This is a genomic window from Pseudomonas fluorescens (genome assembly GCF_902497785.1).
GTDB classification, from domain to species: Bacteria; Pseudomonadota; Gammaproteobacteria; order Pseudomonadales; family Pseudomonadaceae; genus Aquipseudomonas; species Aquipseudomonas fluorescens_BO.
Window position 1 is genome coordinate 1 of the sequence record NZ_CABVHK010000019.1, and the last position, 55365, is coordinate 55365.

The following is a 55365-nucleotide window of genomic DNA, read 5'->3' on the forward strand; positions in this document are numbered from 1 at the left end:
CAACCTCTGGCCTGATGCGAATCCCCTGTGGGAGCGAGCCTGCTCGCGATGGCGACGTGTCAGGCGACGAGTTTTTTGAGGGTGTACATATCCATTCCTGCGGCCACGGCCGCTAATGGTTTCGCCCTTACGGCGAGTCACTTTGAAAAGCGCAAAGTAACCCAACGCTCTTGCCCCACCACTCGGCACCTCGCTCTGGCTCGGTGTGCCCTCACTCCGGCATTGCTCCGCGGGTCGCCGCGAAGGGCCATCCTTGGCCCAGCGCGGCTAAACCGGCATCCTTGCCGGTTTTCCCGCTGCGCAATACCTGCGTTCGGCCAGCGTGGTTTTATGGGGCGCCTAGATCAAAATCAAAAACGAGGCGGCCTGAGAGCCGACCTGACGGTGAGCTCGATCAGGCCATCGGCGCTGAACACCAATGCCATGCCCCACAACAATTCCCTGTGGGAGCGAGCTTGCTCGCGATGGCAATTTATCATCCAGCATCCACGTCGACTGACACGCCGCTATCGCGAGCAAGCTCGCTCCCACAGGGAAATTGCTCGGCCCAGAGGTTGTACACGATCAAACCAGCGAAGCGCGCCCGCTTGATGCCTCGGTCGGCCCGAAGGCCGCCGCGGTGTTGATGTTGATCTTGATCCTGGGCGCCCCGTAAAACCACGCTGGCCGAACGCAGGCATTGCGTAGCGGGGAAACCGGCAAGGATGCCGGTTTAGCCGCGCTGGGCCAGGGATGGCCTTTCGCGGCGACCCGCGGAGCAATGCCGGAGTGAGGGCACACCGAGCCTAGGCGAGGTGCCGAGTGGTGGGGCAAGAGCCTTTGCTTACTTTGGGCCGGGCCGCGCAGGCTTTTCAAAGTGAGTCGCCGTAAGGGCGAAACCAATAGCCGCCGTTACCGCAGGAATGGATATGTACTCAGCCAACAAGATAAAAGTTGGCTGTCAGGCCGCCTTCGCGGGCAAGCCCGCTCCCACAGGGTTCTGTGTATGTGCGGGGAATGAGTCCACTTGCAGGGGCTGCGACCGGTTGGAAAGAGCCTTCGTCTGTAGGACAAATCCACAACTACATCGCCTTGCGCCTTTGCCTACAACTACGCCAGAATCCGCCGGCTTGTGTGCCTTGGCTCTGGTCTCTAATGTCTGCGCATCGCTGCCAATTCAGCGATCGGGTTTAGCAGCTCGGACAATTCAAGGCACGCAGTGTCGCCCCCTGACCCTTCCGCGCGAATGTTGCGCGGGCAGGTCTGCGTTTATGGTGGCTGTGCGTGGGGCACTTCGGTGCGCCGGGTTCCTTGATCCCTGGTCTGCTAACCCGCGTACAGTCGCCACCTCTTGTTTAGCAGCAATGTGTGGCGACTCCATCGATCAAGGAGCTTCACCATGCCAAAAGCAACCCCCAACCCCCCAGAATCAACCCCCGAAACCGATCCAGCCTTCGACCTGGGTTTCGATCCCGCCGATCTAAAAACCTCATCCCCCCACACCCCCACCACAATGTATTCAATCACCCCGGGCATCGACACCGAAACCCTGTTGGCAAGCGCCTGCGAATCCCTGGCTTCAGCCAGCGTCATGGCCTGCGATTTCGCAGTATTTGTGAGCGGCCCGCAGCGCAAGATGTTGTTGGGCATCCAGCAACTCATCATGCTGGCCGACCTGGCGGTGAACCGAGCGCTGGATAACATCGAACCGCAACAATAGACGCTGACCCCTGTGGCGAGGGAGCTTGCTCCCGCTGGGCTGCGCAGCAGCCCCTAACCTGGTAAATGCAATCGTTCTGCCACACCGCATGTGCCGGATTTGCGTCTGCTGCGCAGCCGAGCGGGAGCAAGCTCCCTCGCCACAGGTGAATTCAGTTGGACCGCGTTATCGACCATGGTGGGAACGCCGCCCGGAGCAGGCTCGCTCACAGTGGGAAGTTTTTGGGGCGTAGCATTGGGGTTCTACGCCGATAGCCTGGTCGGACTAACCGTCAGGTCGGCCCGAAGGCCGCCGAGGTTTTGATTTTGATCTTAGGCGCCCCGTCAAACCACGCTGGCCGAACGCAGGTATTGCGCAGCGGGGAAACCGGCAAGGATGCCGGTTTAGCCGCGCTGGGCCAAGGATGGCCCTTCGCGGCGACCCGCGGAGCAATGCCGGAGTGAGGGCACACCGAGCCCAGGCGAGGTGCCGAGTGGTGGGGCAAGAGCGTTGGGTTACTTTGCGCTTTTCAAAGTGACTCGCCGTAAGGGCGAAACCAATAGTCGCCGTTACCGCAGAAATGGATATGTACACCTTCAAAAAACTCGTCGCCTGACCCACAGTCTTCGCGAGCAGGCTCGCTCCCACAGGGGAACTGCGCTGGGCAGCTAAAAAAACCGCGACCCATGATCGCGGTTTTTTTTCGTCTCGCCATTACTGCTGCAACACAGTCGCCTGGTTCGCCGTACCCATTTGCTGAACCGTCGCCGTCTGGGTCACGCCACTCTGGTCAACATTGGCAATGTTGCCGGTACCGCCCTGGGTCACGAACGCCACGTTCATCATGTCAGCCTGTTTCACAGTGATTTGGTTATCGCTACCCGACTGGCTGGTGTTCGCCAGGTTGCCCGTGCCTTCCTGATCGAACGAGGTGCTGTTGCCCGTGCCGTTGCTGGAACCCGACGCCAGGTTGGTGGTGCCGCGCTGGTCGGAGATGAGGATGTTGTCGCTGCCGTTCTGGTCGAAGTACAACTCGTTGTAGCTGTCGGCCTGGCTGACTTTCGTGGTGTTGGCGGTGCCCGTCTGGTTGGTGGTCATGATGTGGCCGACGCCGTCCTGGGTGAAGTTGGCCACGTTGGCAGTGCCGGTCTGGTTGATGGTTGCGCGCTGGTTGCTGCCGAACTGACCACCTTTCTGCGGACCTTTCCAGTTGCTGGCGTAGACCTTGTTTTCGCTGCCCACCGAGTTGGCGGTGAGCACTTGGCTGGTGCCGGTCTGGTAAGTGAAGTGCACGTTGTTCGTGCCCTCCTGGTACAGCGCCAACGTCGAGCCGAAGGAGTCGAACTGATCGGCATAGATCGCGTTGAGGTCGCCCACCTGCAGCACCTGAGCGACGTTGTTGTCGCCGAAGCTCTGGTCGACCACGGTTTCGTTGGTCGAGCCGATCTGGTCAACCGTCGCCTGGCTGGCAGTTTGCGAGTCTTGCCAGATTTCGGTGCCGTTGAATTCGCCGAGCTGGTTGATGGTCGCGGTGCCGCCGATGCCGAAGCTCTGGTCGGCGTAGGCGTAGTTGCCTTCGCCCGTCTGGTTGACGTTGATCTGGCCGGCCATGTGCCCGACCTGTTCGGCGGTGCCGTAGTTGGCGGTGCCGAACTGAATGACCGTCGCGTTGTTGCCGATGCCCAGCGCCAGTTGTTCGATGTTGGCCTCGTTGGCCTCACCGAGTTGGGACGTGTGCGCCGTGTTGGCTTCCTGTTCTTCCTGATAGATGAACGAGAAGTTGGTGCTGCCTTGCTGTTGTTGCAGTGCTTCGTTGCTGCCCAGGCCAATCGACTGGCTGGCATGACTGACGTTGCCGCTGCCGATCTGTTGCTGAGTGATGGTGCCGTTATTTTCAAACAGCTGCTCGGCGTAACCGGCGTTGAAATCACCGATCTGAAACTGCTCGATGGTGCCGGTCGCGGTGTCCTGCAACGCGGCGGCGTCGTTGCCTTGGCCGAGTTGCGACTGGAAGGCGGAACTGAACGGCGCCGCGGTCTGTTTCACATCGGCGATGTTCGCGGTACCGGTCTGGTCCTGGGTGGAAAGGCTGTCGTCGGCCATCGCCTGGGCACTGACAATGACCAGGATGGCGGCGGTGAGGGGCGTCAGTTTGAACATGATGAAACCTCCAAGTGGTGCAGTGCTTTAGCGGTATTGTTTGACCGAAACGCTCATGCCGTTTCCCGACTGGTTCACGGCGCTGGAAAGCCCCGCGCCGGCCTGGTCGATGCTGGCGTCGTTGTTGTTGCCGTTCTGGGAAATCTGCGCGCGGTTCTGGCTGCCGGCCTGCCTGATGGCAGCGGCGTTGCCGGAACCTTGTTGAGTGATCAATGCCATCAGGTCGCTGCCCTGTTGCAGGATGAACGCTTCCTGATTGCTCCCCGACTGAACGATGGTGCCGAGCAACGACTGACCGTTCTGTTGCACCAGTGCGACGTTGGCCTGGCCGTTCTGATTGATCAGCGCTTGCACGCCCACCGGCGGTGGTAGCTCGCCGAGGTCGGCGCCGGGCGCGAGGTCGTCGTTTTCCATCAAGTCATCGGCGCGCGCGCCCGCACCGCTGCAAAGCAGAAGCAGGCAGAGCAGGGCGGCGGTCGAGGTTTTCATGGCGTTGTCCTTTGGGTAGAGGCCCGCCCCATCAACCTGCGGTCGATGGGGCGAGGGCTCAGTTGGAGACCACCGACACCGAGCGCACGGTGCCTTGGGACGAGGTGATGGTGGCCGTCGGGTTCGCCGACGGAATCACCGTGGTGCTGTTGCTCACCGTCAGCCGCCAGCGTCCGGTCAGCGGCACCGTGGTGCTGCCCAGCGTTACCAGGCCGGTCGGGGTGGTTACCTGAACGGTGATGGTGTTGCCGGTGGTCACCGATGAAGTACCGGTAAAGTCCCAGTTGAAGCGGTTATTGGAACGGGCCGTCACCGTGGCCGCTGTGACTGCGAAGGTTTCCGCAGCAGGCCGTGGCGAGACTTGCACCGTGACCGTGGCCGGCGCCGAGAGGGCGCCGAAGCTGTCCCGGGCGACGTAGTTGAAGGTCGTGGTGAAGGCCGTAGTGACGACAGCCGGTGGGGTGTAGGTCAGCACTGTGCCGTTGCTGGTGACGCCGCCGCGACCTTGCGCCGGTTGACCGAAGCTGGCGACCGCGAGCGGCACGTTGCCTTCCGGATCGGTGTCGTTGGCCAACACGTTGATCGGCACCGCCACGCCCAGCGTCGCGATGCTGTCCGCAACCGCCACTGGAGGCTGGTTAGGCGCCACGGTAATGGTCACGGTCGCCGCAGCGGTCGAGGCCAGGCCTTTGACGTCTTGAGCCTTGTAAGTGAAGGTCGCGGTCAGTGGTGCATCGACCACGGCGGGCGGTGTGTAGACCACCGCCGTGGTGCCGCTCAGAGCCACGGTGCCTTGGCCGGCAGCCGGTGGGATCAGCGCGGTGATGCTCAGTGGCGTGTTGCCGTCCGGGTCGCTGTCGTTGGTCAACAGGTTGAGGGTGATCGGGATACCAAAGCTGGTGCTGCCACTGTCGGCGACCGCCAACGGAGCCTGGTTTTCACCGGAATCCGGCGCAGTACCGACGACCACCACGGGCTCAGTGTCGTTGCCGCCAGCGGCGGATTTGATGGTGACGCTGGCCGGTGGTTGCGCCAGATCGGCAACGGTCAGGCGTTGCAGGGTGCCGGTTTTCGACAGGCGTCCGAAACCCTGGGCGACCATGTCCGGCACCGCCACTTCGTCTGAAGAGGTGGCCTCGATCAGCAGGGTTTTGTTGCTCCAGTTGTAACGCGCGGTCTGGACTTTCACCACGTCGGTGATTTTGCTCGACACTGCCGTTGGCCGGTGAGTGCCACTCGGGTCGGTCGCGGTCACCACCACCACCGGAGGCACCGTGGCACCGGTCAGGCGATGGCCGAAGAACTGGCCGGCATTGTCGCCGAGCATGTTGATCAGGCAAGGCGTCAACGGTGGTCCGGAAACCAGCGCCACGCTTTCGCGGAAGCACACGCTCGAACCGTTGGTGGATTTGCCAAAGACCTCAACCCGGGTGCTGCTGGTGCCCGGACCTGACGAGGTGCGGCGGTAGGTGGCGCGGCCGATCTCCACCGGTGTTTGTGCGCGGCTGTCGAGGACTTTGCCGGACACGGTAAAAAGTGTGGTCTGGATGGTCCCGGCCGGGCCCTGAACACGCAGGAAGTTGTTGTTGAACGGGCTGCCGGTGACCGCTTCAGTCAGGTTCGGATCGCCCACGAACGTCTCGATGGCGCCGGTGTCCGGGTTCACTTCGGTGTACGGACCATTGACGCTGCGCAGGAAGGGCCCGACCTCGCCGTTGAGCGCGCCCGCGAAGTTGCCGGGTGCGCCGATGCCAATGTCGCGGGTGATGTTGATCGCCCGGCGGCCCGGCGTGGTGACGTTGACCGTTTCCACGCCATACGGGTGAGTAATGGTGTAGGTCCCGGCGATCGGAATGTTTATCCGCAGACGAATCCGCGCGAAGCTGGCCTGGTCGCCGTCGACCGGGTTTTCCGAAGCGAACGCCGCTTCGATCCCGGCCACGTAGGCGTCTACGCCATAGCCCCCGACATCGGCGATGGTGGTCTCGGCGAGGAACCAGAACGTCTCCGGCGGCCAGTTATCCGGGAACACCATCGGCTGGGTATCGTCGTAGACACCAGGCTCTGCATTCAGGATGCACATGTAGGCGGGCGCGCCGGGAGCGCCAGGTGAACGCGAGCTGGTGGCCCGCGACTGGCACAGTTCCAGTGAGAGCAAATTGCTGTCCTGGTACCACATGGGAAATTTCCCCGTGGCAAAGGTGTAGGGGCCGGTATCGACGGCAGCGAGTTGCGCGAACGCACTGCCGGACAGCGAGAGAGTCAGCCCGAGCGCGTTGAGCGCGAAGCGTGGCCACTTGTTCATGATGCCTCCTGATACGGATCTGGGCATGAGAGCGTTCATTGCACGATGACCACTTCTTCGGTATCGGTGCCGCCATTGGATGACGTCACCCGAACCTTGGCCGGTGGAATCGGCGAGATGCCGGTCGACAGGGTTTTCTCTGCGCCGTTGCCACTGAGGGCGCCGATGGCGACACCCGTGCCGGAGGTGACGGTGAGTACCGGTGGCGATGTTTCATCGCTGGTCGAAGCCACGACCGTGATTTGTCCGCTGTTCAGGCTGTATTCGGCGCGTGAGATCACCACCAGGTCGGTGAGCGGCATGGACAAGGAAGTCGGTGTGCTGCTGGGGATGGCCAGGTGGTTGTCGGCGGTCACCACCAGGCTGCTCGGCAACGTCGGGTTAGTGGATGACTGGGCGTACCAGTGGCCGGTGGTGTCGGCTTCGGTCAGGTTCAGCACCGGGGTGTTGCTGTCCAGGGTCACGGTGGCCGGTGGTGGCGGGGCCATGACGAAGACATCCTGCTGGGCCACCGGAGCGCTGCTACCCGCCTTGCGCGAGTAAGTGCTGCGCTCGGCAATCATCGGAGTTGGCCGCACCACGGTCGACAATTTGCCGGAAATGCCCATTACCGTCGTGCGCAAATCCAGTCCGTTAGGCCCTTCAATGCGGATGTAGTTGGTATTGAAAGGGCTGCCGGTGAAAGCCTCTTGCAGGTTCGGATCACCCACGAACTGCTCGGCTGAACCGGTGACCGGGTTGGTCTCGGTGTAAGGGCCGTTGACGCTGCGCAGAAAGGGACCGATGTCGCTTTTGAGGGCGCCGTCGTAGGTTTTCGGCGAGCCGATGCCGATGTCCCGGGTCATGTTGATCGCGCGGTCTCCACCGGCAGGAACGTCGAATATGTCGACGCCGTAGGGGTGGGTGACGGTGTAGACGCCAGCCGTGGGCACGTCGACCCGAATCCGGATGCGGCCAAAACTGACCTGGTCGCCTTCCACCGGATCTTCAGCGGCGAAGGCGGCTTCGATGGCGCTGACATACGTCAGGTCGATGCCCCGAGCGGCGTCGACGATGGCGCCGTCGCCGGTGAACCAGAATGATTCATCGGGAAAGTTGCTCGGGAAAACGATGGGTTGGGTGTCGTCGAATACGCCGGGCGTCGGATTCAAAACGCACATGTAGGAGGGCGCACCGGGCGCACTGGGCACCCGTGAACTGACCGCCTTGGACAGGCACAAGTCGAGGGTTCGACCGTGGGAGTCCTGATACCAGGCAGCAAAAGCGCCGGTGGCGGGCAGGTAGGGTCCGGGATCAACAGCATAGAGCGCCGCGTGGGCGACGCCTTGGGCCAGAGCGCTCACGACCAGGGCGATCGTGGTTTTGGACAGTAAAGGGTGCATGAGTATTCCCTCTATCAGAGACCTGCCCCTCGGGGATGGGTCAGTTGATGAGGCTTCGGCAACTTCCGTACCAATCGTCGAAAACTGCCCGAAGAGGCCCGGATTCAGGGCTTTTCAGACTCAAGCAGGCGCTGAACGGCGCTCGCCCATACGGGCCACAATCCCCAGCATTGGGGGCAGATGGGGTGAGCGGGGCGATTGGGGTATGTGGGGACCCAAGGTCGGGCAAACGGCTATGAGTGGGCTATAACCAATGGGGGGAATCGCCGGGGAAGTCTGTCCATGAATATGCCCACGCAAGCACTTCGTACCGACGACGGCGAGAACGTGCGCCCGAGCGCGCGCCGGCAGCCGTTCAACTTGCTGCGCTGGTTTTCGCTGGTCAGCATGGCGGTGATCGGCACCGTGGCGGTGGCCCTGGGGTCGGTGTCCACGCGGTTCGTGATTACCGAGAGCGTACAGCGCGATGCATTGCTCACGTCGCAGTTCATTCAGGCGATAGCCTCGGCCGAGGTGCGCCATGTGTCGATCCCGAATGTGCGGACCATGGGCGAGCTGCTGGACCCGCGCAAGGACCGGGATTTTCCCGACGTCGACCCGATGGCCCGCGCCAATGCCCGGGGCGAATTCCTCGACCATATCGAACACTTGCCGGACGTGATCCTGGCCAACATCTACGCCCCCGACCGCATGGTGATCTGGTCCACCAACCCGGCCTTGATGGGCACGACGATCCATGCCGACGAGGACCTGGACGAGGCGTTTTCCTCGAAGACGCCGGTGTCGGCCAGTTATCACGACGTGGACCACGCACGGATGGAACAGAAATTCATCACGCCGCCGGAATACATCTTCATCGAAAACTACATTCCGCTGTTCGCTGCCGACGGCAAGCACGTGACAGCGATGGTCGAAATCTACAAGGAACCCAAGGACCTGATCGACCGCATGGAGCGCGGCCTGGTGTTGATCTGGCTTGCCACCGCGCTGGGTGGCGGGCTGATTTACCTGGGCCTCTACTGGATTGTGCGGCGGGCGGCGATTCTGCTGGCGGCGCAGCAGAAACAACTGATCACCAACGAAACCTTTGTCGCCCTCGGTGAGATGTCCTCGGCGGTGGCGCACAGTTTGCGCAACCCGCTGGCGACCATTCGCTCCAGTGCCGAACTGGCGCTGGAATTCGACACCGGCCCCGCGCACAAGAACATCAACGACATCATTGGCCAGGTCGATCGCATGTCGAAGTGGGTCAGGGAATTGCTGCAATCCTTGCGACCACTGCATGACGAACCGGAACCGGTGAACCTTGTCGCGGCGTTGCACGACAGCCTGATGGCCTTCGAGCAGCAGATCGCCAAGACCGGGGTTAACGTCGTGTTCGAGCCGCAGGAAACGCCCATGGTCCTGAGTCAGTACATGCAGCTGTCGCAGATCCTCAACAGCTTGCTGGCCAATGCACTGGAGGCCATGGACAAGGGCGGCACGCTGACCATTACCCTGGAACCCACCGATGCCCGGGGCGTCAGTGTGGTGATCAGCGACACTGGCAAAGGCATGAACGAGGAACAACGCAGCATGGCGTTCCGGCCGTTTTTCACTACCAAGCAAGGCGGGTTGGGTGTCGGGCTGGTGCTGGTCAAACGAATCATGGAGCGTTGCGGCGGCACGGTGAGCCTCGACAGCCGGGAAGGCAAGGGCACGTGCGTGCGCCTGTCGTTCAAGCGGGTTCCCTGAACCCGGGGATGAACTGTCCCCGGTAGCGGGTGTTATTCCCCAGTTCTTAGCTGGGCACGACCTGCAAGCGTCGATAACTAGCTGTTTTCTATGAAAATAACTCCAGTTTTCGACAAGGGTGAAAATCTGGCGAGCTCTTTGCAAAGTCCCCATCAACACTGACCGGGCCTTCGACTTCCTTCAAATAATCAGCGCACACATGGGCCGCGTTGAGCACCTGCGCATCCGTTTCAGGTGACCAGGTTGCGATAGCGGCGAAATAGAATCACCGAGCCGTCGGGCTCGGACAATGCCACCTACACTGTTCGCAAACGCCAGTGAAAAGGCTCCATGCCCGTACGCAGGATCCCGCCCATGCAGATACTCGAACAACACAAAGTAGCTGCGCCGCCGAGCACCTCGGCGGGCGATTGCATGGGCTGGCGTGGGCAGTTCAATTTGCTGCGCTGGTTTTCCTTTGGCAGCTTCGTGATCATCGCCGCCGTGGCGCTGGGGCTCGGTTATATTTCCACGCGGTTTGTGGTCGAGGAGAACATCGAACGTGATTCCATGTTAACCGCGCAATTCGTCCAGGCCATCGGTGCCGCTGAGATTCGCCACGCCTCTATTTCTGCGAACCGGACCATGGGCGAGATGCTCGATCCGCGTCAGGACAATGCTTATCCCGATGTCGATCCGGGGGCCCGTGCCTCCTCGCGCATCGAGTTTCTCGATCATGTGGAGCATTTGCCCGACCTGTTGCTGGCCACGGTATACGCTCTGGATCGCACGGTGGTCTGGTCGACCAATCCTGAGTTGATCGGCGTGCGTATTGAAGGTGATGAGGAGCTGGACGAATCCTTCGAGATGAAAGAAGCGGTGTCCACCAGCTACCACGAGATCAATGAAGAACGTCCCGAGCAGAGACTTCTGCGCGAGCCCCAATACCTGTTCATCGAGAACTACATTCCGATGTTCAACGCCGACAAAAGCAAAGTGATTGCCATGGTCGAGGTCTACAAGGAACCGGCGGACCTGGTGGAGCGCATCCAGCGCGGCTTCAGGGCGATCTGGCTGGCGACCGCGCTCGGCGGCGCTGCCATCTACCTCGGGCTGTTCTGGATTGTGCGACGTGCGGCCAAGCTGCTCGAGAGTCAGCAGAAACAGCTGGTCGCCAACGAGACCTTCGTCGCCCTGGGGGAAATGTCCTCGGCGGTGGCCCACAGCTTGCGCAATCCGCTGGCGAACATTCGCTCCAGCGCCGAGCTGGCCCAGGAAATCGCCAGCCAGAATGCGCAGAAAAACATTGGCGACATCATCAATCAGGTCGACCGCATGTCGCGCTGGGTTCGCGAGTTGCTGGTGTCGTTGCGGCCGGTGAGTAACGACAGTGAAACAGTCGACCTGGTGCTCGCCATCGACGACACCCTGAGTGCCTTCGACGCGCTGATCAAACGCAGCGGCGTCGAAGTGCGTTTCACGCCCAAGGCCTGCCCGCCGATCGTCAGCCAGCAGGTGCTGCTGACGCAAATTCTCAATAGCCTGTTTGCCAACGCGCTGGAAGCCATGCCCAAGGGCGGCGTACTGAGCATCGAGATTGAATCGTCGCAGGCCGGCCACCTGTGCATGACCCTCAGCGATACCGGCAAGGGCATGAGCAAACAGCAGCAGCAAATGGTCTTCAAGCCGTTTTTCACCACCAAACAAGGCGGGTTGGGCGTCGGCCTGGCCCTGGTCAAACGAATAATGGAACGCTTCGAGGGCTCGGTCGAACTGACGAGTCAAGAGCAGGAAGGAACCCGCGTCAGTCTCAACTTTAAAGTGGCAACGGGAGAGGACTATGGAGCACAGCATTCTGTTGGTCGAGGATGACGAACTCCTCGCCGAGAACATTCAGACCTACCTGGAGCGCAAAGACTTCGAGGTGACGGTCTGCCACTCGGCCGAAGATGCGTTGGAGCAATTGAGCACGTTCGCTCCGGATGTGGTGTTGACCGACAACTCGTTGCCGGGCATGAGCGGTCACGATCTGATCCAGAAGTTGCGCATCAGCGCGCCGGACCTGAAAGTGATCATGATGACCGGCTACGGCAATGTCGAAGACGCCGTGGTGGCGATGAAGGAAGGCGCGTTTCACTACGTGACCAAACCGGTGGCCTTGCCGGAGCTCAAGCTGCTACTCGACAAGGCCCTGGCCACTGACCGGATGGAGCGCACGCTGTCGTTCTATCAGGAACGCGAGGCGCAGAAATCCGGCGTGCAGGCGCTGATCGGTTCATCGGCGCCAATGCTTTATCTCAAAGGCACCATCGCGCAGTTGCTCGACGCCGAGCGCCGCATGGCCAACACCGACCTGCCGCCGGTGCTGGTGGAAGGCGAGACCGGCACCGGCAAGGAACTGGTCGCCCGGGCGCTGCACTTTGACGGCCCGCGTGCCAAGGGGCCGTTCATTGAATTCAACTGCGCGTCGATTCCCTCCAACCTCGTCGAGTCGGAACTCTTCGGCCACGAGAAGGGCGCGTTCACCGACGCCAAGGACCGCCGCGTCGGTCTGGTGGAAGCGGCCGATGGCGGCACGCTGTTTCTCGATGAAGTCGGGGAAATGGACCTGCTGCTGCAAGCCAAACTGTTGAAGTTGCTGGAAGACCGGACCATTCGCCGGGTCGGCTCGGTGAAGGAGCGCAAGGTCGATTTGCGGGTGATCAGCGCCACCAACTGCAACCTCGAGCAAATGGTCCAGCAGGGCAAGTTCCGCCGCGACCTGTTTTTCCGTTTGCGCATCATCTCGATCAAGGTGCCGCGCCTGTACGCCCGGGGCGCCGACATCCTGTTGCTGGCCCGGCATTTCCTGGCGATCCATGGCAAACGCTATGGCAAGCCGAACCTGCATTTCAGCGACCAGGCTGAAGAGTTGCTGCTCAGTTACAGCTGGCCGGGCAACGTGCGCGAACTGCGCAACATGCTCGAACAAACCGTGCTGCTGGCACAGGCCGACACCGTCGCCGCGCACCAGTTGAACGTGTGCCTGAGCCTGGTGGATGAACCGCTGGTGATGCCCGAGGCGCAATACCACGCCGAGCCGCGTGCGCTGTACAACGGCAACGAGTCGATGAACCTGCCGGAAGTAGAGCGCGACATGGTGCGCAAGATGCTCGACAAGACCGACTGGAACGTCACCAAATCCGCACGGCTGCTGGGCCTGAGCCGCGACATGCTGCGTTACCGCATCGAAAAACTCGGCCTCGCACGCCCGGACAAACGTCAGTGGTAAACCGGCGTCGCCTGGCCCTGCCCACTGAGGCAGGCCAGCAGGCAGGTCGGGTCGACGACTTCTTCGTTGACGTAGACGCCGCGTTCCGGGTCGTAGGACCGGATGAACACACGCACGGTGGCATCGGCAACCGTTGGCAGGCGTGAATCAGAGAAGACGTGCTCGCTGGCGATCGGGATGAAATCCATGGGCGCTGTCGGAATGTACGAACCCGGCGGCACCGTGCTCAGGGTCGGTGGAACGGGGTGAGCGAAGGGCTGGTCGGCGCCGTAATAGTTGAAATCACTGCTGTAGTCGGACGTGGGTGTCAGCGTGTCATTGGCCTGCACGCCGGGGGCGGCAGTCAGGCCGAGGATGAACAACAGCGTCAGATCGGTGTGTGTCATGGCAGCACCTGCGAAATCGGTTTTTCACGCATTTCCCCAAGGCCATTAACTATAGCTGCCGGACGTGAGCGTTGCCGGGCTTACAAGATTCCTACAAACCACGAATGGGTTTTAATAAGTCGCTGATCTAGACTCGGCCCGGTCAATCAAGACCCGAGCTCTGGAGCGCGCAATGGAAATGCCGACACAACAAACAGCCATCGCCAGCAACCGCGATGCCTGGAATGATTCTGCCCGCCACCACAAAGACAACCCTGAATGGCCGTTACTATTGAAGGCCGTCACCCAAGCGGATTTTTCCTGCCTCGACGACACCTTGCGCGGTGTCCTGGAGCAGGTTGGCGTGGATGGCAAGGACGTGGTGCAACTGGGCTGCAACAATGGCCGCGAAAGTCTTTCGCTGTTTGCGCTGGGTGCCCGCAGTGTGGTCGGTGTCGACCAGTCCGGGGCGTTTCTGGAACAGGCGCGCGAACTGGCGGCCCGCTCGCCGCACGCGGCTGAATTCATCGAGTCTGACATCCACCAATTGCCGGTTGAGCTGCACAGCCGTTTCGATGTAGCGCTGATCACCATCGGCGTCCTGAACTGGATGCCGGACATCGGCGAATTCTTTCGCCACGTCGCCCAGACCCTCAAGCCTGGCGGCGCGCTGGTGGTGTATGAAACCCACCCGTTTCTGGAAATGGTCGACCCCGAAGCGGCCGATCCTTATGCCCTGACCACTTCGTATTTTCGCAGCGAACCGTTCGTGCAGGACCAGCCGATTGTCTACGAAGGCAAAGTCGAACAGAAGGCCGCGACGTCCTACTGGTTCGTTCACACCTTGAGCGCAATCTTCACCGGCGCCATTGAGGCCGGCTTGCAGATCAGCCACTTCAAGGAGTACCCGCACTCCAATCGCGAGGAACTGTATGACCGCTATCTGCAACGCGAGGCGCAGTTGCCGTTGTGTTTTACGTGGGTGGCGGTGAAGCAGGCAACCTGATCAGAAGGGTCTTTCAGAGTCCCGAGTGATTTACCGGGTGACCAGGTTGCGCGCAGAGATCAATGCCAAGGGCATGGATGACCTTTAGAACAGTGTCGAATCGTGGTTTTGCACCGGGAGCGAAGGCCTTGTACAGGCTTTCGCGCCCCATACCCGAATCCTTGGCAATTTGCGTCATACCTCGCGCTTTTACGACATATCCGATAGCGCGAAGAAATTCCTCGTTGTCGCCGTCTGCCAACACTTGGGAAAGGTACTCACTGATGGCTTCGTCACTGTCCAGCAGTGCGGCCATATCGAATGTAGTCAAAGTCTGGCTCATGGTAAAACCTCCTTTGCCATTTTTTTCGCCCGCTTGATGTCAGCGGGTTGCGAAGATTTGTCACCACCGACCAGCAGTACGATGACGACGTTGTTGCGCATAGTGAAGTAGACCCGATAGCCGGCCCCGACGTCCACGCGCATTTCAGAAACACCATCGCCCACCGGCTTTACATCCCCAAGATTACCCGCAGAAGCGCGGTCAATGCGACGGGCGATTGCGATCTTCGCCCGCAAGTCACGGATCGAGGCATGCCATGTCACGAAAATCGTGGTTTGTTGAATGAGATAATTCATCGCTCGAATGTATTCATTTGAATACGAATGAGCAGTCAGGCAGTTCCTTGGCTTTGTGTGTTTTTTCCCGCAAGTGTGTGGGACGTTGGACGTCGCCGTTGATTACCGCGACTTGCAGTGCATCGACGTGGCGGTTCAACCATCCCCAACGAACAAAAACCATGCAGGGCCGCTATCCTTGCCCCACGCCCCTCAATCAGGTTCCCCCATGCTGCAGGTCCAAGGCGTCTTCAAAAGCTACGCCACACCGCAGGGTACGCTGCCGGTGTTGCAGGGTGTCGACCTGGCGCTGAAACCCGGCAGCAGTCTGGCGCTGATGGGCGAGTCGGGCAGCGGCAAGAGCACCTTGCTGCACCTGATCGCCGGGCTGGACAAGGTGGACAGCGGCAGTATCCGCAGTGGCGACTACCAACTTGAGCGGATGAGTGAGGGGCAACTGGCGAACTGGCGACGGACTGAAATCGGTCTGGTGTTCCAGCAATTCAACCTGATCGGCAGTTTGCGCGTAGAGGACAATCTGGCGTTTCAGGCGCGTCTGGCCGGGCGCCATGATTTGCGCTGGCAGGCGCATCTGGTCCAGCGTCTGGGGTTGGGTGATTTGCTGCGACGTTACCCGGAGCAGTTGTCGGGTGGCCAACAGCAGCGGGTCGCGCTGGGTAGGGCGTTGGCGTCGCGACCCACATTGCTGCTGGCCGACGAGCCCACCGGCAGCCTCGATGAAACCACCAGCGATGAAGTGCTGAAGTTGTTGCTGGAACTGCTCGACGACAGCCCGACGACTTTGCTGATGGTCACGCACAGCCCGAGAGTGGCCGCACGACTGGCAGAAAAAGTGGTGCTGCACCGTGGTCGCCTGGCTGGCGCGGACGAGCGCTGAGGTGCGGGTTTTTCGCGAGACATTGCGCGCGCTGTTCAGCCATTGGTGGCAGCATCCGGTGCAATTTTTCAGCGTATTGACCGGGCTTTGGCTGGCCACCAGCCTGCTGACCGGCGTGCAGGCGCTGAACAGTCAGGCCCGGGAAAGTTATGCCCGGGCCAGTCAGCTGATCGGCGGCGAACCTCAGGCCAGCCTCAGTGCGCCCGGGGGCGGGACGTTTCCTCAAGCGTGGTTTGTCGAGCTGCGCCGTGCAGGGTGGCCGGTGTCGCCGGTGTTGCAGGGGCGCGTGACGCTCGAGGGCCATGAAGATCAGCGCTTGCAACTGATGGGCATCGACCCGGTTTCCCTGCCGACAGGTTCAGCGGTGGCCGGGCGGGCGATGGACATCGAGCAAGTGGTCGGGTTTTTCACTTCGCCGGGCGCTACCTGGATCGCACCGCAGACCTTGCAGGCCCTGGATTTACCCGAAGGCGGGCAACCTTCCACGGTGACCGGCGAGGTGTTGCCGCCACTGCACGTGCAAACCGACATGGCCCCCGGCGTGTTGCTGGTGGACATCGGCTTCGCCCAGCAGATTCTGAAGCTGCCGGATCAACTCTCGCGGCTGCTGCTGCCCAAGGATTTCACCGCGCCCTTGCCTGATCAATTCAAAGGCCAGCTCCAATTCAAAACCAGCGGCGAAGAGAACAATCTCGCGCGCCTGACCGAAAGCTTTCACCTGAACCTTGATGCCTTGGGTTTTCTGTCTTTCGTGGTGGGTCTGTTCATCGTTCACGCTGCCATCGGGCTGGCTCTGGAACAACGTCGAGGGCTGCTGCGAACCCTGCGCGCCTGTGGCGTCAGCGCCCGGATGTTGATTGCTGGTCTGGCCGTTGAACTGGGTGGGCTGGCGCTGATCGGCGGCTTCTTCGGGGTTGCCAGCGGCTACCTGTTGGCGAGCGTGCTGCTGCCGGACGTCGCCGCCAGTCTGCGCGGCTTGTACGGCGCCGAAGTGGCGGGGCAGTTGAGCCTCAGTCCCGGGTGGTGGCTCAGCGGACTCGGGCTGAGCGTGCTCGGTGCGTTGCTGGCAGGCGCCAACAGCCTGCTGCGTGCGGCGCGATTGCCGTTGCTGGCATTGGCTGACCCGCAGGCCTGGCATCAGGCTCACGCGCGCTGGTTGCGGCGTCAGGCGTGGGTCGCGGCGATGATGGGGGTGGTCGCACTGCTGGCGCTGATCTTCGGCGACAGCCTCGGCAGTGGATTCGTGTTGATGGCAGCGCTGCTGATCGGCGCCGCGCTGGCGCTGCCGGTGGTGCTCAATACCGTGCTCAACCTGGCGTTGCATCGCAGCCGTTCAGTACTCGGCCAATGGTTTCTCGCTGACTGCCGCCAGCAATTGCCGGCGCTGAGTCTGGCGCTGATGGCGCTACTGTTGGCCCTCGCGGCGAACATCGGCGCCGGCAGCATGACCGCCGGTTTCCGCCAGACTTTCAGTGACTGGCTCGAACAACGCCTGACCGCCGAGCTGTACGTGAACCCGCAGAATCCGGGCCAGGCCCGGGGGTTGCAGACCTGGCTCACACAGCAGCCGTCACTCACGGCAGTGCTGCCCAACTGGCAGGTGTCGATTCAGTTGCAAGGCTGGCCGGCAGACGTTTTTGGCGTGATCGATCACCCGACCTATCGCCAGCACTGGCCATTGCTGGAGTCCTTGGGCAACGACCCGTGGGGCCAACTGGCCAAGGCTGATGCACTGATGCTCAGCGAACAACTGGCGCGGCGACTGAAGGTGCGTCTCGGCGACGACCTGATGATCCCGACTCCCGGCGGACAGTGGTCGGCGCAAATCGTCGGAATCTACGCCGATTACGGCAATCCCAAAGGCCATATCCTGATCAATGTCGATCATCTGCTGCGCGGTTGGCCGCAGCTGACGCCCAACCGTTTCAACCTGCGCATCGAGCCGGCCTTGATTCCGGCGTTCCTGAAAACGCTGCAAACCCGTTTCGAACTGGATGACAGCCGCATCGTCGATCAGGCCCGGCTCAAAGGCTGGTCCACCCAAGTGTTTGAGCGCACCTTCGCCGCCACCGCCGCACTGAACAGCCTGACCCTGGGCGTTGCCGGTGTGGCGCTGTTCATCAGCCTGCTGACCCAGAGCCAGAGCCGCCTCGGCCAACTCGCGCCGCTGTGGGCGCTGGGCGTGACGCGTCGGCAATTGATGCTGCTCAACCTCGGGCAAACCTGGTTATTGGCGGTGCTGACGCTGGTGCTGGCGCTGCCGTTGGGCATCGCGCTGGCGTGGTGCCTGGACACGGTGATCAACGTTCAGGCATTCGGTTGGCGCCTGCCGTTGCGGCTCTTTCCATTGCAGCTGTTGCAGTTGATGGGGCTGGCGTTGCTTGCGACCTTGCTGGCATCGGCGTGGCCGCTGTACTCGCTGTATCGCACGCAACCGGCGGACCTGCTGAGGACCTTTGCGCATGAGGATTAAGCTCGCTCTGCTGGGTGTTCTGCTGTTGAGTGGTTGCGACAACCCGGCGCCAGTCGAAAAAGGATTCGCCGGTCTCGGCGGTGACGCCGTCACCTTTACATCGGTGGTGCCGGGGCGGGCGTTCAGTTTTCCGGCGGATCACGGTGTTCACGATGGCTTTCGGATCGAGTGGTGGTACGTCACCGCCAATCTCAAGGACGCTCAGGGCCGCGAGTTCGGCGTGCAATGGACGTTGTTTCGCAGCGCACTGAAAGCGGCGCCCGAGGTGGCGGGGTGGGCCAACCAGACAATCTGGCTGGGGCATGCGGCAGTGACGTCGGCAAAGGTGCATCACGCGGCCGAACGCTATGCCCGCGGCGGTATCGGCCAGGCCGGCGTGAGTGTGCAGCCGTTCAACGCGTGGATCGACGATTGGCGATTCGGCGGTCAAGGGGCCGATGCGCTGGCCGATCTGCAACTCAGCGCGCGTGACAAGGATTTCAGCTATCAACTGCGCCTGACGTCCACGCGTCCGCCGGTGCTTCAGGGCGACAAGGGTTTCAGCCAGAAATCCGAACAGGGCCAGGCGTCGTACTACTACAGCCAGCCGTTTTTTCAGGCCAGCGGGACGTTGGAAATCGACGGCAAGTCCTATCAAGTCAGCGGTCCGGCATGGCTTGATCGCGAATGGAGCAGCCAACCGTTGACCGCCAACCAGACGGGCTGGGACTGGTTCTCCCTGCACCTGGACAGCGGTGAACAGGTGATGCTTTACCGAATGCGGCACAAGGATGGCGAGCCGTATCTCACCGGAACCTGGATCGATGCTCAGGGCCAGACGCAGGTGTTGCATGCCAGCGACATCAGCCTCACGCCGCAAGACACCGCCAAGGTCGCCGGGCGTTCGATGCCCGTACGCTGGGCGATCAAAATCCCCGGCAAGCAACTCGATGTCAGCATCACTGCACTTAATCCCAATGCCTGGATGGATTTGCGCATCCCTTACTGGGAAGGGCCGGTGCGCCTGAGCGGCAGTCACGGCGGGCAGGGTTATCTGGAGATGACCGGGTATTAGATTCACGGGTTTGTAGGAGCTGGCGAAGCCTGCGATCTTTTGATTTGTATCTTCAATCGACAGGAACTCCAGCCGCCACCCGGCTCTCTACCGTACGAACGCCCAACAGGAGCCCGCCATGAGCGACGACCTCAAACCACCCGACCTTGCCGCGTGGCAGCGCCTATTTGAAGACAAGACCTATTGGCAGCAATCCCCCGACGCGCATTACGCGGCGTTGCTACGAGTCGCCGACGACTTGCTGGGGCAGGGCGCCATCGACCTCGATCAATGGCAGGCCCTTAAATCCAAAGCCGATCAATCCCACAAAGACTCGCCCGCCGTGAACGTCGCCAAAGAAGTCGACGACCCCGAGGCCTGAGGAAACCACCATGAAACCCCAATCGCCTGATCCCTCGGAACACCCCGACGAACCGCGCCCGCCTGGCGAAGTCGAGCGCGACAATGACGCGTTGCGCCCTACCGATCCAACCCGTCGCAAGGACAGCGGCAAAGGCACCGACAGCGGCGAATCCACCGCGCAGGAAACTGCGAAGACTCCCTGACAGCATCTAGCGCAGAAACACAAACGGCGCTGAACTTTGCTTCAGCGCCGATTGCTGCCCATTCAAAAAATCTGAAAGACCTGAGTGTAGGAAAGAGCATTGTGCTGACTTATATCGATACTTTGAAAGTGTCTGCCCGGCTTTAAAGTCATGTATCAACTCCAGCGTTATTGTTCTTTGTACAACTTGGTGTACAAGAATAATCGATCTTTATGGTCGAACCGGTGAGTTTCACAGGTGTATGTAAGTCATATTTAAGCCGACGTTCAATCATTGTTCGCTAAATTTCATGTTATAGGCGCGGACATAGGCAAAAACTTCAACTAATATATCGCCCGTTCGCCCAGTGACGGGGCTCTTTACCAGTGCAAGGATTGCCGAGGCCTCTACACTGGGCGAACACCTTCTATGATTGCGTAGCGCCTTGAATCACCGTATCGAGCACATGACATTGCAGATGCCATTCGAAGTGCCCCGGGTAATTGCTCGATTTATTGGCGAAGCCGCCCTTGTAGCCGACGAAGTCGGTGAGTCTCCCTGTCACGTTTACGGGTTTACCCGTGGGAATGACCGCTTCTTTCTCAAAGCTTGCGCCGCAGTTTATGCAGCCACTACCTACAGCGTCTTGCGTGAAGCTCGCGTGTTGGAATGGGTAGATGCTCATCTGTGCGTGCCAGAAGTTGCAGTCGTTGCCGAGAGCGCCGAAGGCGAGTTCATGATCACGCGCTGTGTTCCAGGGGAACCATTACAAGCACGCAGCCACGATCAGGGCGCGGTGTTAGCGCTGTTTCGCGAGGCGCTCCGTCAGTTACAGGCAGTACCCATCGCTGATTGCCCGTTCGATGCAAGTGCTTCGTTGCGCCTGAAAGAGTTGGAATATCTGTTCGCGCGTGATCTGTGTGAGAAAGACTACGACTTTCAACAGTGGCCGAGCCTGAACACGCCCGAGGAACTGCTGGTCCGCCTGCACGCCACGCTACCAAGCGAGGAATCGGGGTTCAGCCATGGCGATCTCTGTGACACCAATGTTTTTGTTGATGCACATGACCAACTGCACTTCATCGACCTGGGTCGTGGTGGCATCGCTGATCGCTGGCTGGATATCGCGTTTGTCCATCGTAACCTGCGGGAAAATGTCTCGCAGAATGTTGCGAACAAGTTTCTTGAAGAGCTGGGTGAGGCTGACCAACCTGTCAAACGGGGGTTTTTTGAACAGTTGGATGAGCTGTTCTAACAGTCTCTTTTGATCCGGCCGGTTGGACTGCTGGAAAGCTGCAGGAAAGCCGGTTTGTGCAGCAGGCTTTCGAGGTCCAGGGAGCGCTTTTAGCTGACCAGTTCCACCTCAAACACAAACGGCTGGCTGATGGCTTCCCGACCTTGCAGGGACAGGACCTGAAAGTCACTGGAAAGGCCTTCGATGGTCAGGGCAAAGTGAATCTGATAGGCCGGCGCGAACATCCTTTTTCCTCGTGCAGTGCTGCGGCGCTCGCCAGCACCCGGGCAGGGCGCTTGCAGGCGCGAACATTCTGGAGCGGCGTAAACAACATCGACCAGCAGAGCTGGCCGATGCTTGAAACGGTCGGCCAGACTTAGCCAGCGACCGGGGAACGCCAGTCATCGGAACCCGAAGTACCGGATACTTCGTGGGTCCAGGTGATTTTGCGGTAGCTGAATTGCACCTCTTCCAGGTGCGTGAAGTGCGAGTTCGACGGGTCCTGGCAGTTGTGCATTTTGTTGTTGATGGCGACGATGATCGCGTCTTCCAGTTTGGTGGTGTAGTAGTGCTCCTGGGTACCTTGAGCCGAGGTGCGGAACCACTGGATAACGATTTCGCTCATGCGCTCGCCGGTAGTCAACGCCGCTTGCAGCAATGGCGAAGCCTTGTCGTAGACCTTGGTGATCACGACGGGCTGGTGTGTGCGCTGGCCGGTTGGTTGGCCGGATTGCGGGTCGCGCGGGATGATCACGTCGTGGCTGAACGCCTGAATCATGACCTGGTCTTCATGACCTTCCTGGTAGGTGTTGCCAACCGAGTCGGCAGTGAATGCGCCGGCAGTGATCAGACCTTGTTTTTCGCCAGTGACGGACATGTATGCTGGTGTTGCCATGGATGCTCTCCTTGCTGAATAAATAAGGGTGCCCGGGAGGCGGTATCGCTCGGTGGGGAGCTGACCGTTATCAAGGTCCGTGCCAAAAGCACTGAAAGCTATTCAAATCAGGGTGTTGAAGTGGTTTTGGTTTTGCGCGGAGGGTTTCGCGCAACGATCACTACGACAAGTGCGCAAGAACTTGCGCAGCACTGCGCAACTTCTTGCTCACTTGGCTGGAACCCCTCACAGGCCGAGCGATCAGCGCCGGAGCAGCATCACCGACCGCAGCGATTGCGCAACTTCTTGCGCATCAAGGCGGTTGGCCATCACCGGCTGCCGGTCGTCTTGTTCGCGCAGAATCGCTCGCGGAACGGCTAGGGTGAGAAGTGCAACGAACTGCGCAGTCCGGTGGTCGAACTCAGCGCCGAGATGACTGAACATTCCCCGCATTCAAGGAGCGCGACATGAAAATCCTGATGGTTCTGACGTCCCACGATCAGTTGGGTGACACGGGTAAGAAAACCGGCTTCTGGCTGGAAGAATTCGCCGCACCGTATTTCGCTTTCAAGGACGCTGGCGCGCAGTTGACGCTGGTTTCACCCAAGGGTGGCCAGCCGCCGCTGGATCCGAAAAGCGATGAGCCTGACGCGCAGACCGCGGCCACCGATCGCTTTCGCAAGGACTCCGCCGCCCAATCCGCACTGGCGTCGACCGCGTTGCTGAGCAGCGTGAGGGCCGAGGATTACGACGCCGTTTTCTATCCGGGCGGCCATGGTCCGCTGTGGGATCTGGCCGAAGACAAGGTGTCGATTGCCCTGATCGAGGCTTTCAACGAGGCGGGCAAACCCGTTGCATTGGTTTGCCATGCGCCGGGTGTATTGCGTCACGTCAAAGGGGCGGATGGTCAGCCTCTGGTCAAGGGCAAACGGGTGACGGGCTTCACCAACTCTGAGGAAGAGGCCGTGCAATTGACCGATGTCGTGCCGTTTCTGGTGGAGGACATGCTCAAGGAGAAGGGGGGGATTTATTCCAAGGGGGATGACTGGGCGAGTTATGTGCAGACTGATGGTCTGTTGCTCACCGGGCAGAATCCGGCGTCGTCCGAAGCCGCGGCCGAGGCGTTGTTGGCGAAGTTGAAATAACCCTAAAAGATCGCAGCCCGCGGCAGCTCCAACAGGCATTCCCCCGTAGGAGCTGCCGCAGGCTGCGATCTTTTTAGCGGTGATCTCCAAGCGCAGTAAAACATTCTTCAATCGACCGCCGCTGCGTCTCGGCATACAAGCCCAACTCATCAATCGTCGAGCGCCCCAGCGCTTTCTCAAACGCCTGCCGGTTCGAGTGCTCGGCGTACCGGGTTTGCGCGGCATCCCCCAGGTTCGACTGAAAAATCCCCGCCGCGCTGACCGGCAGGAAATCTTCGTACACCAGCGGTTCAACCCGCAGAAAACCACCGCTGAGCAAATCCTCCAGCGGCAGCGATTTAAGCGCGGCCGACCCCTGGCCTTTTTCCGTCACAAAATAGCGAAAGTACGCCAGTTCCTGTTGGCGCATGCCTTCAACCGTGTCAGGGAATTCGCTGAAGTGCTGCGCCATCAGCTCGTTGTAGCGTGCGGCGTTGCCTTCATTCGGGAAGTCCTTGAGCTCATCCCGCGCGGCATTCAGCAAACGGTCATACAGCGCCCGCCCTTTGGGAGTGAGCGCAGCGCCACGTTGCTCGATTTCACCAAAGCGGGCGCTGTGGCTGCCGCGGCTGTCGACTTGATCGGTGAACGCGACGGGCTCGTCCAGCGCCTTGAAACTGGTCTGGCGCAGCAGGATCGGGCATTGCCGGCGGGGCGGGCCCTCGATCACGGCTTTGGGGGTGATGCCATGGGCGGGCATTTGCGCCTGGACGATGTCGATGTCCAGCGTGCGCGGCGTCAAGTGGTTGATGTGCGGGCCCTTGAACGCTACAACGTCGGCGATCAGGCGATGCTGGGCGCTGAGTTGGCGGTACTGTTCGGCGGTGACCGTGGCGCTGTGGTGCCAGCGGAAGGTTTCCAGCGCCTGCTCGACGAAGTCTTGTGCTTGCGTTTCGGTGAGGCCGCCTTCGGTTTCGGCGTGCTCAATGAGTTCCAATGCGCGCTGCGTGAAGATCGAACGCCTGTCCAGTACCGACTGGGCAAAGGCACGCAGCTCCAGGTTTTCAATCAGTTCGAGGCGTAGCAGCGAGGTAAACACACGAAACGGGCTGACCTGCAACGCGGCCTCATGCACCGCGCGAAAGGCCGTCGAGTGCACCGGCACGCCGGCCGGGGTCAGGTCGTAATAGCCCACCGGCTGCATGCCCATCACCGAAAACAGTCGCGCGAGGGTGGCCAGTTCGCCGGCGGTGCCGACGCGGATGGCGCCGTGGCGCTCCATGTCCAGCCGCTGGATTTCGCCCGTGCTGTGCAACTGCCGGGCGACCTGAGGATCGCTCTCCAGCACATGGCGGTTGGTCTGTTCCACTAGTTCCATCAGCGCGCCGTAAAGCGGCACTTCCTCGCGGTACATGTCGGACATCGCTTTGGAGAAGCGTTGGCGGATCAGGTCAGGGCTGACATAGCTCGGTTGGCTCATGAAGATTTCCTGGCGCGGTGACGTAAAGGATGGGCAAAAGATCGCAGCCTTCAAGCGCGCCGACAAACGAAGAATCTTACGGACTTCATTCTGCAAAGGACTGCATCCTCAATGCATTCGCTGATCCTGGGGGCTTTCAAGGCGCTGGGATGCCAAAAACTCACGATACAACCGCGCCGTGCCCGCCGGCGCTTCGACCATGGGCATGTGCCCGATGCCGTCCCAGATTTCCACCCGCAAATCTTCGATGCCTTTGCTCCAGATCGCCACGCTGCTGACGTCGATCAAGCGATCCTTGCGCCCCCACAGCAACAGGGCCGGGCACTTGATCTCGGGCAGTTTCGGTTCCATCGGCGGGCTGGCGCGGAAGTCTTTGAAGATTTCTTCCAGCTCGTCCCTGGACTGTTCATAACGCTGGGCAATGGCGTCCAGCACCACGCCGGGCACCCAGGGTGGCTCCGCCATGGTCATGGCGTAGAAATAGCGGAATTCCTCTCGTGAGTGGATCAGGAACGGGTTGTGACCCCGGGCCAGGTGGCGCTCCATGTCGCTGGCTTCGGGCGCGGTGACGCCGGCCGGGTCGATCAGGGCCACGGACGCAATGCGCTCCGGGTAAGTCGCCGCCAGCCAGGCCGCCATGTACCCGCCCATCGAGTTGCCGACTACATGCACTTTCTCGACGCCGCAGACGTCGAGCAACTGGATCATCCGTTTGGCTTGCAAGGGAATGTCATAACCGCCGCCGGCCTTGAAGCCGGTTTCGCCATGACCGGCGATGTCGGGGATGATCACCCGGTAACTGCCGACAAAATGCCGGGCGAAGCGCAACCAGATATTTTTGTCGGCGCTGTAGCCGTGGAGCATCAGTACGCTGCTGGACGCTTCGTACGGCCCGCCTTGCCAGGTCGAGACGGTCATTTCCGCGATCGGTACGACGATTTTGTGCAGCCGATACAGCCTGGCCTCGGCCGCCATGTTCAAGTCATAGAGCCAATAACCGATGGCCGGGTAGCTCAACCAGCTCCAGGCCACGAACACCGCAATGACGACAACCAGCAAAAGCATCAGGCATCTTCCTCGTACGTGATCAGGACAGAATGTGGTCGGCGGTTTTCAGCGCCCGGGTCAAGCGGTGATAGCTGAAACTGAACCCCGGAAACATCGCGATCACATGACCGCTCTTGCTTTGATACCAGCTGTGACAGCCTCCGGACTTCCATACCGTGCGTTCCATCTCTCTGTGGATCATTTCAGTGTAGGTACGTTCTGCCTCGGGGCGAACTTCGATGCTGCGCAAACCCTGTTTTTTTAGCGTACGAATGCAATCGAGGATGTAGTTCATCTGCGATTCGATGATGAACAGCGCCGAGGTATGGCCGATGCCGGTGTTGGGCCCAGTGACGATAAACAGGTTGGGGAAGTCCGGCAGGCTGGTGCCGAGGTAGGCGCGGGGATAGGTCGCCCAGACATCCCTGAGTTGCCTGCCGTTTTTTCCGCAGACCGGATAGGAAATCACCCCGTCGGTGGCGTCATAACCGGTGGACCAGACGATCAGGTCCAGGTCGATGTGCCGGCCGTCCTGAGTGACGATGCCGGTTTCGTCGATGGACGCAATGCCCTGTTCGCGGCTGTGCAATGTCACATTGGGGCGGCCGAGTGCCGGGTACAGGGTGCTCGAAACGATCACCCGCTTGCAGCCGATCGCGTAATCCGGTGTCAGTTTGCGTCGCAGTTCGGCGTCCGGCACTTGCCGTTTGAGGAAGCGCAACGCGTGTTGCTGGACCATGCGGATCGCCGGTTTTGAGTACTTGAAGGCGATCACTCTGGTTTCAAATTGCCAGTAAATCAGCCAGCGCAGCAGTTTGTACGCCGGTCTGAGGCCGAGCAGCCAACGCTGGAAGGGGCCGAAAGTGCGGTCGGCCCGTGGCAGCACCCAGTGCGGGGTGCGCTGGAACACATGCAAATGGTCGACGTCTGGCGCTATCGCCGGTATGACCTGGGCCGCGCTGGCGCCGCTGCCGACGATGGCAACGCGTTTTTGCCGGTAGTCGTAGGTGTGATCCCAGTTGTTTGTATGAAAAGTCCTGCCCTGAAAGCGCTCCATGCCCTCGAAGTGCGGAACCACGGGCTGGCTCAGCGGCCCGGTGGCGTTAATCAGAAACCGGGCGTGGAACGAGCCCTTGCCGGCAGTGTGAACCGTCCAGCCTTTGGCATCGTCGTCCCATTCGATGCGCTTGACCTCGGCTTGCAGTTCCACCCGTTCGCGCAACCCGAAGTGGTCCACTATGTGATGGGTATAGCGATGCAGTTCGGCTTGATCGGCAAACATTTGCGTCCAGCGATAGGGCGCAAAGGACAGCGAGTAAAGCGGCGAGGGCACGTCAACGGCCGCCCCGGGGTAGGTGTTCTGGCACCAGGTGCCGCCGAAAAATTCCCGCCGTTCCAGCATCCGGAAATCGTCGATACCGGCCTTGAGCAAATTGATCGCCGCGCACTGCCCGCCAAAACCGCTGCCGATGATCAACACCTGAAAAGTGCGCATGGGCCTCCTTTTTTATCGTTATTGATTAACCCGCTCTTCATGTATAGCCAAACTTTCGACGCCCGCCTGACGGCAATACGCTGGTATTCACCCCGCCAGCCGGTGATGGCTATTTGAGGTTGCCCTGTTAGACTTCCACCACACCTGAAAACCCGGTGTCTGCAGGTTTCATTCAGTGGCGCAGAGGCTCAGATGGGAAAAGCGGTAGGAAAAGGACTTTCACTGACCAGGAGGCTTTACGCCTCGCGAACCCTGGGGCTGACCTTGGGATTGATCTGCGTCGGTGCCGCGATGTACCCGCTCGACCCGGCTCCGTGGGTGTGGGGGTTGATGCTCTTCAACGGTGTTTTATGGCCGCATGTGGCTTACCAATGGGCGCGTCGGTCACCGGTGCCCTACCACGCCGAACACCGTAATCTGATGATCGATGCCTTCCTCGGTGGCCTCTGGGTTGCCGCGATGCAGTTCAACCCGCTGCCGAGCGCAGCAACGCTGGCCATGATGGCGATGAACAACGTGGCGATTGGCGGCTTGCGCTTTATGTTGGCCGGGACCGTTGCGCAAATCCTCGGGATCGGCGTCGGGTTCGTGGTGTTTGCGCCGACCTTCATTCCTGAAACCAGCCAATGGCAACTGTATGCCTGTTTGCCGTTGCTGTGTCTGTATCCGCTGGCACTGGGCTGGATCTGCTTTCGCCAAGCCACCACGTTGGGCCGGCACAAGCGCGAGTTGCTGGCCTTGAGCCGTACCGACAGCCTCACCGGCCTGCTCAACCACGGTGCCTGGAAGGATCAGCTGGAAGTTGAATTCCAGCGCTGCAAACGTCGGGATCACGGCGGGGCGATTGCGTTGATCGACATCGACCATTTCAAAACCATCAACGACACCTACGGCCATGTCGCCGGGGACACTGTGTTGCGTCAGCTGAGCAAGATGCTCAATCAGAACCTGCGGGCGGCTGACGTGGCGGGCCGTTACGGCGGCGACGAGTTCTGTGTGATCCTTCCGGACGTCGCGCTCGAGAGCGCGGCTGCCGTCATGGATGCCCTGCGTGATCGCTTCGCCACCCTCGGTTACGAACAGAATCCGGCGCTGAAAGTCAGCCTGAGCATTGGCCTCGCCGCGTTCAATCCGGCGCACACTGACGCAACACTGTGGCTCAACGATGCCGATCAGGCACTTTACGAAGCCAAGACCACCGGGCGCAATCGGGTGATCTGTAGCGGTGATGGCAAGCCCCGTGTCGAACTGCTCGACCCGGTCTGAAAGCCCGAACCAATACCTATGTGGGAGCGAGCCAGCTCGCGAAAGGGCCGTGTGATTCATTATTAGTGTGCGAGCCTGTCTGCGGATGTCGATACCCGATGCTGTTCCGGTTGTTCATTTAGACGGTTGCCACTCCCCATTCAACTGCGACAACGTCTGTTCATAAAAGGCTATCTCCCCCGTCGCGATACCCGGATGGGTCGGCAAATAGTCTTCGTCGAAACACCAGGCCTGGGCGCCCTCGGTTAACACGGGCGCATGGATGACTACGCTCAGTGAAGAGGACAAGCATTGCGGCGGTAGCTGACTGTGCACTTCGTAAAAGGGTTCCATATGCAGTACTTCTCCCGGTGCCAGTTTCTGGATTGTTTCTTCGCCTAAAGGAGGACGAACTCCGGCGCTGAGTGGCAGCCGGGTTAGAATCTTGCGTTTTATGGTGGTGTAGCCATCGCCGCTGTAATGCACTGCGTAAATTTCGAAATCATGGGTATGGTTCAGATCATAGATAAAAGTTTCTCTTTCATCCTGACTGGAAACAGGCGCCCAGAACCCGAGCCGAATAGAGTAGGCATCTGTGTAATACAGCACAAACGCGTAGGCGTTGTACAAACTGTTTTTGGTGCTGTAGCCGTCACGCTGGATCGTGTTGTAAAGGTGCTCACTTAACAACGTCCTGTTTGTCGCAAGTTCACGCAGATCAGCAATGATGGCTGGTTTGTCATGATCCAGGTCGTAGGAGTCCATGCGTTCGATAAAGGTTTTCAGTTTCATGCCATTTCACTCATGTGCTGGTCCAGCAAATCATTGAGACGGGTGTTTTGCAGCTTCCTCAGGAGGGGGGCATAACCCAGCGCAGTGTCGGCATTGTCCAGATGAATTATTTGAAAGGCCTTCCAGGCAACAGCCGGGTGGTAGTGATATATCAGCTCTTCAGCCACTTTGCCGGCTCCGGGGTCGTGGGTTGCTTCGAGCAATTCCAGGCTGACGAGATAGCGGGCGGCGCTATCGTCATGGGGGAACCAGGCAGTTTTTTGCAGTGACTCGCGATTGAAAACGCTGATGTCCGCGATCGAGTCCGGGAAATTGAGGCTGCCAATAAACGCGGGATGGCCGGTGCCGTACGGATTGGAGTCGTACAGGTCCTTGGTGCCGTTTATGAACAACGGGTTGCTGGCGTCCACGACGATCAGCTCCCCGGGAGTCAGATGGTCGCCTTCACATTGATAAAGCTGGATCGGAAACGACTGCGCATCGATAGCAAACAAGATGCTGTTTCCGGGAACAGAATAGAGCTGTTCAGGCGCGGGGGCGAAGTCAGGCGCCTTCAGACTGATGTTGCCATGACTGTTGCTGTACAGGGTCAATCTTCCGACATGAGTATTGGTCAGTTTCATGATCTCGGCGCTGTGAGATATATCCACACTGTGGGCTGACTGTCTGGGTAGCTGGTTTGCCAAACGTTTGATTTCGACGCTCATGTCAAGCGCCTGAATGTGCGCGATGATGTGTGAGGGGGGCAGGTTGGAATCGAGTATTTCCTTAATCATGAGGAGCCTCGTTTGTTTGATTACAGTTCTATAAGCAGGCGTCAGCGGCTGTTTGAAGCCGCCGCTGGCGCCGGTTGTTTATGTGTGTAATTAAAGGCATCAGTTGCTGATAAGATTAATGGGTCAATCGATTAGTCTTTGAGGGTGTCCCAGACTTTCTTGATTTCGTGAATGTTAGCCACGTTATAGCGAGTTGTGACTCTGCCGCAGGTGATTTCATTGTCAGACTGAGCCTGAGTGTTGATCACGTTGCTTCCAGCACGTAACAAAGGGCAGTTGTTCCAGTTTTCAGTAGCGTAATTCATAAATACTTCCTTTTTGTTTTTAGGTTTGAGCGGCAATTAACCGCCCGGGCTTTTAGGAGTGGCATGGTTTTGAAAGTTGCTGTTTGCATTTCCGAATCTACATCGGATATGTTTTAAGCGTTTTCAGATTAGAGGGGGTGCAAGTTAGTTGCAACTCAATAGTTGTTATTAAATATTGGTATTCTATTGTTTGATTATGTAATGTTTTCAAACACAGGTGAAAGCTGATCGTCTCCCGATCCCGGGCGATCCTGCCGGTGACATTGCGTCTACCGGCCGGATCAAAAGGCGCCTTTTTGCAGCAGCCTCAGAGCGTTCTCATTCCTTGACGCTCATGAATTCTTCCGCCCAGCGAATGTACTCTTCAGGTTGCGTGTACGTATGCGTCAACTCGGTCGCGCTCAAATCCGACGCCTGAGTGAAGATCTGGCGTTGTTCCCGCAGGCTGTCATACGTTGCCTTGATCGCAGCGAAATAGGCGCCATGCCCGTCAATGGTGACGCGCACACCAAGTTCGGCCAGGCGTTTGTCGTCGCGCAGCAGCGGATTGCCGTAGGTGACCAGCATCAGCGGCACGCTCAAATGCTCTGCAATCTGTTCGAGGTGATCGAAGTCGCGCACGCCCACCATGCAGATCCCGTCGGCACCGGCGGCCTGGTATTGCCGGGTGCGGCTGATCACTTTCTGAACCGGCAGGATCCCTGCGTTGGTGCGGGCAATGACTGCCATCTCTGAATCGACCCGGGCTTCCAGCCCTGCGCGAATCTTGCCGACACCTTCGGCCACGCTGATCAGGTCGGTGGACTTGCGGCCGAACTGAGCGGGCAGCAGCGTATCTTCGATGGTCAGCGCAGCGATGCCCGCACGTTCGAGTTCGACGATGGTACGCATGACGTTGAGTGCGTTGCCGTAGCCGTGGTCGGCGTCGGCAATGACCGGCAATTGGGCGACGCGGCCGATGCGGGTGGCTTGCTCAGCGAATTCGCTGAGGGTGATCAGGGCGAAATCGGGAGCGCCGAGTACCTGCAGCGAGGCGACCGACCCGCCCAGGATACCCACTTCAAAACCCAGGTCTCCGGCGATCCGTGCCGACATCGGGTCGAAGACCGACGCTGTGTGATAGCAGGTGTTGGAAGCGAACAGCTCGCGGAAATGACGGCGTAAATCCTGATGTGACAGCCTGGACATGTGAGTTCCACCAATGCAATGGGAATGGAATGGCTTGAGCAAGAGTGTCAACGCCGAAGATACAAAAGGCTATCACGCGGAGGGGGAAACAATGATGACGAATTTTCTGGGCCGCAAGGTCTGATGACAGGTACGGCCACCAGGCTCACAAACAAGGCTGCAGATCGGGGCCGTCCACAGCCTGCATGATGTGATCGACGCGCACGTTTTCAGGCGTGTGCTGGTAACGCAGTATTCGAGCTTATCGGCTGAGGCGTATGTTGTGTTTCCGCCAGCTGCCAGTATTTTTTTATCTCGTGGATATTTCCGATATTCAGTCGAGGCGTTGCGCCCCAACAATCAATAGTGTGTGCCTTTTGCGTAGCCGTATTGAGGATGTCCGTTTTTGCGCAAAAGAGAGGGGTGTTGGTCCAGTTGGAAGTTGCATGTGGCATTGCACTGTCTCGTTGTATTGATTTAATTGAGACTTTGAGTATGGGGAGGGGGCTCCTTGCAGGCAATTCGGGAGTTGTTAGTTTTTATAGTGAGTTGTTATTGAATGTTTTCGGGCGGTGCCCGTTACGCGGCTACAGCCTGCCTTTGCTGATTGAGCAGGGGCACTGCGCGGACCGAGTCACCGGGTTGCAGTTGCAGGCGTTTGGCAGTCAGGCGGTCGACAATCAGGCTGTTGCCCACCCGTCTGGCCGGAGCGGCGGTGATTCGGCAGTTTTCCAGTCGGCGGTTGTGAATCAGCCAGACCGGAGACTGGTCGTCTGGCACGCCGATGGCAAGCGCCAAGGGTTGACTGTCGCGCACCGTGCGAATGTTTGACAGGGGGGCTTCTATCACCGGGCCGGCGTCGAAGATGTCGATGTAACCCTTGTGAGTGAAACCTTCGGCGGTCAGGATTTTTAATGCCGGCTCGGTGTTCGAGTGCGCCTTGCCGATGACCGCCTGGGCTTGTTCGGTCAGCAGGCAGGTGTAAAGCGGTTGGCGTGGCATCAGTTCGGCGATGAAGGATTTGCTGCCCAGCCCCGACAAATGATCGGCATGGCTGAACTCCATCTTGAAGAAGTGCCGCCCAAGGCTGTCCCAGAAGGGTGAGCAGCCATTTTCATCGGCGCTGCCGCGCAGTTCGGCGATCAGTTTTTCGCCAAACAGGTGCGCAAATTCGGCCACGAACAGCAAACGTCCCAGCGACAGCAATCGTCCATTACTGCCCTGACGTTGATCGGGTCGCAAAAACAGCGAGCAGATTTCCGATTGCCCGGTCATTTCGTTGTTCAGAAACAGTGTGGGAATCTGCCGCTGAATGCCCAGGTCCGGTGAGGAGCTGACCGTCAGCCCGACCCGATAGTTGTACCAGGGCTCGCGCAAACCCACGGCCCCCGTCAGGGCGCTGACACCCACCACTTGCTGATCGTCATCTTCGAGCACGAACAGGTAGTCGGCGTCGGCGCGTTCGACCTGTTCGGCGAAGGTTCTTTGTGCCCAGCGCACCCGGTGGGCCAGACGGTCCTCGTTGGCCGGCAGGGTGGTGAACCCCGGGCCGGCTTCCCGCACCAGCGCCAGCAGGGCGGGCAAGTCGGTGACGTGAACCGGGCGGACGATCATGATGCTGTTCCTTCTACGGGCTGGCGCGTTCGGCGGGCACGGGGCGGGATAAAACTCACAGGGCGATCACCCGGACGGGGCCACCGTCGGTCACGTTCAGGGCGGTACACATCTTGGCGCTCAAGGCCACAGGTCGCCCAGGGTTGTAATCCAGATCGGCGACGATGGCGCGAAAGTCCTTCAGTGAATCGTTGCTCACCAGATAGCGGCCGCGGGCATCGATGGCGTCGACCGGCGTCACCTCGGCGATTTCGCTCTGGGCGATGGAGCGAATGTTGGCGAGACGTGCATACAAGGTCGGCCCCCCGTCGAACAGATCGATGTAGCTGTTGGTCTCGAAGCCCTCGCGTTCAAGGATATCGAATGCCTCCTGACCCTCGGGGTGGATCCGGCCGATACAGTCTTGCGCCGCTTGGGACAGCATGGGCACATAGATCGGGTAGTGCGGCATCAATTCGGCGAGGAACGTCCTGCTCTCGAGTCCGCACAGGCGCTCCGCCTCGGGGTAGGGCAGGTCGAAGAAGTGCTTGCCCAGCGCATCCCAGAACGGTGACCGCCCTTGTTCGTCGCTGTAGCCGACGATTTCGGTGATCACCGCTTCGGCAAAGCGTCCGGTGTGGGCAGCGATAAACATCAGTCGCGCGCGCGACAGCAATTCGGCAGACGGAGTGCCCACCAGCGCCGTATCGATGTGAAAACCCCGCAGCAGCGTGTGGCCGCTGAGATCGTGGCACAACGACAACGCTGGCACACCGTGCTCGATGTTCAGTTCTCGCGAGGCACTGGTGAAGTGGCGGTTGCGCAGACTGTAGAAGGGTTCGTTGAAGCCGGCGGTGGCCAGGATTTCCGAACAGCCCGCCAGGCGCTGGTTCGTCAGGTCCTCCAGCACGAAGAAGTAATTTTCCGGACCATGCCCCTGGACGTCTTTACCCAATGAATCGCAGGAATCGAGGATCCGTTCACGCAGGCGTTCGGTGTCGTCTGGCAAGGATGTGACCCCGACCAGGCTTTCGCGCGCCAGTCGCTGCAACTGCGGCAGGTCAGTTAACTCCACTGGGCGTAAGACCAGCATGGATGCACTCCTGTATCAAAGGGCTCGGCGGTTGGCTCGAACCTGACTATCACTGTCGGTTTCCACGCATTGCATCGGCGGTCGCTGGACTGGTTTTCCGGCGTCGCTCTTTTTTTAGTCAGCTGTTACTCGGGACAACATTGTGACGGCGGCACGATGTATTGACCGGCCGGTCGGGGTTTCGGGGGCTTGGGTGGTAGTCGGTGTGGCTGGGAAAGGGCATCCGGGCTCCTGCTGGATGGGGTGTTTAGATTGCATAATCCGTTGGCGCAGTATTTATTTAACCCGCGCCTCATGTCTAGTGAATTTTTGTGCAGTCGTTTCCGCCCTCAAATGCGACGAAATGCCCGTCTGCCGGGGGCTACGCGGATGTCGATCAGTTTTGTAGGTTCTCGCTGACAAGGTTGTCGGACATAGCCGCTTTTCAGACTTAATGCGTGTTTAGCGAGGAAAACGAAACGCCCGCCATCGCGTTTCTTACGGCACAATTGGACGGTTCGGCGTGGTTTTACGCTGTTTTTTTCCATTGAATGAGTGAGCTTTCGTGCAGGCGACCCGTTTGACTCTGATGTGCCACGCTCGAACCGTCGCACAGAAACTGGCGCGCTTTCCTACGGATGAGCCTGTGGAGATGGATTGGCAATCGACGAAGGGTTCCCTTCGCTCCAGGTTTACGGGGACACCACGTCTGGTTTGCGGTCCGGAACAGCGCACGCGGCAAACCGCCGAGCTGTTAGGGACCGACGTTGAAATAAACGAAGCTCTGCGAGATTGCGACTTCGGACGCTGGAACGGCAAGCGAATTGACGACCTGCAGAAGAGCGAACCCGAGACGCTGCAGGCCTGGCTCGATGATCCGTGTTCTGCACCCCACGGTGGCGAGTCGGTGGCGCACGTTCAAGTACGGGTCACCGCCTGGCTGGCAACGTTGCAAGCCACACCGGGGCATGTTGTGGCGGTCACCCATCCATTTGTAATCCGCGCCGCCCTGGCTCATGTGCTGCAAAGCCCGGTGTCCAACCTGATCGACGTCGAGCCGCTCGGCGTCATCGAATTGCGATTCAACGGTCGCTGGCGCTTGCGTTTGACAGGCACTGGCCGCGAGGAAACATGTTGATGAAAAAGCTGATGATCATCGGCATCGGTGCCGGCAACCCTGACTACGTCACGATGCAGGCCGTGAAGGCATTAAACATCGTTGACGTTTTTTTTCTCATGGACAAAGGCCAGAGCAAAAACCAGCTGATCGATCTGCGTCGCGAGATTTGTTCGCGCTACATCACCGATCACGACTACCGCTTTGTTGAAGCCGACTGCCCTGAGCGCGAGCGCGGCGATGTGGACTACAAGGCCAGTGTGGAAGATCTGAACCTCGCCAAGCAGCTGACCTTTGAACGCTTGATCAACGAGGAATTGTCCGACGGCCAGTGCGGTGGTTTTCTGGTGTGGGGCGATCCGGCGTTGTATGACAGCACCCTGCGGATTTTGCAGGCGATTCTGGCGTCAGGCCGATGCGCCTTCGAGTTTGAAGTGATCCCGGGTATCACCAGCGTTCAGGCCTTGGCGGCGCAGCATAAAGTACCGCTGAATCGCATCGGTCGCTCGATTGAAATCACCACCGGCCGGCGGTTGGCGGCCGGGCAGGTGAGCGATGCCGACAGCCTGGTGGTAATGCTCGATGCGCAAGATTCCTACCAGCATGTGGCTGATCCGCTGACAGAGATTTACTGGGGGGCTTACTTGGGGACGCCGGATGAAATACTCATCAGCGGCACGCTCAAGGATGTGGCGGATGAGATCGAACGGGTGCGCAAGGCGGCGCGGTTGGCCAATGGGTGGATTATGGATACCTATCTGTTGCGCAAGCCGTGAATGCATTGGTGTCTGCGCCGGCCTTCGCGAGCAGGCTCGCTCCCACAGGATTCTGCAACACTGAAGATCTATTGTGGGAGCGAGCCTGCTCGCGAAAGGGCTGGCGAAGACACCTCACATAATCGCTTTGACCCCACGCCCAAATCGCTCCCGATACACCGACGGTGGCACGCCCACCACATTGCGAAACGCCACCCGGAAACTTTCCACCGAGCGATAACCGCAGCGTTCGGCAATCTGCTCGGTGTTCTGGCTCGTGCTCTCCAGCAACTCACGGGCCCTGGCCAGCCGCTCATGCTGCAACCACGCCTTGGGCGGCATTCCGGTCGCTTCAATAAACCGGCGCAGGAAAGTCCGCTCACTCATGGCCGCCTCGCTGGCGAGGTCGCGAACCTCCAGCGGTTCATGCAAGCGCTCCCGGACCCATTGCATGACGCGTGACAGGTCGCTGCGCGGTACAGGACTGAGCGGTGTCGGAATGAACTGCGCCTGACCGCCGGTGCGTTGCGGCGCCATGACCAGTCGCCGCGCCACGGCGTTGGCCACTTGCGTACCGAAATCGCGCGTCACCAGGTGCAGGCAGGCATCAATGCCGGCGGCGCTGCCCGCCGAGGTGATCAGTTGGCCCGAATCGACGTAGAGCACGTCCGGGTCCACTAGGATATTCGGGAAACGTTCAGCCAGTTCCGAGGCGTAACGCCAATGCGTGGTGGCGCCGTGACCGTCGAGCAAACCCGTCGCCGCCAGCACAAACACGCCGGAGCAGATCGACAGCAGCCGCGCACCGCGCGCATGGGCCTGACGCAGGGCGGTGATCAACGCTTCAGGCACCGGGGCGCTGCGATCGCGCCAGCCGGGAATGATGATGGTCCGCGCATCAGCGAGCAATTCCAGGCCACCATCGGCCAGCACTTGAATCCCGCCCATGGCGCGCATCGGCCCTTGATCCACGGCGGCGATCCGGTGTTCGTACCACGGGAAATCGAACTCCGGGCGCGCCAGACCGAAGATCTCCACGGCAATGCCGAACTCGAAAGTGCACAGGCCGTCGTAGGCCAGAATGGCGACCAATCCAGGGGTGGGCTGCATTTGGCGGAAAGTTCCCGGTCAGTGTCTTGTGCGCCACTGTAGCGGCAAGCGAGCGGCGGATAAAGTCTTCTCACACCCAACAAGACTTTGGAGTACAGCCCATGACCAGCCTGGTCCGCACGATTCCCGCCGCCCCCTCGGCGATTGCCCTGATGCATTTCAGCAACCGTCTGACCTTTGAAACCGATTGTTCCGACGTCTACGGCAGCCAGCAGGCGGGTGACGTGGATTTTGTGCTGGTGGATGTGCGCGGGCCGCTGGCGTTCGAGCGCGGCCACGTGCCGGGCGCAATCAATTTTCCGGGGCGATTGCTGACGGCTGAAGGGCTGGCGGGCTACGGGACGTCCACACTGTTCGTGGTGTATTGCGCCGGCCCCCACTGCAACGGCGCCAACAAGGCCGCGGTGAAGCTGGCGGCGCTGGGTTATCCGGTCAAGGAAATGATCGGCGGGGTGACCGGGTGGCTGGATGAAGGGTTCGAGTTGCGTACGCCAGCGCCGCGATCGGCCAATGGAGTGATGGGTTGCGAATGTTGAGGTGAGTTGAAAAAAGATCGCAGCCTGCGGCAGCTCCTACAGAGAAATGCATTCTTCTGTAGGAGATGCCGCAGGCTGCGATCTTTTGACCTTGCCGCTTGCTTGCCCGTCTACAGCCGCTCTAGACTGCCCGCCACTTCGGTTTTGTCCAATAAAAAAGCGCTGACCGAAAGCTACCAATCGAACGCTGCCAATAAAAGCCTCCGCCAACAGGAGTTATAAATGAAGAAGCTAGTGATGTTCGGTGCCCTGGCACTGTCGATGTTGTCCCTGACTGCTGTGGCCGATGACGCCAAGCCGATCCGCATCGGTATCGAAGCCGGTTACCCGCCATTCTCGATGAAAACCCCTGACGGCAAACTCACCGGTTTCGATGTCGATATCGGCGACGCGCTGTGCGAACAGATGAAAGTGAAATGTACGTGGGTCGAGCAAGAGTTCGACGGCCTGATCCCGGCGCTGAAGGTCAAGAAAATCGACGCGATCCTGTCGTCCATGACCATCACTGACGATCGTAAAAAGAACGTCGACTTCACCATCAAGTATTACCACACGCCGGCGCGCTTCGTGATGAAGGCCGGCAGCGACGTTAAAGACCCGCTGACCGAGCTCAAGGGCAAGAAAGTCGGTGTGCTGCGCGCCAGTACCCACGACCGCTTCGCCACTGAAGTGCTGCAACCGGCCGGCATCGTTCTGGTGCGTTACGGCTCCCAGCAGGAAGCCAACCTGGACATGGTCTCCGGCCGCCTCGACGCGACGCTGGCCGACTCGGTCACCCTCGACGACGGTTTCCTGAAAACCGACGCGGGCAAAGGCTTCGCATTTGTTGGCCCGACCTACGAAGACGCCAAGTACTTCGGCGGCGGTGCGGGTATCGCAGTGCGCAAGGGTGATAAAGAGCTGGCGGACAAATTCAACACCGCCATCACTGAAATTCGCGCCAACGGCAAGTACAAGCAAGTGCAGGACAAGTACTTCGCGTTCGATGTTTACGGCGAGTAATTCAGCCGCGTGAAAAAGTGGCAACCGTTGATGCGGTTGCCACTTTTTTTTTGCTCATAATTTATTTTGCCAACCACATTTCCGTGTAGGAGCTGCCGCAGGCTGCGATCTTTTGACTTTTTTAAGCAAGATCAAAAGATCGCAGCCTGCGGCAGCTCCTACAGAGACATCGGAGTATTCCCATGCAACGCATCGACCATCCTCTGCCGTGGAGCCATCTGGGCACCGAGCGCACCCTCAGCGTGTTTCGTTACGGTGCGGGCACGCGCAAGGTTTACATCCAGGCGAGCCTGCACGCTGACGAACTGCCCGGCATGCGCACGGCGTGGGAACTGAAGCAGCGCCTGGGCGAACTCGAAATCCAGGGCCAGTTGCAAGGCGTGATCGAACTGGTGCCGGTGGCCAACCCGATTGGCCTCGATCAGCACCTGCAAGGCAGCCACATGGGCCGCTTCGAACTCGGCAGCGGCAAGAATTTCAACCGCTCCTTTGTCGAGCTCGGCGCGCCGGTGGGCGAGCTGATCGGCAATCAATTGGGCGCCGATGCCCAGGCCAATATCGCGCTGATTCGTCAGGCGATGGGCCAGGTGCTCGACGGTTTGCCGGCCCCTGCGTCGCAGCTCGAAGCCATGCACCGTTTGCTGTTGCGTCACGCCTGCGACGCTGACATCACCCTCGATCTGCATTGCGATTTCGATGCGGCGATTCACCTTTACGCCTTGCCACAACATTGGCCGCAGTGGAAATCCCTGGCGGCGCGTTTGAAGGCGGGTGTGGCGCTGTTGTGTGAGGATTCTGGTGGTAGCTCGTTCGACGAATCCTGTTCTGCGCCCTGGCTGCGGCTGGCCAGGGCGTTCCCCGAGGCGGCGATCCCACCGGCCAATCTGGCAACGACGCTAGAGCTGGGCAGCATGGGCGATACCCGGGTTGATCAGGCCCAGGCCAATTGCGAAGCGATTCTCGGGTTCCTCGCCGAGCAGGGCTTCATCAAAGGCAGCTGGCCGGCGGCACCGAGTGAATGTTGTGAAGGCATGCCGTTCGAAGGCACGCAATACCTGTTTGCACCGCATCACGGCGTGGTCAGTTTCCTGCGGGAAGCCGGGGAATGGGTGGAGCAGGGTGACGCGCTGTTTGAAGTGGTTGACCCGTTGAACGACCGGGTGACCACCGTGCGCGCCGGCACCAGTGGCGTGTTGTTTGCGATAGATCGTGGGCGCTACACCCAGCCGGGGACGTGGCAGGCGAAAGTCGCGGGGCGTGAGCCGATTCGGGTTGGCAAGTTGATCAACGATTAATCGTCGGTGTCTGACAGGACCCCATCGCGGGCAAGCCCGCTCCCACAGGGAGTGTGTAAACGCCGGAGTTCCCTGTGGGAGCGAGCTTGCTCGCGAAGGCGGCATCAGCAGCACCGAAAATCCACCGGCAAGTTCACAGTGTTAGGCTCTCCCCCGAATCCTGCGCTTTTCGAAGGAAGGTTTATGTTAAAGGTTTTCGCACTGCTGACTCTCCTGGCGTCCGCCGCCGTCCATGCCCAATCCCCGCTGCACACCGATCTGCCGCTCAACTACCTGGAGCAGGCCAACCCTAAATCGGTCCAGCAACCCTTGGTGATTTTCCTCCACGGCTACGGCAGCAACGAGCAGGACCTGTTCGGCATCAAGGATGAGTTGCCGGCCCCGTACACCTACCTGTCGGTGCGCGCACCCATGGTGATGGAAGAGGGCAGCTATCAGTGGTTTCGCCAAAAAGGCCAAGGTACCTACAACGGCGAGACGGAGGATCTGAAGGCAAGCGGCCAAGTGTTGCTGGATTTCGTCGCACAGGCTGCGAAGAAATATCACACAGCACCGAACAAGGTTTTCCTGGTGGGTTTCAGTCAGGGCGCGATCATGTCCTACGAGCTGGCGCTGCGTCATCCCGAGGCTGTGGGCGGGATTGCTGCGTTGAGCGGGCGGATTCTGCCGGTGCTCAAGTCCGAACTCAAACCGGATGAAAAACGCCAGAAACTGGCGATTTTCATCGGCCATGGCACGGCGGACAAACGCCTGCCATTCAACGATGGCACCGAAGCGAACAGCCTGTTGCAGAGCCTGTCACTCAAGCCTGAGTTTCATGCCTACCCCGGCGTCGGGCACAGCATCAGCGCCGTCGAAATGCAGGACCTGAGCGCCTGGTTGCAGCGGCTCAACCCCTGAATCTCACTTGCCGCTGACGATCTGTTTAACCAGCGCATCGTGGCCGGCATTGTCGCTGAGACGGGAAATCACTTGAACCAGCGCCATGCGCGTGCCGGAAGCAGCCATCAGCGTGGTGTCGAGGGTCTTGCCGCCGCCCTGGGTGGCGATGCTGTCGATCTGGCGCAGGCCCAGGCCGGTGCCTTTCTGGGTCAGGCTTTTTTCACTGAGTTTGGTGAAATCCGGCAGCGCCTTGGCTTGTTGGGTGGCGAAGTCGGCGGCTGTGGCGTCGAGGAATTCACCGTCGTTGTCTTTGACATTGGCGCCGCCGGGCACCGTGTTTTCAGCGGCGATCACCACGGTTTTCGTGGTTTCGTTGGTGTACATCGTGCCACTCGCACCGGTCGAGTCCGCCGGCAGTGGATTGGCGACAAAGCCCTTGGGCAGGGTGAATGTGAACTTGCCACCCAGCATCGAAATTTTTGGCGCCGGGCCCGTGTCGGTGGCCTTGGCGGCATAGGCATTCAAAGCCCCCAGGCTGGCAACCGCTGCCAGCAGCAGGACGACGGCTTTTTTACTCAACAGCGACATTCGCAAATCTCCAGGGATGATCACGCTTCAAGGGCGATCATCCCATGGATCGCAATCTGTAGCAGCTTCTACAGGCTTACTGCGCCTGATTCTACTCGTTCGAAATAGTTGAACGGGTGGTCGGCGTTTGCGCCGGCTTGGCCAGCAGGCGCCTGGTCACCCCGAGCATCGCCACGGACACCGCGACACCGAGGCCGAACGCGGCCAGCCCGATGCCGGGCAAGGTCAGCGCGACGACCAGGCAGAACGCCGTAAACGAATACATCCCCGTCGCGGTGGCTCGCAACAACGCGGCGGTAAACGCCGAGCCGCGGGTTTGCTGGGAGAACACCGCCATCACGCTGCCCAGCACCGGAAACACCGCGAGCAAACCGCTCCAGCGTTCGCCGACGGTGCTCGCCAGCAGCGTGACCGCGAGCGTCAGCACGGCGCCTGCAACCATGCGCAGCAATAATTTGTCGGACTTTGGCGCCGGGCCGGAAACGATCGGCTGCACTTTGGGAAACAGGTAGGGCGCCGCCAGCAACGCAGTCGCCGCAGCAAGCACCGAGAACACCAGCGACGGCGGGATCAGCGACAGCACAACGGCGGCGGTCGCCCAGACCAGCAGCGAAATCGTCAACGCCCACGGCCATCCCGTTCGTTGTGCGACCTGGGCATAGGTCACGCAGAAGGCGATCATCGCAAACATTGCGGATAACGCTGCCGTCGCCGATTGCGCGGCAAACACCTCGCCCTGTTCGATGGCGAGGAAGAACAGAATCGGCCCGACCACCACCGGCAACCCCGACAGCCAACCGGCCACACTCGGCCCCCAGCGTTTGCCCGCCAGGGAAATCAGCAACAGAAACCCGGGAATGACCAGCAGTTTGAGCAGCAGCACGCGCGCACCTCGACCTGATTGAGGTGGCAACGTTAGCATCGGATGCAGTGGATTGCTTTAGCGATTGCTCGGTTTTGTATACAAAGTGGTCTTCGCTGAAAATTGTACAAATAGATTTTCAGCGTATAAGTTTTAGCAAATCCCCACATTGGCCTGAATATCATGAACAGACCACGAGTGCGCTTGCATCACAGTGCGTTGCTGTTGGGATTACTGGCGACTCAGGCCTTTCCCAGTTGGCAGGAGGCATTGCCCGGCGCGCAGATCATCGGCGCCGGTGAGTTTCAGGTGTTTGGGTTCGATGTCTACAACGCTCGGCTGTGGAGTGCTTCGCGGCCACTGACGCCGGGGCAGCCGTTTGCCCTGGAACTGATTTACCAGCGCCGTATTTCCCGGGATGACCTGGTGCAGGCCAGTGTCGATGAAATCAAGCGGTTGTCGGGCGCCTCGGTCAGCGCCGAACAGCTTGATCGCTGGAAGGTGCAGATGCAGCAGTCTTTCGTCGATGTACAGGCCGGAACTCGAATCACCGGGGTTTACTTGCCGGGGCAGGGCGCTCGTTTCTTTGTTGGGCAGCAGTTGCAGCACGAGGTCAGGGACCCGGCATTCGCCCGGGCTTTTTTTGATATATGGCTCGACCTGCGCACGCGTAATCCCGAGTTGCGTCAGCAATTACTGGGCATCGCAAAACCCTGACGATTGCAGGCTGTTTTTGTAGGCGCAAGCTTACTCGCGATGGGCGTTAACGATAACGGGGGGTTTCTGGGTAAACGCGCCGCTCTTGGGTCCATCGCGAGCAGGCTCGCTCCCAGAGGGGAACGCATTTCAAGGGTGGGGCGAGCCTGCTCGCGATGAACTATTACACGGTTCACGGCTGGAACGCCCCAACCACAAAATCAATAAACACCCGGGTCTTGGCTGGCATCAGCGTGCGGCCCGGGTAGTACAGGGAAATCGGTCCCGCGTCGGCAAACCAGTCCGGCAGCAATCGCACCAGCTCCCCACGCTGAATATTCGCCAGTACATCGGGCAACACCAACAACGCCACCCCCAACCCGAGTATCGCTGCCTCGCGCATGGCCGCAGGGTCATTCAGGATGATGTTTTCATTAAGACGCACCGGCGCTTCGTTGCCAGCGCCATCCTGCATCACCCATTGACGGATCCGACCGGTACGGCTGCCGCGCATTGCGATGCCGTTGAAGCGGTCCAGGTCCGTCGGGCTGTCGGGCAGTAGCCGTCCGGCCAGATAGGCCGGGGAGGCCACGGGCACCACATGCGCCGCCGCCAACGTGCGCGACACGACCCCCGGCGTCAACTCGAATCCACCGCCAATCGCCGCATCATAGCCCTCGGCAATCAAGTCCACGGGGCGGTTTTCGAAGTGCCATTCCGGGCGGATCAACGGGTAACGCGCCAGAAAAGCCGGCAGCAGCGGCAGGATATGGCCTATGCCAAACGTTGGTGCCAGGCTCACCTTGAGCACACCTGCCGGTTCGCCCTGATCGGTCGTCACCGCATTGATCGCCGTCTGCAGCGCTCCCAGATGGCCGCCGATACCGGCCAGGAAACGTTCACCGGCCTCGGTCAACGACAACTGGCGGGTCGAGCGCCGGAACAGTCGCACGCCGATGTTGCGTTCAAGCATCGCCACGTTGCGACTGACCGCCGCGGGCGTCAGGGCGAGCATCCGCGCCGCTGCGGAAAAGCTCCCGGTTTCGGCGCTGCGCACGAAGGATTCGAGATTTGCGAGGGTTTCCATGGCGGGCACCTGATAGCAATACTTGAAAAACATTCAAATCATTACCGTCTAATCAGTACGTAATGACAAGCGCAACATTCACTTCAACGACAACCCCTGGAGTGAACACACATGAGCACCATCGGAATTATCGGCGCCGGCGCCATCGGCGCAGCGTTTGCCAGAGCCCTCTCGCGCCAAGGCATTGAGCTGGTCATCGCCAACAGCCGCGGTCCGCAAACCTTGGCTACTTTAGTGGAAGAACTCGGGCCGACGGCTCGCGCCGGTACTCGGGATGAGGCTGCCGCCCAAGCCATTGTGCTGGTCGCCGTGAATTGGTCGAAGTTACCAACGGCGCTGGCCGGCTTGCCGGATTTTGCCGGGCGGGTCGTGATCGACGCCAACAATTCGATTGAGGCGCCATCGTATAAAGCGGTTGATCTGAGCGGGCGGATGTCCAGCGAAGTGTTCGCCGAATGGGTGCCGGGTGCGCGAGTGGTGAAGGCGTTCAATCATTTGGTGGCGCGCTTGCTGGACAGCGATCCGGCGGCGGAGGGCGGTCGGCGGGTATTGTTTTTGTCGGGCGATGACGCCGAAGCGAAAGCTCAGGTGGGCGCGTTGATTGAGCGATTGGGCTTCTTCGGGGTTGATCTGGGGGCGTTGAGCGTCGGCGCGCGGTTGGCGCAGTTTCCGGGTGGACCGTTGCCGGTCTTGAACCTGGTTAAGTTCGGCTGAAAAAAAACCGGTGCACCTGCGGCGACAGAGCTTTTGTGGCGAGGGGATTTATCCCCGTTGGAGTGCGAAGCGCTCCCGAAATCGTCGACTTTTGCCGATATTTTGGGGTTGCTACGCAACCCAACGGGGATAAATCCCCTCACCACCAAAGCATCTATCAACTCAGGAACACCGGGGGTGTTGCCAGCCTGCGCGGCTCTTCGTGGGTCCCCGCGCAGTCTGTTGAACGCTTTAAGCCCGTTCGATTGCCAGTGCCACGCCCTGACCGCCACCGATGCACAGGGTGGCGAGGCCTTTTTTGGCGTCGCGCTTGATCATTTCGTGTAGCAACGTCACCAGCACCCGGCAACCCGAGGCACCGATCGGATGGCCGAGGGCAATGGCGCCGCCGTTGACGTTGACCTTGTTCAAGTCCCATTCCAGGTCCTTGGCCACCGCCAGGGATTGCGCGGCGAAGGCTTCGTTGGCTTCGATCAGGTCAAGTTGATCAATGGACCAGCCGGCCTTGTCCAGGCAGCGACGAGTCGCCGACACCGGGCCGATGCCCATGATCGCCGGGTCGACGCCCGCGTTGGCGTACGCAGCGATTTTCGCCAGCACGGGCAAACCCAGGGACTTGGCTTTTTCCGCGCTCATCAGAATCACCGCGGCGGCGCCGTCGTTCAGCGACGAGGCATTGCCGGCGGTTACCGAACCGTCCTTCTTGAAGGCGGCTTTCAGTTTGCCCAGGGATTCGGCAGTAGTGCCCGCCCGTGGCTGCTCATCGGTGGCGAAGGACAGCGGATCGCCCTTGCGCTGCGGGATCAGGATCGGCGTGATCTCATCGGCAAAACGCCCGGCTTCGATGGCGGCCGTGGCTTTTTGCTGTGAGGCCGCCGCGAAGGCGTCTTGTTGCTCGCGGGTCAAGTTGTACTTGTCTGCGAGGTTCTCGGCGGTGATGCCCATGTGGTAATCGTTGAACGCATCCCACAGGCCGTCGCTGATCATGGTGTCGACGATTTGGGCGTGACCCATGCGCAGACCGGTGCGCGCGCCCGGCATCACGTAATTGGACAGGCTCATGTTTTCCTGGCCGCCGGCAATGATCACGTCGGCGTCGCCGCAGCGAATCGCCTGGGTGGCCAGGTGCAGGGCTTTGAGGCCCGAACCGCAAACCTTGTTCAGGGTCATGGCCGGCACGGTGAACGGCAGGCCGGCCTTGATCGCAGACTGGCGCGCAGGGTTTTGCCCGGCGCCGGCGGTCAACACCTGGCCCATGATCACTTCATCGACCTGCGCCGGGTCGAGCCCGGTTTGCGCCAGCAGTTGGCGGATGACCGCAGCACCGAGATCAACCGCGGACACATTGGCCAGCGCACCCTGGAAACTGCCGATGGCGGTGCGGGTGGCGGCGACAATGACGACTTCTTGCATGGAATGATTCCTCACTGGGCAGCGAACTGCATTTCCGGAACGTGATCGGGCACGATCAGTTTGCCGGCGGTCTTGGCAACGATTTCTTCAACGCTGACGCCCGGTGCGCGTTCCTTGAGAATGAACGCGCCGTTCTCGATTTCAAGATAAGCCAGGTCGGTCAGCACACGCTTGATGCACCCGGCGCCGGTCAGCGGCAGGCTGCATTTGGCCAGGAGCTTGGACTCTCCGTCCTTGGACGCGTGGGTCATGATGACGATGATGTTGTCTGCACCGGCCACCAGGTCCATGGCGCCGCCCATGCCCTTGACCAGCTTGCCGGGAATCATCCACGAAGCGATGTTGCCTTGCACATCGACTTCAAAGGCGCCCAGTACGGTCAGGTCGACATGACCGCCGCGAATCATCGCAAAGGACTCGGCCGAGGAAAAGATCGAAGCGCCGATACGCGCGGTCACGGTTTGTTTGCCGGCGTTGATCATGTCGGCATCGATGGTTTCTTCAGTAGGAAAGGGGCCCATGCCGAGCAAGCCGTTTTCCGACTGCAGCATGACTTCCATGCCTTCGGGAATGTAGTTGGCAACCAGGGTCGGAATGCCGATACCCAAGTTCACGTAAAAGCCGTCCTGCATTTCGCGGGCGACGCGTTGAGCCATTTGTTCGCGGGAAAGTGCCATTGTTGTTATTCCTTCATTCGGTCCGGGGGCAGGGGATCACTTACGCACGGTGCGCTGTTCGATGCGCTTTTCGAACGTGCCGCAAATGACCCGGTCGACGTAGATGCCAGGGGTGTGGATCTGCGCCGGGTCCAGCTCGCCGGGTTCGACGATTTCTTCGACTTCGACCACGGTGATCTTGCCGGCAGTGGCGGCCAGCGGGTTGAAGTTCTGGGCGGTGTGGCGATAGATGACGTTGCCGAAATGGTCGGCTTTCCAGCCTTTGACGATGGCGAAGTCACCGGTGATGGATTCTTCCATCAGGTATTGGCGGCCGTGAAATTCACGCACTTCCTTGCCATCGGCAACCGGGGTACCCACGCCGGTGGCGGTGAAGAAGGCCGGGATGCCCGCGCCGCCAGCGCGCATTTTTTCGGCCAGAGTGCCCTGGGGGGTCAGGACGACTTCGATTTCGCCTTTGAGCAGTTGGTCTTCGAACAGTTTGTTCTCGCCGACGTAGGAAGCCACTACTTTGCTGATCTGCCGGTCTTCCAGCAGCACGCCGAGGCCGAAACCATCAACGCCGCAGTTGTTGGAAACCACGGTAAGGTCGCGTGTGCCTTTGCGTTTGATTTCGGCGATGAGGTTTTCCGGGATCCCGCACAGACCGAAGCCGCCAGCGATCACAGTCATGCCGTCTTCGAGACCTGCCAGGGCTTCTTCATAGGAACTCACGCGCTTGTCGAAACCTGCCATATGCACCTCTTTTATTCTTTGTGGGCGGCTGGCTAGCCGTATGGGATGAAGTGTCTCGCCGGTGTATTGATTTGTTAAGTTGATTTTTAAGGTTGATTGATAGATAAAACTGAACAAACCGTAGGAGCTGCCGAAGGCTGCGATCTTTTGATCTTTTGATCTTTTGATCTCGGCAACCAAGATCAAGATCAAGATCAAAATCAAAATCAAAAGATCGCAGCCTTCGGCAGCTCCTACAATACTCCGGAGAGACTGTAGATGACCGTCAAGCAGATACGCGCATTTCTGGCCGTGGCCCAGAGTTTGAGTTTCGCCGTGGCCTGCGAGCGCTTGCACCTGTCGCAATCGGCACTGAGCCTGACCATCAAGGCCCTGGAAGAGGGCTTGGGCGGACGGCTGTTTACCCGCAACACGCGCAATGTGGCGCTGACCGCTGAAGGTGAGTCGCTGGTGCCGTTGGCCCGTCGCCTGATCGCCGACTGGGACAACGCCGAAGATGAACTGCGCCAGCGTTTCACCCTGCAACGCGGTCGCGTGACGCTGGCGGCGATGCCGTCGTTTGCCGGCAACCTGCTGCCGCCGATCCTCAAGACCTTCCGCGCGCGCTATCCAAAAGTCAACGTCACGGTAAACGACGTGATCAACGAGCAGGTGCTGGAAATGGTTCGGGACCGGCAGGTGGAACTGGGCGTGGCGTTTGAACCGACGCAGAGCTCATCGTTGCACTTTACGCCGTTGTACAGGGACCGGTTTGTCGCGGTGGTGCCGTTTGACTCGCCTTTTTCAGAGCGGCAGGACATCGATTGGCAGACGCTGCTTGAACAACCCTTTATCACCTTGCAGCGACCCTCCACGGTTCGGGTGATGCTGGAAGAGCACTTGCAGGCGCGAGGGATGAAATTGCCGGTGGAGTTTGAAAGTCACCAGTTGGCGACAGTCGGCAGGATGGTGGCGAGCGGGTTGGGTGTGAGCGCAGTGCCGGCGTTGTGTGTCGGGCAAATGCGCGAGTTGGGCGCGCGGTGCATTACGTTGCGCGATCCGGTAGTGGAGCGAGCGATTGGAGTGTTGACCAAACCCGGGGTGGAGCTGTCGGCGGCGGCGCAGGCCTTGTTCGATATTCTCAAGGAACAGAATCTCGGCGAGCGCCTGTCCGGTTGATCACACCGGCAGCCTGTGGGTGCGGTATGGCCCGCGCCCACATCAACGGCGGTGTTTACATGATTGTTTACTTCCCGAGCTTGACCCGCGTCCAGCCGCGCGTCATCACTCGCTGAACCCCGATCGGCATGTCCGGAATCGCATACAACGTCGCCATCACGGCCAGAGGCGGATACGACCCCGGGTCATTGCGGATAGCCTCATCCACCAACGGCGTCGCCGCTGCGTTGGCGTTGCTGTAGCCGATGTTGTTGGTGATTTCGGCAATGATGTCCGGGCGCATCAGGAAGTTCATGAACAGGTAAGCGTTCTCCACGTTCGTCGCGTCCAGCGGGATCGCGACCATGTCGTAGAAACTGCCAGCGCCTTCTTTCGGAATGCTGTAATCGATCTGCACCTTGTTGCCCGCTTCTTCGGCGCGGGCCTTGGCTTGCAGGACGTCGCCGGAATAACCCACCGCCACGCAGATGTTGCCGTTGGCGAGGTCGGAGATGTACTTCGACGAATGGAAATACGCCACCGATGGCCGAATCTTCATGAACAGCGCTTCGGCTTCGGCGATCTGCGCCTTGTCCTGCGAGTTCACCGGGTAACCCAGATAGTGGAGGGCGGCGGGCAGCATCTCGGTCGGCGAATCGAGGAAACTGATGCCGCAGGCTTTCAGTTTCTCGGCGTTTTCCGGCTTGAACAGCAAATCCCAGGAGTTAGTCGGGGCGTTCGCACCGAGCACTTCCTTGACCTTGGCCGGGTTGAAACCGATGCCGATCGAGCCCCACATGTACGGGAAGGCGTGGGCGTTATCCGGGTCGCTGGCCGAGGCGTTTTTCAGCAGCACCGGGTTGAGGTTTTTCCAGTTGCTCAGCTTCGATTTGTCCAGTTCCTGATAGACGCCGGCCTTGATCTGCTTGGCCAGGAAACTGTTGGAAGGCACCACGATGTCGTAGCCGGATTTGCCCGCGAGCAGGCGCGCCTCGAGGGTTTCGTTGCTGTCGAACACGTCGTAGGTCACGCGGATGCCGGTCTCGTCCTCGAACTTCTTGACGGTGTCCGGGGCAATGTAGTCCGACCAGTTGTAGACGCGCAGAACCTTGTCATTGGCCTGGGCGCCGGTGGCGATCGCGCTTAATAAGGACAGTGTCAGCAGAGTCCTGCCAAACTTTTTCATCGGTACAACTCCAATTTTCTTTTTATTCAAAATCACACAAAGCAGTGAACACAAAACCTGTGGCGAGGCAGAGACCCATCATCTGTAGGAGCTGCCGAGTGAAACGAGGCTGCGATCTTTTGATTTTTTTAGCAGCAAGATCAAAAGATCGCAGCCTGCGGCAGCTCCTACAAAAAACTCGGCCTTATACGGTCGCTTCTACCATTTGCTTCTTCGGTTGTTGCCAGGACTCGCTGGCGGTCTGGTCCATGGCTTCCTGGATGGCGCGTTTGCGGCTGGTTTCGGCGCGGCGGCTGAAGTACCAGACCATGAACGTCACCATCGAAACAGCCAGCAGAATCAGACTGGCCACCGCGTTGATCTCAGGCTTCACACCCAGACGCACCGCCGAAAACACTTCCATCGGCAAGGTCGTCGAACCCGGCCCGGAAACGAAACTCGCCAGCACCAGATCGTCAAGCGACAGGGCAAACGACATCATGCCGCCGGCCGCCAGTGACGGCGCGATCATCGGAATGGTGATCAGGAAAAACACCTTGAACGGTTTGGCCCCAAGGTCCATCGCCGCTTCTTCGATGGACAGGTCCAGCTCGCGCAACCGCGCGGACACTACCACCGCCACATAAGCGGCGCAAAACGTCGTGTGGGCGATCCAGATGGTGACGATGCCACGCTCCATCGGCCAGCCAATCAACTGCGCCATCGCCACGAACAGCAGTAACAGCGACAGGCCGGTAATCACTTCCGGCATCACCAACGGCGCGGTCACCAGACCCCCGAACAGCGTACGGCCCTTGAAACGCGTGACGCGGGTCAACACAAACGCCGCCAGCGTCCCCAGCGCCACCGCGGCAATCGCGGTGTAGCAGGCGATTTCCAGCGAGCGCAGCACCGAGCCCATCAGTTGCGTGTTGTCGAGCAAACCGGCGTACCACTTGAGCGACCAGCCACCCCACACCGTCACCAGTTTCGAGGCGTTGAACGAGTAGATCACCAGGATCAGCATCGGCAGGTAGATAAACGACAGGCCGAACACCAGCATCAATTTTGAAAAACCGAAACGTTTCATCCCCGTGCCTCCATCTCTTTGGCCTGGCTGCGGTTGAACAGCAGAATTGGCACAATCAGGATCAACAGCATCACCACCGCCAGGGCAGACGCCACCGGCCAGTCGCGGTTGTTGAAGAACTCTTGCCACAACACACGGCCGATCATCAGGGTTTCCGGGCCGCCCAACAGTTCCGGAATCACAAACTCGCCGACCACCGGAATGAACACCAGCATGCAACCGGCGATGATGCCGTTCTTGGCCAGCGGCACAGTGATTTTCCAGAAGTTGTTGAAGTTGCTCGAGCCCAGATCAGAAGCGGCTTCCAGCAGGCTATGATCGTGCTTGACCAGGTTGGCATAGAGCGGCAACACCATGAACGGCAGGTAGGCGTATACCACCCCGATGTAGACGGCAATGTTGGTGTTGAGGATCTCGATCGGATGATCGGTGAGGCCGGTCCACATCAAAAAACCGTTGAGTAAACCGTTGTTGCTGAGGATGCCCATCCACGCATAAACACGGATCAGGATCGCGGTCCAGGTTGGCATCATGATCAACAGCAGCAAGACGTTCTGCGCTTCTTTGCTCGCCTTGGTGATCGCATAAGCCATCGGAAAGCCAAGCGCCAGGCACATCAGCGTGCTGAAAAACGCGACCTTCAACGAGCCGAAGTAAGCCGACAGGTACAGCTCGTCCTCCGTCAGCAACAGGTAGTTGCCGACGTTGAGGAACAGCTGGAATTTCTGTTCGGCGAAGGTGTAGATCTCGGAATAGGGAGGAATGGCCAGCGCCGCTTCCGAGAAGCTGATCTTCATCACCAGGAAGAACGGCAACAGGAAAAACAGGCACAGCCACAGGAAAGGAATCCCGATGACGAGCTTTCGACCACTCGGCATCAGCCGCATGAACTGCTGATTGAGGGTTTTCATGAGCGCAGTACCACGCCGCTGTCGTCTTCCCACCACACATAGACCTTGTCGTCCCAGGTCGGTCGTGCGCCACGGCGTTCGGCGTTGGCCATGAACGACTGGACGATTTTGCCGCTCGGCAATTCGACGTAGAACACTGAGTGCCCGCCGAGGTAGGCGATGTCATGCACCTTGCCTTCGGACCAGTTGTAGCGGAACTCCGGTTGGGTGGTGCTGACCAGCATTTTTTCCGGGCGGATCGCGTAGGTGATCGACTTGTCCTGCACCGAGGTGCTGACGCCGTGACCGACGTAGATTTTCTGCTCCAGGTCCTTGCTGTGGATGATCGCGTGACCTTCGAGGTCTTCCACCACGGTGCCGTCGAAGGCGTTCACGTTGCCGATGAATTCGCAGACCATGCGGCTGACCGGCGCTTCATAGATGTCGACCGGGCTGCCGATTTGCGCGATCCAGCCCAGGTGCATGATTGCGATACGCTGGGCCATGGTCATGGCCTCTTCCTGATCGTGGGTCACCATCACGCAGGTCACGCCGACGCGCTCAATGATTTCCACCAGTTCCAGCTGCATCTGCGAACGCAGCTTTTTATCCAGTGCGCCCATCGGCTCGTCGAGCAGCAACAGCTTCGGACGCTTGGCCAGGGAACGGGCGAGGGCCACACGCTGACGCTGACCGCCAGACAGTTGATGGGGTTTGCGTTTGGCGTATTGGGTCATGTGCACCAGGCGCAGCATCTCTTCGACACGGGCGTCGATTTCGCTGGCGGACAACCGATCCTGCTTGAGGCCGAAGGCGATGTTCTGCGCCACGGTCATGTGCGGGAACAGGGCGTACGACTGGAACATCATATTGATCGGTCGTTCGTACGGCGGCATGTCGGTGATGTCCACGCCGTCGAGCAGAATGCGTCCCTCGGTCGGGCGCTCGAAGCCGGCGAGCATGCGCAGCAGCGTCGATTTTCCGGAACCGGAACCGCCGAGCAGGGCGAAGATTTCCCCTTGATGAATCTCAAGCGAGACATCGTCCACTGCGCAGGTTTCGTCGAACTTCTTGGTGACGCGGTCGATTTTCACCAGCACCTTTTTCGGTGACGGGTGACCTTCAAGAGCCTTCCTGTGAATGCTGGAGGCATTTGCCATGTGAAACTCCCAACAGGTTTCAGTCGTCGGGCCAACGCGGCCTGACTTAAGAGTGGATTGCAAGCCCTGGGTGTGCGCCGCCTGCCCACTGAAACGCTACCCCCTGTAGGAGCTGCCGAAGGCTGCGATCTTTTGATGTGGCTATCAAGGTCAAAAGATCGCAGCCTTCGGCAGCTCCTACCGGGTATTGCGCGTGAGTTGCAGGTAACTTCCACTCGGGCCTGGTCGGCGCCGCCGTCCTGGCTGCCTGGGTCGTACTTGTTGTTATTGCAGTGTGTCGCTGTCGCGAATCACGGATGCGCAAAGGCGCACCCGCCAGACTCGCGGGGGTAGTAAAAAAACGGTTTAAGTCAGCGCGTTTTTCGCAGCGCGGCCCGTCGCCGGCAGGCATCGCCAAACGCCTGGAAAATACTCAAATAAGGAGGATTCGAAAGCACCTGCCATTCCGGATGCCATTGCACGCCGACGGCGAAGGCCGGGCTGTGCTCCACCGAAATCGCTTCGATCAAACCGTCCGGCGCTATCGCCTCGACGCGCAGGCCGGACGCCAAGCGATCAATGCCTTGGCTATGAATCGAATTGACCCTGAACTCGGCCGGCAACTCCAGCGCTTCGAACACGCCACCCGGCTGCACCGTCACCGCATGCGCCGGAGCGTATTGCACCGCCAGCTCGGGGCTGTCCGCTTCACGGTGATCGAGCATGCCCGGCAGTTCATGCACCTTCTGATGCAGGCTGCCGCCGAATGCCACGTTCATTTCCTGAAAGCCCCGGCAGATGCCGAGTACCGGAACGCCCGCCGCAATGGCTGCACGCAATAAAGGAAGGGTGGTGGCGTCCCGCGCCGGATCGTGATCCGTGCCGGGAGCGCTGGCCGGGCCTTGGTAGTGGAAGGGTTCCACATTCGACGGCGAGCCGGTCAGCAACAGACCGTCGAGATGCGCGAGCACCTCCCCGATGTCGGTCAGTTCGCCCAGAGAAGGAATGACCACGGGCAACCCCAAAGCCGCGACGCTGACAGCACGCAAGTACTTGTCGCCGCTGATGTGGTAGGGGTGCAGGCCGATCTGTTTGACGCACGCTGTAACGCCGATCAATGGCTTGAATGCCATTTTTATCACCTCGAAGTTTCACACTTGAACGAGCTTTTCCGCAGCTTAGCTTTGTTGATTTTAATTAACAACTCTCATGTAAAAAATTCTAAACGCCGCACGTCCGATCGCCAGTCTATCCGCGGTTTTGAGGACCTATGTGGCACTCTCGTGCCCAAAAATGCCCCATAAATAAAGGGTAAGAGCCCAGCTGTTCGCTATTGACTTCACTTTGCCGTTCGGGTTGACTGGGCTCGTTCCGCCGTAGTGAACATAATAATTAACAGCTAATAGGTGCAAAATGTCGGTCCCTCTGCGTACCGTTCAACTCAACGAAGCAAACGCATTCCTTAAGAAATATCCTGAGGTTTTGTACGTCGACCTTCTGATTGCGGATATGAACGGTGTGGTGCGCGGCAAGCGCATCGAGCGCACCAGTCTTCATAAGGTTTACGAAAAAGGCATCAACCTCCCGGCCTCCCTGTTTGCTCTGGACATCAACGGCTCCACGGTGGAAAGCACCGGCCTGGGTCTGGACATCGGCGACTCCGACCGGATCTGCTTCCCTATCCCTGGCACCCTGAGCATTGAGCCGTGGCAGAAGCGTCCAACCGCGCAACTGTTGATGACCATGCACGAACTGGAAGGCCAGGCGTTCTTCGCCGATCCGCGGGAAGTGCTGGCGGATGTGGTGCGCAAGTTCGACGATCTCGGCCTGACCATCTGCGCCGCGTTCGAACTGGAGTTCTACCTGATCGACCAGGACAACGTGAACGGTCGCCCGCAGTCGCCGCGTTCGCCGGTATCGGGCAAGCGTCCGGTGTCGACCCAGGTGTACCTGATCGACGACCTCGACGAATACGTCGATTGCCTGCAAGACATCCTCGAAGGCGCGAAAGAGCAGGGCATTCCTGCCGACGCCATCGTCAAGGAAAGCGCCCCGGCGCAGTTCGAAGTCAACCTGCATCACGTCAACGACCCTATAAAGGCCTGCGACTACGCGGTGTTGCTCAAGCGTCTGGTGAAGAACATCGCCTACGACCACGAGATGGACACCACGTTTATGGCCAAGCCGTATCCGGGCCAGGCGGGCAACGGTTTGCACGTGCACATTTCGATTCTCGACAAAGAAGGCAACAACATCTTTGCCAGCGAGGATCCCGAGCAGAACGCCGCGCTGCGACACGCGATCGGCGGTGTGCTCGAGACCCTGCCTGCGCAGATGGCGTTCCTCTGCCCGAACG

General features: G+C 59.8%; 53 protein-coding genes and 1 pseudogene (1 of these 54 only partly in view). 23 read left to right on the forward strand and 31 right to left on the reverse strand.

The genetic code is table 11. From position 1 onward, the window contains the following. Positions 1–1378 precede the first annotated feature (1378 nt). Positions 1379–1699 (forward strand): DUF6124 family protein, encoded by a 321-nt coding sequence (locus F8N62_RS24945; RefSeq protein ID WP_150713169.1) that lies wholly within the window; start codon positions 1379–1381, stop codon positions 1697–1699. Between the two features lie 693 nt (positions 1700–2392). Here the strand turns inward: F8N62_RS24945 and F8N62_RS24950 are convergent. From F8N62_RS24950 to F8N62_RS24965, 4 genes are read right to left on the reverse strand one after another with little or no spacing between them, the layout of a single operon-like run. Continuing rightward, positions 2393–3838, reverse strand: coding sequence for a curlin (locus F8N62_RS24950; protein ID WP_150713170.1), 1446 nt, complete (start codon positions 3836–3838; stop codon positions 2393–2395). Between the two features lie 27 nt (positions 3839–3865). Then, positions 3866–4327 (reverse strand): curlin, encoded by a 462-nt coding sequence (locus F8N62_RS24955; RefSeq protein WP_150713171.1) that lies wholly within the window; start codon positions 4325–4327, stop codon positions 3866–3868. 58 nt (positions 4328–4385) lie between these two features. After that, on the reverse strand, positions 4386–6632 hold the full coding sequence (locus F8N62_RS24960; RefSeq protein ID WP_150713172.1) for an Ig-like domain-containing protein: 2247 nt from the start codon (positions 6630–6632) through the stop codon (positions 4386–4388). A 35-nt stretch (positions 6633–6667) separates the two neighbouring features. Further along, positions 6668–8014 (reverse strand): hypothetical protein, encoded by a 1347-nt coding sequence (locus F8N62_RS24965; RefSeq protein ID WP_150713173.1) that lies wholly within the window; start codon positions 8012–8014, stop codon positions 6668–6670. Positions 8015–8296: 282 nt separating this feature from the next. Here F8N62_RS24965 and F8N62_RS24970 point away from each other — a divergent pair, with 282 nt between their 5' ends. The 3 genes from F8N62_RS24970 (at position 8297) to F8N62_RS24980 (ending at position 12998) form a co-directional block, all read left to right on the forward strand. Further along, the gene (locus F8N62_RS24970; protein ID WP_150713174.1) at positions 8297–9748 is read left to right on the forward strand and encodes a sensor histidine kinase; all 1452 of its coding nucleotides are present in this window, start codon (positions 8297–8299) and stop codon (positions 9746–9748) included. Positions 9749–10102: 354 nt separating this feature from the next. Next, the gene (locus F8N62_RS24975; RefSeq protein WP_150713175.1) at positions 10103–11599 is read left to right on the forward strand and encodes a sensor histidine kinase; all 1497 of its coding nucleotides are present in this window, start codon (positions 10103–10105) and stop codon (positions 11597–11599) included. After that, positions 11568–12998, forward strand: coding sequence for a sigma-54-dependent transcriptional regulator (locus F8N62_RS24980; protein ID WP_150713176.1), 1431 nt, complete (start codon positions 11568–11570; stop codon positions 12996–12998). Before F8N62_RS24975 ends, F8N62_RS24980 begins: the two co-directional genes overlap by 32 nt. Here the strand turns inward: F8N62_RS24980 and F8N62_RS24985 are convergent. Further along, positions 12989–13384, reverse strand: coding sequence for a hypothetical protein (locus tag F8N62_RS24985; RefSeq protein WP_150713177.1), 396 nt, complete (start codon positions 13382–13384; stop codon positions 12989–12991). The genes F8N62_RS24980 and F8N62_RS24985 overlap by 10 nt on opposite strands. A 172-nt stretch (positions 13385–13556) precedes the next feature. On the opposite strand from F8N62_RS24985, the gene F8N62_RS24990 reads away from it, so the two are divergent. Continuing rightward, positions 13557–14369 carry a class I SAM-dependent methyltransferase gene (locus F8N62_RS24990; RefSeq protein ID WP_150713178.1) on the forward strand — a complete coding sequence of 271 codons (813 nt, stop codon included), beginning with the start codon at positions 13557–13559 and terminating at the stop codon, positions 14367–14369. A gap of 13 nt (positions 14370–14382) precedes the next feature. Here the strand turns inward: F8N62_RS24990 and F8N62_RS24995 are convergent, their stop codons facing one another. Together F8N62_RS24995 and F8N62_RS25000 are read right to left on the reverse strand one after the other, a co-directional pair. Next, complete coding sequence (locus tag F8N62_RS24995; protein WP_150713179.1) at positions 14383–14691, reverse strand: addiction module antidote protein; 309 nt, start codon at positions 14689–14691, stop codon at positions 14383–14385. Beyond that, positions 14688–14987, reverse strand: a complete 300-nt coding sequence (locus tag F8N62_RS25000) for a type II toxin-antitoxin system RelE/ParE family toxin (protein WP_150713180.1) — start codon at positions 14985–14987, stop codon at positions 14688–14690. Before F8N62_RS25000 ends, F8N62_RS24995 begins: the two co-directional genes overlap by 4 nt. Before the next feature lie 208 nt (positions 14988–15195). Here F8N62_RS25000 and F8N62_RS25005 point away from each other — a divergent pair, with 208 nt between their 5' ends. From F8N62_RS25005 to F8N62_RS25025, 6 genes are all read left to right on the forward strand, one after another. Next, complete coding sequence (locus F8N62_RS25005) at positions 15196–15864, forward strand: ABC transporter ATP-binding protein (protein WP_150713181.1); 669 nt, start codon at positions 15196–15198, stop codon at positions 15862–15864. 1 nt (position 15865) lies between these two features. Then, a complete protein-coding gene (locus tag F8N62_RS25010; RefSeq protein ID WP_150713297.1) occupies positions 15866–18337 on the forward strand; it encodes an ABC transporter permease in 2472 nt (823 codons plus the stop codon). Continuing rightward, positions 18327–19391, forward strand: coding sequence for a lipocalin-like domain-containing protein (locus tag F8N62_RS25015; RefSeq protein WP_150713182.1), 1065 nt, complete (start codon positions 18327–18329; stop codon positions 19389–19391). Before F8N62_RS25010 ends, F8N62_RS25015 begins: the two co-directional genes overlap by 11 nt. A 118-nt stretch (positions 19392–19509) precedes the next feature. Next, positions 19510–19752: a hypothetical protein gene (locus F8N62_RS25020; RefSeq protein ID WP_150713183.1), complete on the forward strand. Its 243-nt coding sequence runs from the start codon at positions 19510–19512 to the stop codon at positions 19750–19752. 10 nt (positions 19753–19762) lie between these two features. Next, positions 19763–19936, forward strand: coding sequence for a hypothetical protein (locus tag F8N62_RS31575; RefSeq protein ID WP_191632437.1), 174 nt, complete (start codon positions 19763–19765; stop codon positions 19934–19936). Positions 19937–20360: 424 nt separating this feature from the next. Continuing rightward, a complete protein-coding gene (locus F8N62_RS25025; protein WP_224791410.1) occupies positions 20361–21170 on the forward strand; it encodes an APH(3') family aminoglycoside O-phosphotransferase in 810 nt (269 codons plus the stop codon). A gap of 17 nt (positions 21171–21187) precedes the next feature. On the opposite strand, the pseudogene F8N62_RS31580 reads toward F8N62_RS25025, so the two are convergent. The 3 genes and pseudogenes from F8N62_RS31580 to F8N62_RS25040 all read right to left on the reverse strand — a co-directional run. Further along, positions 21188–21394: pseudogene (locus F8N62_RS31580) on the reverse strand (type VI secretion system tip protein VgrG); the annotation flags it as partial. 131 nt (positions 21395–21525) lie between these two features. After that, entirely contained in the window at positions 21526–22044 is a 519-nt protein-coding gene (locus tag F8N62_RS25035) for an Hcp family type VI secretion system effector (protein WP_150713184.1), read from the reverse strand. A gap of 240 nt (positions 22045–22284) precedes the next feature. After that, a complete protein-coding gene (locus F8N62_RS25040) occupies positions 22285–22467 on the reverse strand; it encodes a hypothetical protein (protein ID WP_150713185.1) in 183 nt (60 codons plus the stop codon). Between the two features lie 23 nt (positions 22468–22490). Between F8N62_RS25040 and F8N62_RS25045 the strand changes: the two genes are divergently transcribed. After that, positions 22491–23168 carry a type 1 glutamine amidotransferase domain-containing protein gene (locus F8N62_RS25045; RefSeq protein ID WP_150713186.1) on the forward strand — a complete coding sequence of 226 codons (678 nt, stop codon included), beginning with the start codon at positions 22491–22493 and terminating at the stop codon, positions 23166–23168. 73 nt (positions 23169–23241) lie between these two features. Here the strand turns inward: F8N62_RS25045 and F8N62_RS25050 are convergent, their stop codons facing one another. From F8N62_RS25050 to F8N62_RS25060, 3 genes are all read right to left on the reverse strand, one after another. Beyond that, positions 23242–24627 (reverse strand): VOC family protein, encoded by a 1386-nt coding sequence (locus F8N62_RS25050; RefSeq protein WP_150713187.1) that lies wholly within the window; start codon positions 24625–24627, stop codon positions 23242–23244. Between the two features lie 108 nt (positions 24628–24735). After that, a complete protein-coding gene (locus F8N62_RS25055; protein WP_150713188.1) occupies positions 24736–25692 on the reverse strand; it encodes an alpha/beta fold hydrolase in 957 nt (318 codons plus the stop codon). A gap of 22 nt (positions 25693–25714) precedes the next feature. Next, a complete protein-coding gene (locus tag F8N62_RS25060) occupies positions 25715–27169 on the reverse strand; it encodes a flavin-containing monooxygenase (protein ID WP_150713189.1) in 1455 nt (484 codons plus the stop codon). 192 nt (positions 27170–27361) lie between these two features. Between F8N62_RS25060 and F8N62_RS25065 the strand changes: the two genes are divergently transcribed. Beyond that, complete coding sequence (locus F8N62_RS25065; protein WP_150713190.1) at positions 27362–28435, forward strand: diguanylate cyclase; 1074 nt, start codon at positions 27362–27364, stop codon at positions 28433–28435. A gap of 114 nt (positions 28436–28549) precedes the next feature. Here the strand turns inward: F8N62_RS25065 and F8N62_RS25070 are convergent, their stop codons facing one another. From F8N62_RS25070 to F8N62_RS25095, 6 genes are all read right to left on the reverse strand, one after another. Continuing rightward, on the reverse strand, positions 28550–29206 hold the full coding sequence (locus tag F8N62_RS25070; RefSeq protein ID WP_150713191.1) for a transposase: 657 nt from the start codon (positions 29204–29206) through the stop codon (positions 28550–28552). Then, on the reverse strand, positions 29203–29982 hold the full coding sequence (locus F8N62_RS25075; protein WP_150713192.1) for a hypothetical protein: 780 nt from the start codon (positions 29980–29982) through the stop codon (positions 29203–29205). Before F8N62_RS25075 ends, F8N62_RS25070 begins: the two co-directional genes overlap by 4 nt. Before the next feature lie 131 nt (positions 29983–30113). Continuing rightward, positions 30114–30287: a hypothetical protein gene (locus F8N62_RS31585; protein WP_191632438.1), complete on the reverse strand. Its 174-nt coding sequence runs from the start codon at positions 30285–30287 to the stop codon at positions 30114–30116. Positions 30288–30605: 318 nt separating this feature from the next. Beyond that, on the reverse strand, positions 30606–31475 hold the full coding sequence (locus F8N62_RS25080; protein WP_150713193.1) for an isocitrate lyase/PEP mutase family protein: 870 nt from the start codon (positions 31473–31475) through the stop codon (positions 30606–30608). Between the two features lie 558 nt (positions 31476–32033). Further along, complete coding sequence (gene astA, locus F8N62_RS25090; protein WP_150713195.1) at positions 32034–33068, reverse strand: arginine N-succinyltransferase; 1035 nt, start codon at positions 33066–33068, stop codon at positions 32034–32036. A 55-nt stretch (positions 33069–33123) separates the two neighbouring features. Then, positions 33124–34140 carry an arginine N-succinyltransferase gene (locus F8N62_RS25095; RefSeq protein ID WP_150713196.1) on the reverse strand — a complete coding sequence of 339 codons (1017 nt, stop codon included), beginning with the start codon at positions 34138–34140 and terminating at the stop codon, positions 33124–33126. A 544-nt stretch (positions 34141–34684) separates the two neighbouring features. On the opposite strand from F8N62_RS25095, the gene F8N62_RS25100 reads away from it, so the two are divergent. After that, on the forward strand, positions 34685–35257 hold the full coding sequence (locus tag F8N62_RS25100) for a histidine phosphatase family protein (RefSeq protein WP_150713197.1): 573 nt from the start codon (positions 34685–34687) through the stop codon (positions 35255–35257). Beyond that, positions 35257–36012: a precorrin-6A synthase (deacetylating) gene (gene cobF / locus F8N62_RS25105; RefSeq protein ID WP_150713198.1), complete on the forward strand. Its 756-nt coding sequence runs from the start codon at positions 35257–35259 to the stop codon at positions 36010–36012. The genes F8N62_RS25100 and cobF overlap by 1 nt, the downstream gene beginning before the upstream one ends. Before the next feature lie 114 nt (positions 36013–36126). On the opposite strand, the gene ftrA is transcribed toward cobF, so the two are convergent. Next, complete coding sequence (ftrA, locus tag F8N62_RS25110; RefSeq protein ID WP_150713199.1) at positions 36127–37101, reverse strand: transcriptional regulator FtrA; 975 nt, start codon at positions 37099–37101, stop codon at positions 36127–36129. A gap of 101 nt (positions 37102–37202) precedes the next feature. Between ftrA and F8N62_RS25115 the strand changes: the two genes are divergently transcribed. From F8N62_RS25115 to F8N62_RS25130, 4 genes are all read left to right on the forward strand, one after another. After that, positions 37203–37637 (forward strand): rhodanese-like domain-containing protein, encoded by a 435-nt coding sequence (locus F8N62_RS25115; protein WP_150713200.1) that lies wholly within the window; start codon positions 37203–37205, stop codon positions 37635–37637. Between the two features lie 222 nt (positions 37638–37859). After that, entirely contained in the window at positions 37860–38639 is a 780-nt protein-coding gene (locus F8N62_RS25120) for an ABC transporter substrate-binding protein (protein WP_150713201.1), read from the forward strand. A 182-nt stretch (positions 38640–38821) separates the two neighbouring features. Then, positions 38822–39934, forward strand: coding sequence for a M14 family metallopeptidase (locus F8N62_RS25125; RefSeq protein ID WP_150713202.1), 1113 nt, complete (start codon positions 38822–38824; stop codon positions 39932–39934). Between the two features lie 183 nt (positions 39935–40117). After that, positions 40118–40834, forward strand: a complete 717-nt coding sequence (locus F8N62_RS25130) for an alpha/beta hydrolase (protein WP_150713203.1) — start codon at positions 40118–40120, stop codon at positions 40832–40834. A gap of 3 nt (positions 40835–40837) precedes the next feature. Here the strand turns inward: F8N62_RS25130 and F8N62_RS25135 are convergent, their stop codons facing one another. Continuing rightward, positions 40838–41404, reverse strand: a complete 567-nt coding sequence (locus tag F8N62_RS25135) for a hypothetical protein (RefSeq protein WP_150713204.1) — start codon at positions 41402–41404, stop codon at positions 40838–40840. Between the two features lie 91 nt (positions 41405–41495). After that, on the reverse strand, positions 41496–42287 hold the full coding sequence (locus F8N62_RS25140) for a hypothetical protein (protein ID WP_150713205.1): 792 nt from the start codon (positions 42285–42287) through the stop codon (positions 41496–41498). A 162-nt stretch (positions 42288–42449) separates the two neighbouring features. Between F8N62_RS25140 and F8N62_RS25145 the strand changes: the two genes are divergently transcribed. After that, complete coding sequence (locus tag F8N62_RS25145; RefSeq protein WP_150713206.1) at positions 42450–42983, forward strand: chalcone isomerase family protein; 534 nt, start codon at positions 42450–42452, stop codon at positions 42981–42983. Between the two features lie 172 nt (positions 42984–43155). Here F8N62_RS25145 and F8N62_RS25150 read toward each other — a convergent pair whose 3' ends face one another. Beyond that, complete coding sequence (locus tag F8N62_RS25150) at positions 43156–44049, reverse strand: LysR family transcriptional regulator (RefSeq protein WP_150713207.1); 894 nt, start codon at positions 44047–44049, stop codon at positions 43156–43158. 111 nt (positions 44050–44160) lie between these two features. Here F8N62_RS25150 and F8N62_RS25155 point away from each other — a divergent pair, with 111 nt between their 5' ends. Then, positions 44161–44763 carry an NADPH-dependent F420 reductase gene (locus F8N62_RS25155; RefSeq protein WP_150713208.1) on the forward strand — a complete coding sequence of 201 codons (603 nt, stop codon included), beginning with the start codon at positions 44161–44163 and terminating at the stop codon, positions 44761–44763. 231 nt (positions 44764–44994) lie between these two features. Here F8N62_RS25155 and F8N62_RS25160 read toward each other — a convergent pair whose 3' ends face one another. Genes F8N62_RS25160 through F8N62_RS25170 form a run of 3 tightly spaced genes read right to left on the reverse strand, consistent with a single transcriptional unit; the run spans position 44995 to position 47588 of the window. Further along, the gene (locus tag F8N62_RS25160; RefSeq protein ID WP_150713209.1) at positions 44995–46176 is read right to left on the reverse strand and encodes an acetyl-CoA C-acetyltransferase; all 1182 of its coding nucleotides are present in this window, start codon (positions 46174–46176) and stop codon (positions 44995–44997) included. Between the two features lie 11 nt (positions 46177–46187). Further along, complete coding sequence (locus tag F8N62_RS25165) at positions 46188–46853, reverse strand: CoA transferase subunit B (RefSeq protein ID WP_045060542.1); 666 nt, start codon at positions 46851–46853, stop codon at positions 46188–46190. A 36-nt stretch (positions 46854–46889) separates the two neighbouring features. After that, positions 46890–47588: a CoA transferase subunit A gene (locus tag F8N62_RS25170; protein WP_045060543.1), complete on the reverse strand. Its 699-nt coding sequence runs from the start codon at positions 47586–47588 to the stop codon at positions 46890–46892. Between the two features lie 258 nt (positions 47589–47846). Here F8N62_RS25170 and F8N62_RS25175 point away from each other — a divergent pair, with 258 nt between their 5' ends. Next, a complete protein-coding gene (locus tag F8N62_RS25175; RefSeq protein WP_150713210.1) occupies positions 47847–48746 on the forward strand; it encodes a LysR family transcriptional regulator in 900 nt (299 codons plus the stop codon). 67 nt (positions 48747–48813) lie between these two features. Here the strand turns inward: F8N62_RS25175 and F8N62_RS25180 are convergent, their stop codons facing one another. The 5 genes from F8N62_RS25180 to F8N62_RS25200 form a co-directional block, all read right to left on the reverse strand. After that, on the reverse strand, positions 48814–49911 hold the full coding sequence (locus tag F8N62_RS25180; RefSeq protein ID WP_150713211.1) for a polyamine ABC transporter substrate-binding protein: 1098 nt from the start codon (positions 49909–49911) through the stop codon (positions 48814–48816). A 184-nt stretch (positions 49912–50095) separates the two neighbouring features. Then, the gene (locus tag F8N62_RS25185; protein WP_150713212.1) at positions 50096–50980 is read right to left on the reverse strand and encodes an ABC transporter permease subunit; all 885 of its coding nucleotides are present in this window, start codon (positions 50978–50980) and stop codon (positions 50096–50098) included. Continuing rightward, positions 50977–51858 (reverse strand): ABC transporter permease subunit, encoded by an 882-nt coding sequence (locus F8N62_RS25190; RefSeq protein ID WP_191632442.1) that lies wholly within the window; start codon positions 51856–51858, stop codon positions 50977–50979. Before F8N62_RS25190 ends, F8N62_RS25185 begins: the two co-directional genes overlap by 4 nt. Before the next feature lie 29 nt (positions 51859–51887). Then, complete coding sequence (locus F8N62_RS25195; protein ID WP_150713214.1) at positions 51888–53030, reverse strand: ABC transporter ATP-binding protein; 1143 nt, start codon at positions 53028–53030, stop codon at positions 51888–51890. A gap of 350 nt (positions 53031–53380) precedes the next feature. After that, entirely contained in the window at positions 53381–54142 is a 762-nt protein-coding gene (locus F8N62_RS25200; RefSeq protein ID WP_150713215.1) for a gamma-glutamyl-gamma-aminobutyrate hydrolase family protein, read from the reverse strand. A 280-nt stretch (positions 54143–54422) separates the two neighbouring features. Here F8N62_RS25200 and F8N62_RS25205 point away from each other — a divergent pair, with 280 nt between their 5' ends. Beyond that, positions 54423–55365 carry the 5' portion of a glutamine synthetase family protein gene (locus F8N62_RS25205; protein ID WP_150713216.1) on the forward strand. Its footprint extends 434 nt past the window's final position, so 943 of the gene's 1377 nt are visible here — the first part of the coding sequence; its start codon is at positions 54423–54425; its stop codon lies off the right edge, out of view.

What these genes read in the sequence shown, in the direction of transcription:
- F8N62_RS25065 (WP_150713190.1), top strand. Translation starts at nt 27,362, where the DNA reads ATGGGAAAAGCGGTAGGAAAAGGACTTTCACTGACCAGGAGGCTTTAC.
- F8N62_RS25145 (WP_150713206.1), top strand. Translation starts at nt 42,450, where the DNA reads ATGAACAGACCACGAGTGCGCTTGCATCACAGTGCGTTGCTGTTGGGA.
- F8N62_RS25130 (WP_150713203.1), top strand. Translation starts at nt 40,118, where the DNA reads ATGTTAAAGGTTTTCGCACTGCTGACTCTCCTGGCGTCCGCCGCCGTC.
- F8N62_RS25190 (WP_191632442.1), bottom strand. Translation starts at nt 51,858, where the DNA reads ATGCCGAGTGGTCGAAAGCTCGTCATCGGGATTCCTTTCCTGTGGCTG.
- F8N62_RS25070 (WP_150713191.1), bottom strand. Translation starts at nt 29,206, where the DNA reads ATGAAACTGAAAACCTTTATCGAACGCATGGACTCCTACGACCTGGAT.
- F8N62_RS25155 (WP_150713208.1), top strand. Translation starts at nt 44,161, where the DNA reads ATGAGCACCATCGGAATTATCGGCGCCGGCGCCATCGGCGCAGCGTTT.
- F8N62_RS24975 (WP_150713175.1), top strand. Translation starts at nt 10,103, where the DNA reads ATGCAGATACTCGAACAACACAAAGTAGCTGCGCCGCCGAGCACCTCG.
- F8N62_RS24980 (WP_150713176.1), top strand. Translation starts at nt 11,568, where the DNA reads ATGGAGCACAGCATTCTGTTGGTCGAGGATGACGAACTCCTCGCCGAG.
- F8N62_RS25175 (WP_150713210.1), top strand. Translation starts at nt 47,847, where the DNA reads ATGACCGTCAAGCAGATACGCGCATTTCTGGCCGTGGCCCAGAGTTTG.
- F8N62_RS24950 (WP_150713170.1), bottom strand. Translation starts at nt 3,838, where the DNA reads ATGTTCAAACTGACGCCCCTCACCGCCGCCATCCTGGTCATTGTCAGT.
- F8N62_RS25055 (WP_150713188.1), bottom strand. Translation starts at nt 25,692, where the DNA reads ATGCTTTTGCTGGTTGTCGTCATTGCGGTGTTCGTGGCCTGGAGCTGG.
- F8N62_RS24985 (WP_150713177.1), bottom strand. Translation starts at nt 13,384, where the DNA reads ATGACACACACCGATCTGACGCTGTTGTTCATCCTCGGCCTGACTGCC.
- F8N62_RS25035 (WP_150713184.1), bottom strand. Translation starts at nt 22,044, where the DNA reads ATGGCAACACCAGCATACATGTCCGTCACTGGCGAAAAACAAGGTCTG.
- F8N62_RS25165 (WP_045060542.1), bottom strand. Translation starts at nt 46,853, where the DNA reads ATGGCACTTTCCCGCGAACAAATGGCTCAACGCGTCGCCCGCGAAATG.
- F8N62_RS31585 (WP_191632438.1), bottom strand. Translation starts at nt 30,287, where the DNA reads ATGAATTACGCTACTGAAAACTGGAACAACTGCCCTTTGTTACGTGCT.
- F8N62_RS25195 (WP_150713214.1), bottom strand. Translation starts at nt 53,030, where the DNA reads ATGGCAAATGCCTCCAGCATTCACAGGAAGGCTCTTGAAGGTCACCCG.
- astA (WP_150713195.1), bottom strand. Translation starts at nt 33,068, where the DNA reads ATGATCGTCCGCCCGGTTCACGTCACCGACTTGCCCGCCCTGCTGGCG.
- F8N62_RS25000 (WP_150713180.1), bottom strand. Translation starts at nt 14,987, where the DNA reads ATGAATTATCTCATTCAACAAACCACGATTTTCGTGACATGGCATGCC.
- ftrA (WP_150713199.1), bottom strand. Translation starts at nt 37,101, where the DNA reads ATGCAGCCCACCCCTGGATTGGTCGCCATTCTGGCCTACGACGGCCTG.
- F8N62_RS24970 (WP_150713174.1), top strand. Translation starts at nt 8,297, where the DNA reads ATGAATATGCCCACGCAAGCACTTCGTACCGACGACGGCGAGAACGTG.
- F8N62_RS25125 (WP_150713202.1), top strand. Translation starts at nt 38,822, where the DNA reads ATGCAACGCATCGACCATCCTCTGCCGTGGAGCCATCTGGGCACCGAG.
- F8N62_RS25150 (WP_150713207.1), bottom strand. Translation starts at nt 44,049, where the DNA reads ATGGAAACCCTCGCAAATCTCGAATCCTTCGTGCGCAGCGCCGAAACC.
- F8N62_RS31575 (WP_191632437.1), top strand. Translation starts at nt 19,763, where the DNA reads ATGAAACCCCAATCGCCTGATCCCTCGGAACACCCCGACGAACCGCGC.
- cobF (WP_150713198.1), top strand. Translation starts at nt 35,257, where the DNA reads ATGAAAAAGCTGATGATCATCGGCATCGGTGCCGGCAACCCTGACTAC.
- F8N62_RS25015 (WP_150713182.1), top strand. Translation starts at nt 18,327, where the DNA reads ATGAGGATTAAGCTCGCTCTGCTGGGTGTTCTGCTGTTGAGTGGTTGC.
- F8N62_RS24965 (WP_150713173.1), bottom strand. Translation starts at nt 8,014, where the DNA reads ATGCACCCTTTACTGTCCAAAACCACGATCGCCCTGGTCGTGAGCGCT.
- F8N62_RS25135 (WP_150713204.1), bottom strand. Translation starts at nt 41,404, where the DNA reads ATGTCGCTGTTGAGTAAAAAAGCCGTCGTCCTGCTGCTGGCAGCGGTT.
- F8N62_RS25200 (WP_150713215.1), bottom strand. Translation starts at nt 54,142, where the DNA reads ATGGCATTCAAGCCATTGATCGGCGTTACAGCGTGCGTCAAACAGATC.
- F8N62_RS25005 (WP_150713181.1), top strand. Translation starts at nt 15,196, where the DNA reads ATGCTGCAGGTCCAAGGCGTCTTCAAAAGCTACGCCACACCGCAGGGT.
- F8N62_RS25160 (WP_150713209.1), bottom strand. Translation starts at nt 46,176, where the DNA reads ATGCAAGAAGTCGTCATTGTCGCCGCCACCCGCACCGCCATCGGCAGT.
- F8N62_RS25040 (WP_150713185.1), bottom strand. Translation starts at nt 22,467, where the DNA reads ATGTTCAGTCATCTCGGCGCTGAGTTCGACCACCGGACTGCGCAGTTC.
- F8N62_RS25185 (WP_150713212.1), bottom strand. Translation starts at nt 50,980, where the DNA reads ATGAAACGTTTCGGTTTTTCAAAATTGATGCTGGTGTTCGGCCTGTCG.
- F8N62_RS25060 (WP_150713189.1), bottom strand. Translation starts at nt 27,169, where the DNA reads ATGCGCACTTTTCAGGTGTTGATCATCGGCAGCGGTTTTGGCGGGCAG.
- F8N62_RS25115 (WP_150713200.1), top strand. Translation starts at nt 37,203, where the DNA reads ATGACCAGCCTGGTCCGCACGATTCCCGCCGCCCCCTCGGCGATTGCC.
- F8N62_RS24990 (WP_150713178.1), top strand. Translation starts at nt 13,557, where the DNA reads ATGGAAATGCCGACACAACAAACAGCCATCGCCAGCAACCGCGATGCC.
- F8N62_RS24945 (WP_150713169.1), top strand. Translation starts at nt 1,379, where the DNA reads ATGCCAAAAGCAACCCCCAACCCCCCAGAATCAACCCCCGAAACCGAT.
- F8N62_RS25180 (WP_150713211.1), bottom strand. Translation starts at nt 49,911, where the DNA reads ATGAAAAAGTTTGGCAGGACTCTGCTGACACTGTCCTTATTAAGCGCG.
- F8N62_RS25080 (WP_150713193.1), bottom strand. Translation starts at nt 31,475, where the DNA reads ATGTCCAGGCTGTCACATCAGGATTTACGCCGTCATTTCCGCGAGCTG.
- F8N62_RS25020 (WP_150713183.1), top strand. Translation starts at nt 19,510, where the DNA reads ATGAGCGACGACCTCAAACCACCCGACCTTGCCGCGTGGCAGCGCCTA.
- F8N62_RS25050 (WP_150713187.1), bottom strand. Translation starts at nt 24,627, where the DNA reads ATGAGCCAACCGAGCTATGTCAGCCCTGACCTGATCCGCCAACGCTTC.
- F8N62_RS24955 (WP_150713171.1), bottom strand. Translation starts at nt 4,327, where the DNA reads ATGAAAACCTCGACCGCCGCCCTGCTCTGCCTGCTTCTGCTTTGCAGC.
- F8N62_RS25045 (WP_150713186.1), top strand. Translation starts at nt 22,491, where the DNA reads ATGAAAATCCTGATGGTTCTGACGTCCCACGATCAGTTGGGTGACACG.
- F8N62_RS25170 (WP_045060543.1), bottom strand. Translation starts at nt 47,588, where the DNA reads ATGGCAGGTTTCGACAAGCGCGTGAGTTCCTATGAAGAAGCCCTGGCA.
- F8N62_RS25075 (WP_150713192.1), bottom strand. Translation starts at nt 29,982, where the DNA reads ATGATTAAGGAAATACTCGATTCCAACCTGCCCCCCTCACACATCATC.
- F8N62_RS25095 (WP_150713196.1), bottom strand. Translation starts at nt 34,140, where the DNA reads ATGCTGGTCTTACGCCCAGTGGAGTTAACTGACCTGCCGCAGTTGCAG.
- F8N62_RS24960 (WP_150713172.1), bottom strand. Translation starts at nt 6,632, where the DNA reads ATGAACAAGTGGCCACGCTTCGCGCTCAACGCGCTCGGGCTGACTCTC.
- F8N62_RS24995 (WP_150713179.1), bottom strand. Translation starts at nt 14,691, where the DNA reads ATGAGCCAGACTTTGACTACATTCGATATGGCCGCACTGCTGGACAGT.
- F8N62_RS25120 (WP_150713201.1), top strand. Translation starts at nt 37,860, where the DNA reads ATGAAGAAGCTAGTGATGTTCGGTGCCCTGGCACTGTCGATGTTGTCC.